Origin of the sequence: Colwellia psychrerythraea, assembly GCF_000764185.1 — a bacterium.
In the GTDB taxonomy this organism is placed as follows: Bacteria; Pseudomonadota; Gammaproteobacteria; order Enterobacterales; family Alteromonadaceae; genus Colwellia; species Colwellia psychrerythraea_B.
On the sequence record NZ_JQEC01000039.1, the window covers coordinates 1 to 57,671 of the forward strand.

Here is a 57,671-nt window from a genome sequence, read left to right on the forward strand (position 1 = left end):
TTTTTTTTTTAGTAAACAAAACAAAAAGAAGCCTTCAAAACACCAATATTCCAGTTTAGTTGATAAACATAATTTGGCTCATAGCACTCAACGAAAAAAATCGACAGCGATAAGGGCAATTAACCAAGAGTTTATTGATGAAAGTACAATATTTAAAACCCCACCGCTAGATAAAGCTAATATTACTCCTGTTGTCCCCGAAGGATTTTTATCCTTTAAGGTTTTCACACCTAAAATGCTAGGTAGTAAACAGCAACAAGTTGTTTCAGATATTATTCAATCCTTTAGAAAGCCTCACCCACTCTTGTTTCCGCTAACACAAAGAACATTTGAACCAAATGAATTATTTGAGCTCATTAAAACAGACGCAGAGATAACGGCAAAAATACTAAAAGCTGTCAACTCCTCTATGTTTTCGGTGCAGAAGCCAATTACTGATATTCACCATGCCATTATATATATGGGGGTTGGGAAAGTTAAAAGTATTGCTTTGCAATGCACTATGAACAAAGGGGTGAAGTTTACTGATAAAGCTCAAAACGAAGCCTATAATAAATTATGGAAAGCGAGCTACTTAGCTAGTTCATTTTGTTTATTGTTCGCTAAAGAGACTGGGGAGAATAATCCTGCTGAATTAGCAACACATTGCTTACTTTCTTATTTAGGCGATTTAGCAATACTTTCTTACAAGCCCTCACTTGCGAGTTATTATCTTGGCAACTTTACTTTATTCGAACGCACTAAGGTCTTTCAAGCATCACTGGGAATAAATTCAGCAATAATTGGTAAATTCTTGGCCCAGCAATGGCAATTACCTTTATCTATTGAGTCTGGCATAGAGCACAGTATCTTACCCTTGACTAATTCAATGGCAAGTAGTGACATTCCTGATGATAAACTGAGACAATTACTATTGTGCTACCTTGCCTGTCGCCTTGGTGATCTAGTTGCTTTTAATGGCTTGAACGAAGTGCCGGCACTTGAAAACGTCAGCTTTGAATCCTTAGGAAAGGTTGAGTTTTATTACACTCAAAAGAATATTCAAAATACTGACTTTACAAAGATAAACTTAATTGTAGCTAAGCCTGATTTTAGGAAAAGAATTAATAAAATTATTAGTAAAATAAACTAGGTCATTCATCTTTTATTCATAATGAAATTACCTGAAAAACCGACCTAGCCTAATAAATTAAGCGCTTTATTATTAAGCTGGTATTTCAGGGCTTAAGTAGCCTAGGTTAGTTAGTTGTTTACTTTGGAAAATACCAACAACATCACCAATAACAATCAAGCTCGGTGGCTTTATATTATGTAACGCTACCAGCGCAGTTAAGTTTGCTAAGGTACCTTTTACCACTTGTTGGTCTTGGTGAGTACCTTTACGAATTAACGCTGCTGGTGTATTCACATCGCGACCAGCTTGTATAAGTTGAGCGGTAATTATTGGTAAACTTTTTATGCCCATATAAAAAACAATTGTTTGTTCTTTATCATTTAACGCCTGCCAAGGTAGGTCTAATGCACCATTATCTTGCACATTACCGGTGATGAAGGTGCAACTTCGAGCAACTTTTCGATGTGTTAACGGGATGCCAGCATAACTAGTACAGGCTGATGCCGCAGTCATTCCTGGGACAATATGACAAGCGACGCCGTTGCTTAATAAGAACTGAGCTTCTTCAGATCCTCGACCAAAGACAAAAGGATCCCCGCCTTTTAATCGAACTACTTTTTTACCCAATAAAGCGTTATCAACTAATAATTGATTAATGCCTTCTTGTGGAACTCTATGATCTGCTTGCTTTTTTCCAACATATATTTGTTGGCAATCTCTAGGCAATAACGCCATGATAGCAGCACTAACTAATCTGTCATAGATAACAACCTCAGCTTGCTTTATGAAGCGATAGGCTTGCATGGTGAGTAAATCAGGATCACCAGGGCCCGCGCCAACTAGGGCTACTTCTCCAGCGATGAAGGCTTGTTTTGTACTATTAATATTTTCCATGTGCTCTCTTAACAAAATGTACTTATGACTACCTAGTTAGCTTAAAGCAAAAAAAGCGCCACAGTGACCTTATTGTATCAAGGTTACTGTGGCGCTTAATATTATTCTGCTATTACTTAAGCAAAGCTTGACAATAATTACTTGCTAAGCGCATCACCTAAGTGAGGACGAATTTCTTTTAATACGTCTTTTAATATACGGGTATTAGCTGCAACGATATTGCCAGATTGTGTATGGTTATGGCCACCAGTAAAGTCAGTTACTAAACCACCAGCTTCAATAATCAATAGTTCACCAGCAGCAGTATTAAATGGCTTAGTACCAATTTCGAAGAAACCATCAACACGGCCGGCTGCTACATAAGCAAGATCGAGTGCGGTTGAACCTGTACGGCGCATATCAGCTGATTTTTGGAATAAGGCTGAGAACATTGCCATGTAAGCAAGGCTATGTTGTTTGTGTTTAACAGGGAAGCCGGTAGCTAATATAGTACCTGAGATTTCTTTGTTTTTATTTACACGGATTCTAAAACCGTTTAGCTGTGCACCTTTACCACGACTCGCTGAGAATAATTCGCCACGAATGGGATCAAAGATAACTGCTTGGTCTAATTTGCCTTTTACTTTTAAAGCAATGGAAACGGCAAAGTGTGGGATACCTTTGATGAAGTTGGCTGTACCATCTAGTGGATCGATAATCCATTGGTAATCGTCATCACTGCCTTTTAAAATACCAGACTCTTCACCGATAATAGTATGTTCTGGATATGATTTACGAATAGTCTCAATAATGGCTTCTTCAGCGTTAAGATCAACACTGGTGACGAAATCGTTAGTTCCTTTAGATTGTATTTCAACTTTATCAAGTTGCTCCATAGAGCGAACGATAACTTTACCTGCTGTACGCGCTGCGCGCACGGCAATATTTAGCATGGGATGCATAATAGAGTACCTATTTGTAAATAATTTTTAAAAGAACATTACATTTCCAAGCAAACATTGTCTTGAAAATCGAGCGCGCAAAGTATAGCAAATAAAAAATCATTAAGCGATAGTCTTGAACTAAAATCTGATTAATAACTGAACATATAGGTCAGGAAGTTTTTTTATAGAGAAAAAAAGACTATTAAATATCAAATTGCCATAGATAAATATGCCTATTAAGCGTGCTTTTTGTTAGCTACAGCAGTAATCTTCTATGGTAGAATACTGGCCATCTAGATGGGTTAGATATCCTAGTTAATCAAACTAGGCAATCCAATTAAACATACAAGTAGAGTAAAAGATGTCAGGTTCTCAGCAAAGCAATACCCCAGGTTCATTATTAGACCGCGTTAAAATAGTTTTAGTTAATACCTCCGATTGTCGAAATATTGGTAGTGCGGCACGCGCTATGAAAACAATGGGATTAAGCCAGCTTGTATTGGTTGACCCTATTGAAATGCCTAATGGCCAAGCACAAGCATTGGCTGCTGGTGCCACAGACGTATTAGCTAATGCTAAAGTTGTTAGTACTTTAGCTGAAGCTATTGAAGATTGTGGCTTAGTGGTTGGTACAAGTGCTCGTTCACGTACATTACCTTGGCCTATGCTTGAGCCAAGAGGTTGTGGTGAGAAAATGATTGCCGAGGCGGATGAATACCCGGTAGCACTTGTGTTTGGCCGAGAAAGCAGCGGTTTAACTAATGAAGAGTTACAACTTTGCCATTTCCATGTGCAAATACCGGCAAATCCAGATTACAGCTCGTTGAACCTTGCTATGGCGGTACAAACCTTAAGTTATGAGGTACGTACCAGTTATTTATTGGCACATGATCAAAATTACCAAGAGCGCAGTACTGGCAATGGTAAATTAGTTGCTAAAACTAAGAGCGAAGATGAAGAACTTTATCCTGTAGTTGAAGAGACAGAACGTTTTTATCAGCATTTTGAAAAGGCACTTAAAGCCACTGGTTTTATAGTAGAAAATCACCCAGGTTTAGTGATGACTAAGCTTAGACGCTTATTTAACCGTGCTAGACCTGATATTAAAGAAGTTAAGATGATGCGTGGGATTTTTGCCTCAATGGAAAGGTCTAGTAAAGATAAGTCGTAACAGTCGTAGTGATTAAAAATAATTTGTCACTTAAAAGAAAGTAGAAGGAATAATTTATGTTTAGCCGTATCAAAGAAGATATCAATAGTGTCTTTGATAGAGATCCAGCCGCTCGCACCAGTTTTGAGGTTATTCTTAATTACCCTGGCTTACATGCAATTTGGATTCATCGATTAAGTCATAGATTATGGCGAGCGGATTGGAAGCTATTAGGGCGTGTGATATCAACCTTTTCTCGTTGGTTAACAGGAATTGAGATTCATCCTGGTGCTAAGTTAGGTCGCCGAGTTTTTATCGACCATGGAATGGGAATCGTTATTGGTGAAACCGCTGAAATTGGCAATGATGTCACGCTTTATCATGGTGTTACCTTAGGTGGTACTAGTTGGAAAGCTGGCAAACGCCATCCTACCTTAGAAGATAATGTAGTTATTGGTGCTGGTGCTCAAGTACTTGGCCCTATAACTATCGGTAAGGGCGGTAAAGTAGGCTCTAACTCAGTGGTCGTTAAAGACCTACCAGCCAATGCTACAGCGGTAGGTATTCCTGGAAGAATCGTTCCGGATAAGCCTAGTAAAGGTGAAGGTCAACAACGAGAAGCAGCCGCTAAAAAATATGGCTTTGATGCCTACGCTGTTTCACATGACAATCCGGATCCGGTTGCCAAGGCTATTGGCCGTTTACTCGATCATGTGCACCTAATGGATGATAGAGTAAGTGCTCTTTGCAAAGAAATAAACGTTCTCGGTGGCAATATCTGTGATAAAAATTTACCTGAATTAAGAGTGGGTGAGTTTGTTGAAGATGAAAAGGCGGCCGCTGAACGTCGAGAAAATAAAGTGGCTAGCTTTGATCCAGAAATTTGATTCTTAGCATTTCATCGCCCCCCAAATAATAGTTGAGTAAAACAGTCAAGTATTACTTTTCGCTTGACACTTCATGGTGTACAATACTTGAGTAATTTACTAGGGTATATATTTGACTAATCCGTAGGGTTATGTAAAATGCGCTGAATTTGCAAGCGAAGGCATTTAATTAATGCGCTTTTGTCAAATAGCTTTAATTTAGTTGTCCTACTAAATTGATACATTGAATACACCAACGAAGTGTTTGAGAGCAGATTATGAAACTTACCTCTAAAGGTCGTTACGCAGTTACTGCCATGTTAGATGTTACTATTCATGCAGTGTCTGGACCTGTATCTTTGGCCGATATTTCTGAACGCCAAGGTATATCTTTGTCATATTTAGAGCAACTTTTTTCTCGTTTACGCAAACAAGGACTAGTAACTAGTGTTCGTGGTCCTGGTGGCGGATATCGATTGGGCCGGTGCTCAGCGGAAATTGCTGTCGCAGATGTTATTTGTGCAGTAAATGAAAGTGTTGATGCAACTAAGTGCTCAGGTAAAGGTAATTGCCAGGATGGCGAACAATGTTTAACTCACTCCCTTTGGGAAGGGTTAAGTCAACGAATTGAAGAATTCTTGCAAAATATCAGCTTATCAGAACTAGTCGCTAAGCGTGATGTGAAACAAGTTTCTAAACGCCAAGATGAGTTGCATATAAATGCACATAAAAGCATCGCCTTAGAAACATTAATAACCACAAAAAATGTAATGCACGACTGGTAACAACTTGTCGTGTCGTATTAAAGATTTACCATCGGAGAGAGTTAGCGAATGAAGCTTCCTATATATTTTGATTATTCAGCAACAACACCAGTAGATAAGCGTGTAGCTGAAAAAATGATGCAATACATGACTAATGACGGTCATTTTGGTAACCCTGCGTCACGTTCACATAAATTTGGTTGGCAAGCCGAAGAAGCAGTTGATATTGCTCGTAATCAAATTGCTGAATTAATTAATGCTGACCCACGTGAAATTGTTTTCACTTCAGGTGCTACCGAATCAAATAACCTTGCTATTAAAGGCGCTGCTAACTTTTATCATAAAAAAGGTAAGCACATAATTACTAGCAAAACGGAACATAAAGCCGTATTAGATACTTGTCGTGAATTAGAGCGCCAAGGTTTTGAAGTAACGTACCTTGATCCTGAAGAAAACGGCTTAATTGATTTGAACAAGCTGAGTGATGCTATGCGTGATGACACTATTTTAGTGAGTATTATGCAAGTGAACAATGAAATTGGTGTTATTCAAGATATCAGTGAAATTGGTGAGATGTGTCGTGCTCGTAAAATTGTTTTTCATGTTGATGCCGCGCAAAGTGCCGGTAAAATTAATATCGACATGCAAGTTTTGAAAGTTGATTTACTGTCAATATCAGCTCATAAGATGTACGGACCAAAAGGCATTGGCGCGTTATATGTGAGTCGTAAGCCGCGTATTCGCTTAGAAGCGCAAACACATGGTGGCGGACATGAACGTGGTATGCGTTCAGGTACTTTAGCAACCCATCAAATTGTTGGTATGGGTGAAGCATGTCGAATAGCTAAAGAAGAAATGGCACAAGATCAAGCACATGTTACGGCAATGCGCGATCGTTTATGGGCCGGCGTAAATAGCATGGAACAAGTATTTATTAACGGTGATGCGGATAAACGCTACCCGGGCAACTTAAATGTTAGTTTCAACTTTGTTGAAGGTGAGTCACTCATCATGGCATTGAAAGACTTAGCCGTATCTTCAGGTAGTGCATGTACATCAGCAAGCCTAGAGCCGTCTTATGTACTTCGTGCATTAGGTCTAAATGATGAAATGGCGCATAGCTCAATTCGTTTTAGCTTTGGCCGTTTTACTACGGAAGAAGAAATTGATTATGCAATTGACCTAATTAAAGGTGCAATTGGTCATTTACGTGACATGTCACCGCTTTGGGAAATGTTCAAAGACGGTATCGATTTAGATTCAATTGAATGGGCTGGCCACTAATCTAAACATTGCTTTATATAGAAGAATGTTTAGTAAAATAGTTCAGCACTTTAGATATTATTTAGTGTCAAATAAGTAGTAGTTAGTTAATTGTCTGGAAATTAGCTAATAACAATTTGGCACAATTTAGGAGAGTAACATGGCTTACAGCGAAAAAGTTATAGATCATTATGAGAACCCACGTAACGTAGGTTCAATGGATAAAAATGATCCATCGGTAGCAACCGGTATGGTTGGCGCACCTGCATGTGGTGACGTGATGAAGTTACAACTTAAAATTTCTGATGACGGCATCATTGAAGATGCAAAATTCAAAACTTACGGTTGTGGTTCTGCGATTGCTTCAAGTTCATTAGTAACAGAGTGGGTTAAAGGTAAATCAATTGAAGAAGCTGGCGAAATTAAGAATACCGCCATTGCTGAAGAGTTAGCTTTACCACCGGTAAAAATTCATTGCTCTATTTTAGCTGAAGATGCTATTAAAGCAGCTATTGCTGATTATAAGAACAAACAAGGTAAATAACGGAGAAAACAATGTCTGTTACCATGACACCTGCAGCAGCTGAACGAGTTCAATCTTTCATGCAAAATCGTGGCAAAGGACTTGGGCTTCGCTTAGGTATTAAAACTACCGGTTGTTCAGGTTTAGCCTACGTGCTCGAATTTGTTGATGATTTAAATGAAGATGATCAATTGTTCAATATTGATGATGTTAACATTATCATTGACGAAAAAAGCTTGGTTTACCTCGATGGCATCGAGCTAGACTTTGTTAAAGAAGGCTTGAACGAAGGTTTTAAATTCACCAATCCAAACGCCAAGGGCGAGTGTGGGTGTGGTGAAAGTTTTAATGTATAATCTCTTTGCAACTTGATTCAATTACAGCGTTGAAAGTGCTTATTGACTAACGTCAACTCCGCGCTTTTGCCTTGTACTTGAACCAAGTTCCTTCGAGTTTAAAATATTACTAAGATTAAGCTTATTATAGATAGCTTTTAGACCCTTTTTTCTAGGTATAAGCAGTGAATTACTTTCAATTATTCAACATAGAAACCTCTTTCGATGTCGATTTACAACAACTTTCATCAAATTATCAAACCTTGCAAAAGGCTGTGCATCCTGACAAGTTTGCCCATGCATCCGAGCAAGAGCAGCGAATAGCTGTACAAAAATCTGCGCACATTAACGACGCTTACCAAACACTGAAAAGCCCATTACAACGTGCCCAATATATTCTTGTGCTACGTGGTGTGGAAATGCCGAACGAACAGCATTCTTTCCAAGATATCAGCTTTTTGATGCGTCAAATGGAACTGCGTGAAATGCTGGAAGAAATTAGGCATTCGAGTGATGTTGATGCAGCATTGCTTGAAGTTCAAAGTGTGTTGTCGACAGAATACTTACAGCTTTCTAAAATGATGAGAGCACAGATAAGTGAAAATAATGCAGCATCGAATAGTGCAGCATGCGATAATTTACGTAAATTAAAGTTCTACCAAAAACTAAATGTTGAAGTAGATCGTCTTGAAGATAGCTTATTTGAAGACTAGCGTGGCTAGTAAGCACTTCAATACTTATTATTAACCTTAACTAAATCATTAAATTAACATCATGGCTTTATTACAAATTGCAGAACCCGGTCAAAGTACCGTTCCTCACGAACATAGATTAGCTGCAGGCATCGATCTTGGTACCACAAATTCCTTAATCGCAAGTGTACAAAGTGGCAACGCAACTACTTTAAGCGATGATCAAGGCCGTGATATTTTACCCTCTATTGTGAGCTATCAGGCTGATAATATTTTAGTTGGCCAAACAGCTCAAGCGTTAAGCATTGAAGATGCTCAAAATACCATTACTTCTGCAAAACGCTTAATAGGGCGTTCACTGCCTGATATTCAAGGTAAATACCCATCTTTGCCTTATGAATTTTGTGGTGATGAGAATCACCCTGAAATTATGACCAGACAAGGCGCTGTTAACCCAGTGCAAGTATCGGCAGAAATATTAAAAGCCTTAAACTTAAGAGCCCAAGCGGCATTAGGTGGTGAGCTAACTGGCGTTGTTATCACAGTGCCTGCTCATTTTGATGATGCACAAAGGCAAAGTACTAAAGATGCAGCGAAATTAGCTGGTGTAAACGTTTTGCGCTTATTAAATGAACCAACAGCAGCAGCGGTGGCTTACGGATTAGATTCAGGCCAAGAAGGTATTATCGCTGTTTATGACTTAGGTGGTGGTACATTCGATATTTCTATTTTACGGCTAAACAAAGGTGTCTTTGAGGTTTTAGCAACCGGTGGTGATTCTGCACTTGGTGGCGATGATTTTGATGTAGCTATAGTAGACTACTTTGTTGAGCAAGCGGGTTTAGTAAGACCTTTATCTCCATCGTTAGAGCGCCAACTGATGCAACAAGCATGTTTTGCTAAAGAGCAACTAACGGATAATGAACAAGTTGATATCAGCATTGCTTTAGATAATGGCAAAGATTGGGCGATAAAACTGAGTAAAACTCAGTTGAATGAGCTTATAGCCGCATTAGTTAGCAAAACCTTGCGTGCTTGTCGTCGTACGCTTAAAGATGCCAGTATCACAGTTGATGAAGTGATAGAAATTGTTATGGTTGGCGGCTCAACCCGCGTTCCATTAGTACGCAGTGAAGTTGAAAAGCACTTTAATAAAAAGCCTTTAACGTCAATTGATCCTGATAAAGTGGTTGCTATTGGTGCAGCTATTCAAGCTGATATTTTGGTGGGTAATAAGCCAGATAGTGATATGTTATTACTTGATGTAACTCCTTTATCGCTTGGTTTAGAGACTATGGGTGGCTTGGTTGAAAAAGTGATTCCTCGCAATACCACCATACCAGTCGCAAAGGCGCAAGAATTTACTACCTTTAAAGACGGTCAAACAGCTATGGCTGTACACGTATTACAAGGTGAACGTGAGCTTGTTGATGATTGCCGTTCACTAGCTCGTTTTGAACTACGCGGTATACCGGCAATGACGGCTGGTGCAGCACATATTCGTGTAACCTTTAAAGTTGATGCTGATGGTTTATTATCGGTATCTGCAATGGAAAAATCTACTGGTGTAGAATCTAGTATTGAGGTTAAACCTTCATTTGGCCTTGATGACAATCAAATTAGTCAGATGATTAAAGATTCGATGACTAATGCAGCTGATGATATGCAAGCGCGTATGCTCAAAGAGCAACAAGTAGAAGCTTCACGCGTGATAGAGTCGGTACAAGCAGCTTTAGTAGCTGACAGTAGATTACTTAATAGTGATGAAGTTCTCATGATTGAAAACGCCATTAAATTACTTGCACAAGTTAGTCAAGGTATTGAAATTAAAGCGATAGAAAATGCGCTTGATAAATTAAACGACAGCACAGCAATATTTGCTGAACGCCGTATGGATAGTTCAATTAGCCAAGCCCTTGCGGGTCAGGCAGTTGATAAAATTTAGGTTAGGCGAAAGCCTCGTAAGCAGAGAATAAATAAAATGCCAAAAATTATATTTTTACCCAATGCAGAATTATGCCCTGATGGCGCAGTAGTTGAAGCTGAAAAAGGTGAGAGCGTATTAAACGTTGCCTTGAGAAATGACATCGGCATTGAACATGCTTGTGAGAAAGTATGTGCCTGTACTACGTGTCACGTTATCATTCGTGAAGGTTTTGACTCTATCGAAGAAGGTGATGAACTAGAAGACGATATGCTTGATAAAGCATGGGGCCTAGAGCCTGAATCACGCCTAAGTTGTCAATCAATTGTTGGTGATGAAGATTTAGTAGTAGATATCCCTAAATACACAGTAAATATGGTTTCTGAGAATCATTAATTTTTAAGTAAAGCATAATTTTAGAGAGGGTAATAACGGTGATGTTATTGCCCTTTTTTATTTTGAAAGCAGATAACTTTATGTATATAAGGTTGACTGTTAAATAGATAAATATGGCTAAAAAAGCAATACTTTATTAGCAAACATTTAATGTATTTAATAATGTTCAACATTGGTGAAAAATCTATATTCAATATAGATATAGAGAAAAAAGAGTAAATCAGCTGAGGTAATCATCTTCAATTTTTACTTACTGATAATTATGTGAAGTTAACTTAGGTTTTGCGTTATTTTATTAAGCAACTCATCGAATTTAAAAGGCTTTAGCATAATATCATCCATACCAGCGTTAATACTTTGCTCACCAATTTCGCTGGAGGCACTCGCCGAAAGTGCAAAAATGAGAGTGTGTTGGTTGTTGGCTTCCAATTCTCTTATTTTTTTTGTCGCTTCAAAGCCATCCATAATAGGCATTAAACAATCCATTAGAATGATATCAACCTTATTATTAATAAATTTCTTAACCCCCTCTTCACCATTTTCGGCTTCAATAATTTTCACCTGAGATTTATCAAGTGCCATTGAGACAATTCTACGATTTATCCGGTTATCATCAACAACGAGTACTGTTTTACCTTTAATTGAAACGTGCTTAGCGGGTCTTTCTACTGTTGAAGTCACGGGGGTTGGTTGCTCGCAAATAGGCAGAGATAAGTTAAAGCTAAAAATACTACCTTCACCTATGTCGCTTTGCACATCAATTTTACTACCCATTAATTTAATCAGTTGACTACTGATGGTTAAACCTAGGCCCGTACCGCCATACTCTCTAGTCGTTGAATAGTCGTGTTGAGTAAAGGGTTTGAATAATTTGCTAATCCGCTCTTGAGAGATACCGATGCCAGTATCTATAATAGAAAAATGAAGTTCACACACTTTATCGCTTAACGAAATGGTATTTAATTCAAGCCTAACATGGCCAGTTTTAGTGAACTTAATTGCATTATTCACTAAATTAATCAGTACTTGCTTTAGGCGAATATCATCAACCAAAACATGACGCAGCTCTTGTTCAGTAAAAACTGCTTCAATAACTAAATTATCACTTGCTTCAACACTGCTTCTACAGACCGCTATTACATCTAATACTAATTTTCTAATATCGGTTTGGCTTGGGTGTAATTCTACTTTATGTGCCTCTATTTTTGAAAAATCGAGTACTTGATTTATTATTGCTAGAAGTTGATCGCCAGAGCTGCCAATAGTATCGAGTAAAAACTTTTGCTGATCGTTAAGTGGCGTTTTAGCAAATTGTTGTACCATGCCTAAAATACCGTTCATCGGTGTTCTAAGTTCATGACTCATGGAGGCAATGAACATAGTTTTAGCATTATTAGCGGCTTCAGCCTTCTTCATGGCCCGCTCTATTTCTTTTTTGTTCTTAGTTTGTAAATTACTATGATCCTTAATCATTTTAGTCATCATTAACTCAGAGCTATTAACAACTCCTTGAATTAGTAAATAATTTTTTTCGTTAATAGTAGTTGGTTTACAACTGAAATCGAGACATTCAATTCTGTGACCTACTTTTACTTCAAGCTTAAATCGATATTTACGCAGTTTTAAGGTTGCGTTATTAATTCGCTTGATCACAGCAAGTTCAAATAGCTCTGGAAGGCTAACCGCGGCAGGGATTTCATGAAACCAAGTTGCAAAAATTTGGTTATACTCAAGAATTTTTAACGAATTAATGTCACAAAGCAACAGACCGAAATCCAAATTATCGAATAATTCAGGTAATAGTTTGTTGGAAGGAGAGGAAGCCGTGTTATTCACTTGTGGCTATTTGATCCATTAAACCAGAAATTAAAGTGATGATACTACTAATATCTTCTTGTTCAACACTCGCTTCATCCAGCGATTCTTCTAATAATTCAACCACTTCATGAAAGTGTGGCACCGTTATTTTATAAGGTGCATGTACCGCTCTTAAATCAACACGGGCATACTTGTCAGGGCCGCCTAACGCCGTTGCAATAAATTGCGTTTGATGAGACATCAGCCTTTCCATATTAACTGTTTCAAAGTAGGGCGCAAGCTCTTCACTGTCTAGTATTTTTTGATAGAAATTTCCTACCACCATACTAAAGGTGTCAAAACCTCCGTACTTATCATATAAACTAATCACTTTTAATATATCTCCTGATTTGTAAAAAATTCTACAGATCTCAACTCGAACTTAGTCTTATTGATAAGCGTGGGTATAAATCTGTGATTTTGCAACCTGTTTTTTCATAAAAATTATTGAATTAGTGTGCTTTATGATGATTTTGACTAGTTAGTCTGTTTAATAACCGAGTACAGTAACATGATTTTATTGTTATGAAGGATACAACAGCTTGAAACGAGCAATGTAGATGAGGATGTTGGTTAGTAAACTGATACTTGTTTATTGTGCTTTAAATTTATTATGAGGAGTCTTAAACGAACCAGCAATTCAAAGAGTATTTAATAATTTAACGTACTCAGTGATGCTGGTTATACTTTGTGTGTGGTAGGTCTCTGAACTTATTCCAATTCACGGTGAATAGCAGTCTGTAGTCTTAACCAATAAAGTTATAAGCCATTATAGTATTGCACATTGGTTGACCCCGACACCAGCGAGTTAAGCTTGTCTTGTGCATGTAATTGCTCGTTTGACAATTGATTAGCGTAGCCAATTGATTCACTGTTATCGTATTTAAGTAACTGTTCAAACTGTTTAATCAAAAGCTGTTTATCGGGGGACTCTTTATCACCCGCGCCGATGTTAGTTAAATCAATCATGAAACCATCATATAACTGAGTTAAATCTTTGACTATTTCAGTATTTAAAAACTGGTCATCATTATAAATACTTGGGTAACCTGCTTTTTGTTTATCAATAGCAAAAGAAACACCTTTAAGGTTAGTGATACTGGTTGATTTGTCGCAAGACAGCATACAACCATTATCGATACGTGGCTTTTCACAGCCCACACTTTGCTGGAAGAAACACTGCCTGCTAGTCATTAATAAAATCGGGTGATAAACACTGTAAAACATTTTGAAATTTTCAGGGCGTGCGATAGTCTTCATTTGTTGGCGGTTGATTTCATTAGAAATGAAAGCGCCACTACAATTGAAAGATTCCTTCATCGCCAATAATGCATAGGAGTTGGTGGTGTTTAAGAACGGCCCTGCAATCCACTCAATACCTAACTCAAAGGCTCTATTAGCTATGCCGGTGTTATTGGTAACAATTAATTTAGGTTTTACTTGCTCTAAAATATTTACCGCAACATCATAATCTTTGCCAATTAATACAGAAGGAAACCAAGGGATAAGGCGAGGGTTCTCTTTGAAGAAACCAACATATTTAGTACAGCCACGTTTATAAGCGTCGGGTAGTTTAAAGTAAATATCGGCATCTGTTACATCACTAAGGTTAACGTCGCTTTCATCGCATATTAATAGGGATAATTTTGCATCTCCGTCTTTTTTAGCATGACGCACTAGTTTTGGTAGCTCTACCTCAGGTAGTACTGGAGTACCATCATTAAGTAGGGCAGCTATTTTATTCTTAAGTGCTGTAAGCTCTTTAAAGGGGATTGTGACGCTTTGTGGGATATTATTAGTGGTTAACTCGGTTAAGTTAAACTCGGCATTGTTAAAGCTTTTAAAACGTTTTTCAATGGCATTATGATCAAGGCAGTTTTTATCACTGGCGCTAAGTGAGCGTGTAGAATGCATAACATGTACTTGCTCTTGCATCACTTCTTCAGCAAAACTTTGTGTTATGATTTGGCCATGTGCTTCGTTAATTTTTATAGTAACAGTTAATGGCTGTCCTACTTCACCAGAGAATGCTAATGATAGCTTGCGCTTTTCAATACTAAGGTGTTTTATTTTATCAAATACATCAGCGTGTATTGCTTCTTTCTCATCATTTAAATTTTGTTCAACATCTTGTATTTGTACCACCGAAATCGCGTTACTTTTATCTATTGCGTGGTATTTAGAGTTATCACGTGGGTTTTCAATAAACATTGATTGGTTTAAATCGCCGCGCAAAAAGGCATTAGAAAAGTCACGGTTGAATACTTTGTAAAGGCGTTCGCCGTCTTCAAGTAATTTTCCGGTTTCTACAAAACCATCTATTTGTTTACGGAAACTATCAATAACTGTATGTACGTAACTTGCACCCTTGATACGGCCTTCTACTTTAAAGGAGTGAACACCTGCTTCTATTAGTGCAGGTAAATCAAAAAATGCTGAGTTGTCTTTAATATTTAATGGGAATTTATTACCTGATTCGGTCGGTTTATATTCTTCACGACAAGCTTGGCTACAACGGCCTCTATTACCTGAATTACCAACACTGGCAGAGGTGGAGTAACATAAACCAGAAAAAGCAACACATAATGAACCATGCACAAAGACCTCAGTAAGCACGTTTTCTTCATGTGATACTTTAGTTATAGCGCTGATTTCTTTTAAGTTTAATTCACGCGATAAGTTAACACGTGAAGCACCTAACTTTTTCAAAAAGGGAATTTGGCCAATGTTATGGGTAGTTAACTGGGTTGAGGCGTGAATATCAAGCGTAGGAAAATGCTTTTTAAGGATGTACAGCATGCCCAAATCTTGCACAATTACACCATCTAAAGTAGTGTTTGCCAATTTACTTAATAACTTAGCTAGAGTTTTGAATTCACGCTCTAGAATAATTATATTGAGCGTTAAGAATATTTGGCAGTCATATTCGTGTGCGAGTCTAATAATACCGACGAGTTCATCAAAAGAAATATTAGCAGCACGATTTCGGGCGTTAAAGGTATCTAAACCACAGTACACCGCATCTGCGCCAGCAATAATTGCCGCTTTGATCGCATCGATATCACCACCGGGGGCTAATAATTCTATTTTAGGACTCATTTCTACAACTTTAGCCAATTAAACGGCAGTTAAATTTCAAAGGGGGGATTTTACTCGTATAATGGGCCAATGAATACTGTTTAAGTCGCTTATTTATCCTGAATCTTATCAAGGTAAATAATTGCAGTGCGGAATATGGCTAGCAATGAATGAACGTTTTAATGAAAACACTAATGACACAAGTACCTTACCTATTCTTTATTCGTTAAGAAACTGTCCCTATGCCATGCGCGCCAGATTAGCTATTTTTAAAGCGAAGCAGACTGTATTATTACGAGATTTAGTATTAAGTAATAAACCTGTAGAAATGATGGCCGTTTCTCCCAAAGGTACTGTGCCAGTAGTAGTGCTAAAAAATGGTATTGTGATCGAAGAAAGTTTAGAGGTTATGCTGTGGGCATTGCACGAAACAGATCCCGCTGATTTATTGCATCGTCAGCAAGACGGTGCCTTATCAGCAATGCTTTTGCTTATAACTGAATTCGACAACGATTTTAAAAGATGTTTAGAGGCGTACAAATGTGCGAAGCGTTATCAGGAAGATAATGTTGCCCAGTGCCGAGATGCATGTGAGCTTTACATTAAAAAATTAGAGCAAGCGTTAACAAAGCACAGCTATTTGATCTCAGATAAAGAAAGTTTAGCTGACATTGCGTTAATCCCCTTTATTCGACAGTTTGCACGAATAGAACGGCAATGGTATTTGCAATCACCTTACCCAAAAGTAAGGCAATGGCTAAATAGTTACTTACAAAGTTCTGTCTTTACTAAAGTTATGGCAAAACATCCGTTATGGGTAGATCACCAGCAAGATGTCTTATTTGGTGATAACTGAGCAAATAGCTAAGCAAATAACTAGGCTGGAAATTAAGCCAGTACGGATTTGGTTAATAACTCGCTGACAATGCGCTTTAGTAAAAAGGTTTCACGTTCTATGGAGAGACCTTTCTTATCACTTTTAGCCATTGTTTCTTCGTTGTGAGCTATGGCCTGATGGATATTCATCCATATGGGATACATACCATTACTCAGCTCATGGGCTTCAAGTTCAGGCTCAAGTAATTCATCATCAATGGTGCAGGTATAACAATAAGACTGCATATGAACAATATCAAAGTTATTTTTATGCCATGGCCTGAACTCCTCATAGAGGCCAAACTCGACAATGTTTTTGACATTATGAGCGCCAGTTTCTTCTTTAAGCTCACGAACTAGACCGTCGATATTACTTTCACCTTTATCTATGCCACCGCCGGGTAAGCTATAGTCGTGATAGCGCTTGGTATAAAGTAATAAAATACTCTCACCTTTAAGTACTATGGCTCTGCTCGCTTTTCGAATGAAACATTTCGTCTCTGAGCAGTTAATACCTGAAGAGTGAACGTCAGGATGAATCGTTGATTTTAGTAAGCGCATAATAAAGGACATAATGAATTTCTACTGCTTTAGATGGGGGGCATTCGCTATTAATCAATGAAAAGCAATTAATGATAAAGAAATTTTTTAGATTGTTCTCAATGTGACAACAGCTTAAAATAACTATTATAGATTTTGATTAACCTTATCAATATTGAATTGAGATATTTTATCCTAGATGTACTTCTCTTTGGTGTACAAGTTTTGAGTGTTACCTATGCAAATGATTGAGCCATGTTTTACTCGTTTTAAATCCCCTATTGATTCTTATACTTTACCTGAACGTTTTACTTTCCCTTTTTATTATCAGCCACACCCTTTATGTTTAGTGGCAGCAAAAGAGTTACAAGATACTTTAATTAAACTGCCCTTATCGCTGTTTGATTATAACGAAAGTGGCAAGATGTTTGGTGTACTGATTGTTAAAAATAAGCAAGGGACTCTAGGTTATCTTTCTGGTTTCTCAGGAGCTTTAGCTGAAAATAATGAGCTGCGTCATTTTGTGCCATTGGTAGATGACTCAACCAAAGCCGAGTTTTTTAAAAACGAACAAAAAATGATTAATGAACTTAATAACCAGGTTATTTTGTTAGAAGCTAATCCAGACCTAGCCTTAAAAAAACAGATTTTAGCCCATCTATTATCTTCTGCTGAGCAAGCGACTTCTCAACTGCACAGTAAAAATTTACGCCAAAGGCAAGCAAGAAAAGCTCGACGTGTCTTAGCTGAAAAATCATTGTTAGATGCTGAATTTATTCAATTGAAAGAACAGCTGGCGAAAGAAAGTGTTGCGGATAAAAACGAACTAAAGTATTTGAAACTCACTTGGCAAGAAAAGACAATTAAAGCTCAACAAGCAGTAGACAGTTTATTTGATGTAATAACCTCGATAAAAAATAAAAGATCGTCAATGTCTAAAACACTGCAACAGAAGTTGTTTGCGCAATATCGTTTTTTAAACATTAATCAAGAAGTGAAGAATTTAACAGACTTATTTATTGATACAGCTTTCCATAATAAATACGGTGTACCACCAGCGGGGGCGGGGGATTGTGCAGCACCAAAATTATTACAATACGCCTTTAAAGTTGGCTTACAACCTATTGCTTTAGCCGAGTTTTGGTGGGGAAAATCACCTAAGTCTGAAGTAAGGCAACATAAAAATTTTTATACCGCTTGTATTGGTAAATGCCAACCTATATTAACGCATATGCTCAGCGGTATGATTATTGATGATAACCCGATGTTGAAAAATTTATCAAAAGATAAAAATGTAGAAATTATCTATCAAGATGATGTGATGGCTGTTATCGATAAACCTAGCGAACTTTTGTCGGTACCAGGCAAAAGTATTAGTGACTGTGTTCATAGTAGAATGAAGTTACTCTTCCCTAAAGCAACAGGACCACTTATTGTGCATCGTCTTGATATGTCGACCTCAGGCTTGATGGTTATAGCGTTAACTAAGCAAGCTCATAAAAATTTGCAGCAACAGTTTATCAAGCGCACTGTTGAAAAGAGATATGTTGCTTTATTATCTGGCTGCCCAAAACAGTTAATAGACCAGAAAGAGGGGCTAATAAATTTACCTCTAGCTGGTGACTTTGATGATAGACCTAGACAAATGGTTTGTTTCGATACCGGCAAAGAAGCTCAAACAAAATGGCAACGAGTTGGTTTTGAAGAACAAAATGGCCAAACGTTAACGAGAGTACACTTATATCCTAAAACAGGGCGAACTCATCAATTGCGAGTGCATTGTGCACATCACTTAGGGTTTAACACGCCAATTGTCGGTGATGATTTATATGGCACTACCGCAAAGCGTTTACATCTGCATGCTGAAACATTAAAACTAAAGCACCCTACAGCAGGTGAGGTTATAGAATTTTATGCCGCGGCTAAATTCTAATTCACTGGCATATAAAAAAAATGCGTTACTAAAGTATGTTACAAGATTTTATTAACGCTCTATGATTTTAATTTAATCTACAGTTAATTAATTTATACAGTTTCAACTTGATCCTGAAAAATTTCTTCAATGGTTAAGTTAAACAGCCTTGCCGCTTTAAATGCTAAGGGTAAACTGGGATCAAACTTACCCTTTTCAATGGCATTAATCGTTTGCCTTGATACTTCTAAGGCACTTGCAAGTTGAGCTTGTGTCCAGTCTCGCTCGGCACGTAATACTTTTAGACGATTTTTCATTGATACTTCCTATGGCCTGATATTACGGCCAAGCCATAGGTTATTACCATCAAGAAAACTATATGAGGCATTTCAGGCTGATACGTAATTAGCTTTATATCTTCTAACAGTTCATAGCTTAAGCCAATAACCAAGCCAACACCGAGCGCTAAAGCCATAGCTTCAAGCAAAATAGTGCGTTGCATTTCATCTAAACCACGTAAATAGTCTCTGTTGACAATTAACATTTTAAAACCTACAGCAAGGTTTATAAGCACAGCCGTAATTGTTAAAGCTGTGTTGAACTCCCAAATATATTTTGGAGCAAAAGCAGCTATTGCCATGGTGATCAGCCAAGCTGTAGTCCAGTTCCTTAAAGTGACTGTATTAGTCTTATTTTTTGTTTGGTAGCTGCTATTTTCACATTTTTGTTTTGACATAAGTAAACTCTCTTTTTTTAGATGAAATAAATATGTAAAGTTCATTTGACTTTTACTGTAGTGTTCATTGTCTTTTGAGTCAAGTGTACTTTACAAAAAGATTGGTTTACTATTCTTTTTATACTCAACGTATCAGTTTTTAAGAACTTATAGATGCACTGGTGGAAATACTATTATCTAGCGCTATAATTTATTCGTATTTCCTACATTTATATTTTATTTGTAGATGGTAATTCAACCAGAAGGACTTGATAAAATGAAAATATTAGTAGTTGATGACATGCCATCAATGCGTCAAGTGATGATGCATATGCTAATAAGTTTAGGTCATGTCGACCCAGATGAAGCAAGCTGCGGTTTGCACGCGTTGAAAATGTTGAGAACACATGATTATGATTTGCTAATAACAGACTTACATATGCCTAATTTAGATGGCGAGCAATTGTTAAGTAAAATAAGACATGATAAAAAACTATATAAATTGCCTGTGCTGATGGTTTCTTGTGAAGATGATAAGGCCAAAATAATGGCACTTATTGCTGGTGAAGTAACAGGTTTCATGGTTAAACCTTTCAATTTAAGCACTTTGAAAAAGCAGTTAGATTGGATAACCCCCAACTGCCATACTGTATTAGAGGCCACTTTATAACGCTTTAAGGAAGCTAATTACCACTCTCATGGGCTTGTTTTTCATGCAAGTCTTTCCTTATTTTAGCTAAGTCGACTTGTATCCAATGGATTAATGCTTTAGCGTCCATTGGTTTAGCAAAATAATACCCTTGTATTAAGTCTACTTTTAGTTGAAAAAGTAATTTAAAGTCATCAAAGTTTTCTACACCTTCTGCTACTGTTGTTAAGCCTAAATCTTTGGCAAGGTTGACAGTACTTTTTAAAATGGCCAACTGTTGGGGCCTAGTAGCAACATTATCGACTAATATTCTGTCTAATTTTAGTTCTGTTGCGGGTACTCTCGATAGTTGCTGGGCATTAGCAAAGCCGGTTCCATAATCGTCAATGGCAAGTTTAAAACCTTTAAGCCTTAATTTTGCTAAGGTCTCTATTGCTGTTGATATCTCACCACAGATTGCATTTTCAGTAACCTCTAAAACAATATCTTTTGGCTCTATTTGATGGAGTTCGACCTGGCTAGAAATTTTGTCAGCAAGGTCACTGTCTGCTAGAGATAAAGGGGATAAATTGAAAGCGAGATGAAAGTTTATACCGTGATCTCGCCACTGGACTTTTTGTTTGAGTGCTATATCAAATAAATAATGTGTTAATTCAGAGATAATTCCAAATTCCTCTGCCGCAGTAATAAACTCAACTGGGGAGACAAAACCTAGCTTGGGGTGGTTCCATCGAGCTAAAGCTTCAACCCCTTTGAGTAATAAGCCCTTACTTGTTAATTTTGGTTGATAATATAAAGTGATTTGTTTTTTTTGTATGCCACTTATTAAGTCATCAATTTCTAATCTATTGTATATTTTATGACTTTCATTTGTATTAGTATTACTTGCTAATCTGTTCAAGCTGTTTTCTAAATCATTAATTTGCATTGGTTTTTTAAATGTACCCAAGACAATTAAGCCATCAGATTCAGCCATTGTGCCAATACTGGAAATAAGTGAAGGGTCTTTTGAGCTTAAAATTATTACTGATTTGGCCAATTTATCTTTAGCAATTTTACGTGATAACTCAACACCGTCCATTATCGGCATCTCTAAATCTATAAAAACAAGGTCAAACTTATCTTCTGATAACTTTTCAATGGCGTCTACTCCATTAATAGCCCCTACGACATCAGCAACACCTTGTTCGAGGCACATAGTCATTACGTGGTTTCGTTGCACATCGCTGTCATCAACAACTAATATATTTAATTTATTCATATAGTCACTCATAAGTTTAATTTAACTATTAAGCTTTATTTTTATTTTTAATGCTTAATCAAATCTGCTATTTCACTTAAATCAACAATCTTTTGCGCTGCACCTAACTTTATCGCTTCTTTAGGCATGCCAAAGACCACACTGGAACTTTCATTTTGTGCCATGGTCTTGCTGCCTACATTTTTCATTTTAAGTAAGCCTTGAGCGCCATCACTACCCATTCCCGTTAAAATGATGCCCGTTGCATTCTGTTTAGCACTACTTGCTAAAGAGTTAAATAAAACATCAACAGAAGGACAGTGCCTATTAACTGCAGGGCCTTCAGAGACAATAGTTATATATTGTGCTCCTGAACGTTTCACTTGCAAATGTCTGCCGCCGGGAGCAATAAGTGCTCTACCAGGGATAATCCTATCGCCAGAGCTAGCTTCTAAAACCTCTAACTCACATAAAGAGTTTAGTCTATCAGCAAAGGCTTTGGTAAATTTTTCAGGCATATGTTGAACAATGACAATTCCGGGGCAGGTAGCGGGCAGAGCCGTTAATACCTTTTCCAAAGCAATCGTTCCGCCAGTAGATGAGCCAATAGCAATAACTCTATCAGTGGTATGACTCATGGAAACTAAATCATTTTTCTCAGCTAGGTTAGTGTGGCTTAACACCGAGTTAATAATAGATTTAGTGTTTATATTATTAATTTCAGAGGAGGGGCGGGCAGTCTCAATAGTTACTCTGCTGGCAAGCGTTTTTTGTAACCTAGCTTTGGCTGCCGCGCGGACCACTGTTTTTATATTACTGGCTGCTTCTTCGAGAAAATTTTTCAGTCCTATTTGTGGTTTGGTAATAATATCAACAGCTCCTGCAGCTAAAGCATTTAAAGATAATTCAGCTCCCTTCTCTGCAAGCGATGAGCAAATAACAACTGGTGTAGGCCGCTCAGACATAATTTTTTTTAAAAATGATATGCCATCCATACGGGGCATTTCAATGTCTAATACAATGACTTCAGGCCATTGTTTTTGCATTTTACGGTATGCAAATATGGGGTCATTGGCTACAGCATAAACTTCAATGTCTGTTGAATCATTTAGTATCTGTGATATGACTTGTCTTACAACAGCCGAGTCATCAACGATCATTACTTTAATACTCACCGAAGGCCCCTTTATTGTTATAGGTAATTAGGCTGACGTTACCTGTGCTTAAATCTAAAGTTACACTACGTCCGTTATTGCCTAAAGTATCCTGCTTAATAAATACTAGCTTATTTTTATTTGCCCAGTTTTGGGCAAATATCACATTCATTTCTCCTATTGAAGGACTAGTTAAGCTTGGGTACATATTACTGCCTCCGTAGATCGCTAGCTCATACTCATCGAGAGGGTGAAGCAATGCCATTTTTTTTAGTAAGTAATTAAGTGCTTCTTCGCCATAGCGATATTTTTGCATTATACGTGTAGCTTTCGAGTTCTTTGCTTCTTGTGTCAATAAATAGTGGCACATACCTGCGGCTTTACTCTTTGAATGCCAAATTGTTATTGCAACACAAGAACCTAAAATCGTTTTTAATTCTTTTGTTGTATTACCATCCAGTGACTGAGAAAAGTAAACTTCACCAGGTTGCAAGTTAATACAACTCTTATCTAAGGTCATCGACCCTCTCCCAATAAATAGCTTTATCTTTATTGGCTTTCTTTAACGTTAGCAACGGTAAATTGCCGGTTTTATCAATTCAAATGAATGCTCTAAGCCATGCAATGTCTCTGAGTGGCTAATGAACAGGTAGCCCCCTTCATTTAAACATTGCTGTAAGCCATTAATTATTTTTTGTCGTGTTTTATCGTCAAAATAGATCATGACATTACGAATAAATATTAGATCAAATTTTCCTAAACTTGACATACTGTCGAGTAAATTAAACGAAAAAAAATGTAATCGATTTCTTAGTTCAGGTTTTACTCGCATGTAACCTTCAAACTCATTAGTGCCTTTAACACAATAGGCTTCGCGATATTTATGTGGCAGTAATTTAGTTCTATCATCAATATAGATGCCTTTTCTCGCATGGGCTAATACTGATTTATTAACGTCAGAAGCAACAACAGACCAAGGTGCTGAGCAATGTTCATTAAGTAACATCGCTATACTGTATGGCTCTTCACCTGAAGAGCTAGCAGCGCTCCACACTTTATACTCTTTATTAGGGTTTATATTGGGTAGAATAGTCTTTGCCATATATTCAAAGTGTTTTTCTTCACGGAAGAAAAAGGTTTCGTTAGTCGTCATTAATTCTAGCGCGATCTCTAACTCATGGTCGTTATCTGGATGGCTAATAAAACGAAAATAATCGGAAAAACCATTCGCTTTAATATGCTTAACCCGTTTTAGTAAACGATGACCTAGCATCATGCGTTTTTGTTTAGCTAAATGAATGCCTAGCTTGTCATAAACTAGTTTTTGAAAAAGTGTATAAACCTCCTCTGAAGGTAATGTTTCAAAATTAGTCATTACAGTTAACCCTTGAATTCTCTACCATAGTCATGTGTGTTAATTTTACAATTCCATACTCATTACTTAATAAGCAAGGGGATGGCTGTTTAATAAATACAGAAAGTTAATAGCTTACAAATTTGTCATCATCATCATCTCTATTACTGCCACCTTTGATTAACTTACTCGCTGTTTTTTTTACTTTTGAGCTTGAACCATTATTTATAGCTGAGCTGTTACTAGATGATATTGATTTAGCTAAAGGGCTGACTTCTAAAGTGAAATAGTTTACCGACTCTTGCAACTGTAGTGCTTGCACATTCATTTCTTCAGAGGTTGCGCTAAGCTCTTCTGAAGCAGCAGCATTATGTTGCATAGTTTGATTTACTTGGGCTATGGCTTCATTAATTTGATGAACTCCTGAGGCTTGCTCAGAAGATGCAGCAGCTATTTCCTGTACCAAATCAGCGGTTTTATTAATTGAAGGTACCATTTCTTGTAGAGACTTACCGGCTAAGTCAGCGCGTTTAACACTATCCTTTGCTAACTCGCCAATTTCTTGAGCTGCGACTTGGCTGCGTTCAGCAAGTTTTCTTACTTCAGAAGCTACTACTGCAAAACCTTTACCGTGATCCCCTGCACGACCAGCTTCAATAGCAGCGTTAAGTGCCAATAGATTAGTCTGGTAAGCTATATCATCAATGACACTTATTTTTTCAGCAATTTTTTGCATAGCATCTACCGTTTTAGATACGGCTTCTCCACCAATAGTTGCTTCTTTAGACGCTTGTTGCGCCATACCATTTGTTATGCCAGCATTTTCATTGTTTTGTGAAATGGAAGCTGACATTTGTTCCATTGAAGCTGACGTTTCTTCAACACTAGCTGCTTGTACTGACGCGCCTTTAGCAATAGTTTGTGCGGTGGAATTCACTTCGGAAGAGGCGGAAGATAACGCTTCTGAAGAGGATCTAACATCGTGAATAATGGTGGCTAATTGGTTTTTCATGTTAGTGATACTAGAAAGTAAGGACGTTTTATCATTGTGTTTTAGATCTATTTCAATACTCAAATCACCATTGGCAACCTGATTACAGACATGTGCCGCGTAACGAGGATCTCCCCCCAAAGTTTTGAATAAATCATAAAAGATGAAAAGCATTAGCCCAATAATAATGACTCCTTCGATGAATGAAAACATAACTAAGGCCGATTTATTTTTTACGAACTCACCTTCCATTGATAGCTGATTATTAGAAATGACCTCTTTAAAGTCTTTATCCGCATTTTCAGCTAATTCAGTCATACCTTTACTTGCAGGTCTATCAACACCACTGACACTTTTATCGACTTTTTTCCCTGTTAAGGGATCTTTACTATCAAATTTTTTCAATGCTGCTAAATACGAAACCCTAAGGTCTGCATGGGCTTTCTTTACATTCATTATTGCTTGGGGATCAAGCGATAACTCTTTAGACTTACTAATAGCGAGAGCCAACAAAGCTTGTACTTTATCCGAACTTTTTTGAAAGCGAGCACTATATTTATCAAACTGCTTTTTGCTATTGCCACGAATTAGGACATTTTTCCATTCTTGTACTTGAGTTTTAAAAATAACATGAGCATTAGTTATATCTGTTAGTATTTTTACTTTTTGCTCAACTAAAGTGAAACTTAGTTGGGTTGAATCACGAAACCTCGACAGTTCATTGACTGCTTTCCAGCTCAATAATACCAGCGATAATGCAACCAGCAGGCCCAAAAATAGAACTTTGGCTTTTAAGCTTATTTTGTCTAACATGTTGTTGTCCTCTGCTTTCAAAATTATATTTATTTAACTGGCTTATTGCAGCTCAGCTTCAACTAAGTGGGCTAATTCTCTGGGTGATAATGTTTTTTCAGCATCTAGTAGAACAATGAATTCATCATCTTTTTTGGCGATACCTTGAATAAATTCTGCTCTTATTTTGGCCCCAAAAGCAGGGGCGTCTTCAATATTACTAGCAGATATATCGATAACTTCATTGACAGCATCTGCGAGTAAACCTAAAACACAGTGTTGTTCACTTGTGTGCAGTTCAATGACGATGACACAAGTTCTTTTATGAATAGTTATAGGTTGCCGTCCTAAGCGAACACTTAAGTCAATTACAGGAACAACTTCACCACGAAGGTTTATTACACCTGAAATAAACTGCGGCATTAACGGCACTTGCGTTATACCTGCGTATTCAATAATTTCTCTCGTTTGATGTAAGTCCATACCAAAATGCTCATTTGCAATGGTAAAGGTTAAGAACTGGCTCGATTTATCCACCATTATATTCTCCGAGTTATCATTTTCTTGCGTGTTAGTAGGCATATTTTTCATAAGTTTATTGCTTGTAATCTTTACTTATCTTTTTGGGCTCAAAGCTGAGTCTACATAGACAGCTATTTTATTGGCCATTCATACTCTCAGCTCTGGAAACTTTGCTGGCTATTTCATTGGCGATAGCTAATTCAATTAATTGTGGTACATCTAAAATAAAAGCTATTTCGCCATTGCCAAGTAAGCTGGAGCCGCCTATACCCTTAAGAGCTTTAAAGATAGGACCCAAAGGTTTTACCACCGTTTGGATTTCTCCATTAAGAGTGTCTACAGCAATGCCGGCAACATCACTACCGAATTGAACTATAACTAATTCTCTTTTAGGAGAGTGCTGTATAATATTATCGGCAAGCGTCTGTTCTCGACTCGGTGTTAGCTTGAATATCTCAGACATATTTAGATAAGGGATCATCTCACCACGTAAGTTAATACAGTGCCGACCTTTGATATCTTGGTGGTTAGCCAAATTAATACATTCAATGATTGTCGCCTGTGGAATGATAAAGTGAGTACCTTTAGCTTCTACGTGGAAACCATCAATAATAGCCAGTGTAAGTGGTAGTCTAATTTTAAATTCAGAGCCTTTACCAGCTTGTGAACTTATATCAATACTGCCTTGTAAGGCTTCTACGTTGCGTTTTACCACGTCCATACCCACCCCTCTTCCTGACAGGTTTGTCACTTCTGCAGCTGTAGAAAAACCAGGGTGGAATATAAGGTGAAAGAGTTCGTTATCGCTCAGTTTAGAATCGGTGTTTATAATACCTTTTTCGATAGCTTTTTCTCGTATGCGCTCTTTATTAATGCCATTACCATCATCACTGATGGCAATAACAATATGCCCGCCTTCATGGTAGGCAGCTAGTTTAAGTTGTCCTTTAGTGTTTTTCCCCGCAGCTTGTCGATCTTCTATTGACTCTAGGCCATGATCCATGGCATTTCTTACAATATGAGTGAGTGGGTCACCGAGTTTTTCGACCATCAAGCGATCTAGCTCAGTATCTGCACCATCAATAGTTAGTTCAACTTCCTTACCTAGCTCTTGGGCGGTATCTCTGACAAGACGTTTAAAGCGTTGAAAAGTGCCACCAATAGCTACCATTCTCAAACTTAAGGCTGCATCACGAATCTGATTAGTAAAATTTTCAAAATCATCAACCGCTTCAGTTAGCTGTGGTTTTTTTACGCCTTTAGAGAGTAATTCTATGCGTTGTTGGTTGATCACTAATTCACCAATAAGGTTAATTAGGTGATCTAAGCGGTTTGAGTCAATACGAATTTGTTTACCTTCTGATACTTGGCTTTTATTTTGTTTTTGTTTAGTTAAAGCTGCACTTACAATAGATTCTGAAACTTTATTTTGTTCGGTAAGTAGCTCACCTAATTTCGGAGTTACTGTCTGTTCACCAGTGGCGGTGATTACTGTACTTTGTGCAATTAATGCCTGCTCGAGAGAGTGTCTAGTCAGTGAGCCGCAATTCACCAAAATATCACCAAGTCTTTGGTTCTCCTCAGGTAACTTATCAATCAATAAAAGGTAATCGTCGATTTTAGCAGTAGGAGGTAAAATAGTGATGTCAGAGTCATCTTGAACAAACATAAAAGTATTTTCTATTTCTTCCAAGCTTGCATCAGACTGGAGTGCTATTTCATAAGCAAAATAAAGGCTTTCAGCATCAAAATTATCTACTTGAGGGAAGTTATCGATAATAGTTTCTATGTGTTTAATTTCTCCAAGGCTGCTGAGGAATTTGATAAAGGATAAGGGGTCCATACCATTTCTAAGGCAGTCTGTTGATAGGCGAAGCGAAATATGCCAAAGGTTTTCATTATCTCCTTCATTAGTTAGCTTATTATCAAGTTGGCTCTCTGCTGGAGTATTATTTTGTGCAACTGTTTGCTTATTCTCAGTACTTGTCCAAGGAGCTAATGCTGCAAGTAAATCACTGTCAGTTTTCTGTAGATCAGTTTGTGCGTTATATTCATCTAGGGAGACGGCAACTAAACTTTGCATATGATCGCGACACTTAAAAATAACGTCGATTAAATTTTTGTCTATGTCGATTTCATTGTCTCTAGCACGATCGAGTACGTTTTCGACTACATGAGTAAAATTAACTATATGATCTAGGCCAAAAATACCAGCTGAGCCTTTGATAGTGTGTGCGGAACGAAAAATGTCATTAAGCATTTCGTCATCACACTCACCCTCATCCATTTTCAGCAGCATATTCTCCATTGACTCTAAATGTTCTTGAGCCTCGATATAAAAAGTTTGCAATACTGCATCTAAGCTCATGACTTATCCTCTTCACTACCTGAGGTCAGTGCACTAATATCTGCAAAGTCTACAAAGTAGCGGTTAAGCTGGAATAAGTTACTGTAATCAGTGAGGGCTTCTCCTAAGCTAACCACTCGATAGCTGCTGCTTTGTTCGCTAACTATTTTCATCAACATAACGAGTAGTTGCACACCAGCAGTATCAATTTCGCTAATGTTGCCAAGCTTAAATAGTGTTTTTTCTTTTACTTTTAGCTGTTGAAAGTGTTGTTGAAAAGCTTCCATAGCACAGTAAATGGTTAATTCACCACTAATAGTTATTTCAGTGCTGTTATCCCGCTTCTGTATTACTTTTATTTCAGCCATGTTCTCTCAACCATATTTATTACTTTGTGAGCCACCTTGGCTGTAATATAAGAACGTCCTTATGCTAAGTACTTAGGTAAGCATAGTCACTGCTTGCAACATTTGCTCTGGCTTAAAGGGTTTTACCATCCAAGCTTTCGCTCCTATTGCTTTACCTTGTTGTTTCATGTCGTCAGATGCTTCAGTAGTAAGCATGATAATAGGGGTGAATTTATAAGCGGGCATTTGTTTTATCGCCTTAACCATATCTATACCGCCCATATTAGGCATATTGACATCTGAGACGATTAAATGAATTTTTTTACCATCTAATTTGCTTAAACCGTCTTTACCATCAACTGCCTCTATAACTTCATAGCCAGCGCCTTTTAGCGTAATAGATACTACTTGTCTGATACTGGCCGAATCATCAACTATTAAGATTGTTTTACTCATCATTCTTCTACCATTTATTTAAATTAGCACTGCTGAATTTACCTCTAGAAAAAGGTAATTTCATCGTTTTTATTTTCTTGAGTCTTTTTACTACCATCGTGCACAGCAACTTGTTCTAATGTGGTATAAGTCTGTTTAATGTTATTAAGCCACTTATTAATATCTACTGGTTCAATAGGCTGTCCTTGGCTAAAGTTGAACTGGCATTGTTGGTAGTTTGGGGCAAGTTTATTCATATCGTCAAACACATGACCAAGAATTTGACTCACTCTATCTTGGAATTGCAATGACACTAGGACGTCATCAATCGCTAGTTGCACTGTATTGTTTTCTTGCTCAAGTTGATTTGCACTAAGCATTATCTTCTCGCCAGCAACGCTATAATCATCAATTACTTTTTTAATTGTTTCTTCGGCATCGTTAATAATAAGCGCATCTTGTTCGGTAAATTCTTGGGTTTTGGTGAGAGTGTTTTGTAAAGTAGCATTGACTTGTTCAATCGTTTTAGTGATACGGGCGCCAGTTTCACCGGAACGAGTAGATAAAGTTCTTACCTCATCAGCCACGACAGCAAAGCCTCGTCCAGCCTCTCCAGCACGTGCTGCTTCAATGGCCGCATTGAGAGCGAGTAGATTTGTTTGTGATGCTATGCCGGCGACGTCATCGCCCATTTTTGAAAGTTCTTCGGCAATGGTCGATAAATTATTAATTTCACTTAAAATTTGATCACGACCTACCATTGCATCATGTAAAGACTGGATGATGGCATTGAGTGATTGCTCAGACTGACTAATGATGTTCGTTAGACCATTCTCACCACTCATATCGCCAGAAGTTTCTTGTGATGTTTTAATTGCCTCGGCTAATTGATCTTTAATTTGCGAGAAATTTGTTGCTAATTGATTAATATTATCATCGCCTTGCCCCCTTGCTAAAGCGGTTTGCCCAGCCCAAACCTCAATTATTTGATGTGCTAAATCTAGGTATTGCTCTACGTGAACAGTGTCTTGGTTTTGAATAGAAGATGATTTCTCTATCTGTATGAATTTTTTCTGATATTCCGAGGAAATAGCTTTTTGGAAAAAGTAACAGGAATAACCGGCTGCAATAACAACCAAACCAAGCACAATGATTACTAGTACATTTTGCCCAGTATCAATCAAGGCGACTAAGACAGAAAGAGTAAGGATGAGAAAACTAATATTAAGTTTTTTTTGTATATCGATAAGCATTATTATTCCTACGGATCATGAAGAATTATTTCATGGAAACTTTTCCTTAAAAATAAAGCTAAAAAAGTTACGCTATAAATTAGCGTAGACAATGAAATTAAATAAAACAAGGATTGTTAGTTATAAGCTAAGTGATTGTCAAAATTAACTATTTTTATTTTTTACTTTATTTTTTAAATGCTTGTAGTTAGTAAGTAAGCCATAACAAAAGTTAGCTAATTGCCAATAAAACTGGGTATAATTCGGTTACTCGTGCTTTGCCAAAGGTATATTTATTTCAACTTGTGTGGCCAAGCAATGGTATTGATATCATTTTTGTAATTATTGAAATAACCCCTTGAGGATTTCTCTTGAATAAATTTTTAATTTCACCTTTATTGTTAACTATTTTCCTTCAGGGCTGTGGGGGTAGTTCATCAAGTAGCCCTGAAGTTCCAGTTGAACCAGTTGAGTACAACTTTTCTTTAACCTCACAATTAACCAATGACTGTGGTATCCCTAGTGCTTTCACTGAAGTTGAATTATTACTTCAAGATAATACTTGGCAAACACTGAAAGTTTACCAACCCGATGAAAATGGTGTTATTAGCTTTGTTACAGAAAATGAGTTTATTAACTACACCTTGGTAGCTAAAAATCAGCAGGGCAGTAAAGCTCAAGGCTTGAATATAGAGAGCTTTTATCAAGCCAGTAGTGCAACACCATCGCATTATCAAGCGCAGTTTGATGACAGAGTCGATAATGATTCTTGTCAATGTGTCACTAAAAACCTTGAGCTGTCACATCGATCCTTTGAAACACAAAGCTCGGTAACAAGTTCTTTAGAGTTCACTAGCTCCAGTATAATAGATAAAGGCACTACTTTGTTTGAGGGCGTTAAGGTATGCGGTACCTTAGACGGTGCTTGGCCTTTCAGTTCATTTTCTATCCTAGGTACAGATAGTAATGATAAAGAAATTGGTGCGGCTGGCTTTACTGATGATTTTAATGTCAATGATGATGTCTGGAGATTATCCGTGTTCGACGTTGCAAATACCTTCCAATTAAATCAACCATACCAAGATACTAGTAATAGTCAGTTAATTAAAGGCGTTAAGCACTTTCTTACACAAGCTACTAAAGACGAACAAAGCTTACTTATTTTTGATACCCACAATTATGTTAGTGAAGCTTATTATCAGTCTCAAGCCAGTGTTACTTTTCCTCTAAATGATGGTCTTTATAAAAGCGCTATTAGTAAAAATATCCACCAAGTAATCTCAACCAATGCGAGTGACTCTTTGATATTACTGGCTGGTCAGTATGAGCCCGCTTTTGATTACCCTGATTTTGATGAGATTAAGCCTGACTATAGATACGACTATAGCGCTGTTACTGGTTATCCTATGGCAATTATTAATTTTACTTTTACTGATTTAACCATGCCGGCAAAATGGACCTTTTATGGCCCTGAAAAAGGATTGTTAGCGATAAGTGCACCATTAAAGGGGTATGAAGATATTATTAAGATTGATTCTGAACCAAAGACCATAGATGTGCACTTAATTAAAAGTAAATTGACCAATAATTACCAAGATTATATTAAACATTACCAAGGTGATAGTGCTTTGAATTTGACGGATGATTTTGTTAAAGATATAACTGCAGCTGAACTTGCCCTTAAACTTTAATTAGTTTCATTTTAATTAGCTCAGTGTTAATTAACTTATTCTAAATGATGAAAAAGCCTGCGATTGCAGGCTTTTTCATTACTAAATTGTGACTGTAATTATAAAGCTTAATCAGTATTTAGCTTACTCACTTTAGTATTAAAATTTATAGTCTAAAGTAAGGCTATATCCACGTTCTGCCCCAGGATATTCACTTGCAGTTTGATAACCTTTATCGGTAACGTTCGTTACTTTCGCGAATAAGCTGACTCTATTATTTAGACGGTAATTAACGCCTAAATCCAGTAAAGTATAAGCTTTTAGCGTTTTCTCTTCAGCGCCAGCGTTATCGTAGCTACTGCCTTGATAATTTACATCAAAAGTAAAGTCTAACTGTTCAAGGTTATAGATAAAGTTATAGTTAGCTGAAAAATTTGGACGTCTAGCTAATTGTTTCCCTGTTGTTTTATCTTCTGCGTCAACATGGCTAAATGTTAACCTGTTGCTGGTATCAGCTATATCTGCAGAAATAGTTGCTTCAGCACCTAATATTTCTGCTTGGGCAATATTATCCGGCTGCCAAGGGCTATATGGATCAGAGCTATCAACGGGTGCCCATTCGATTAAGTTATCAATATTAGTTTGGTAGACTGATACTTCGACAGAGAATATATCATTTTGATAACGCGTTAAAAACTCAGAGCTATCAGCAGTTTCTGAAATTAAGTCAAGGTTACCAGAGAAAGGGTAATATAAGTCATTAAAGCTAGGAGCTTTGAATGCAGTTCCGTGGCTTAGTGAGAAAAGCAACTGATCACTCACTTGATAACCTGTCGCTAATTGGTAGGTAGTTTCGCCATTTATGTCACCTACTTTATCGTAACGTACAGAGGCTTCAAGTTTAATCTGCTCAATGTTATGACGACCAGTGACAAATAAGGCGTTAGCATCGCGTTTTGTTTTATCATAAGCATTATTACTATCAATGCTTTCCGAATACCACTCAAAGCCTGCTGTTACTTCTGACGAGTCTGCAAAGGGTATTTGTGCTAAAGCAGTGACTTGGTCACGGGTTGTGGTGAATAAACTATTGGGATTATTAAAGCCATTTTGATCATTGTAATCACTGTAGTTATCTTCATTGCTATCTTGAGAAGTGCTTAAACCTAGTTGCAAATAAAGTTGTTCGAGCTGTAGGTGATTTCTTAATAATACATGGTAGTTTTCGTAACTGGTTTCATCACCACTGTACATGGTATTTGCATCAATTTCGGTAGTGCCTTGATCGTATTGCGTATTTAATTCAAGTGCATATTGTTTGGTAAATTGACTAGTACCTGAAAGGCCTACTGATTGGCGGTCATAGCCATCATCATCACTTTGGTCGACGGAAAACATATTGCTACCATCAGGAACAATAACATCAAAGCCATCAGATTTTTCAGCAGTAGCACTTAATGTATAACTATGTTCCTCATTACCAAATCCTAGCGCGCCATAACCTTGGTATAAGCTATTACTACCTACCTTGATTCCTGCTTGGCCTTCACCTGCATTTAAGTCCCTAGTAAAAATTTGGATAACACCACCAACAGCGTCTGAGCCCCATAATGCAGCTCTTGGTCCTCTAATTACTTCTACACGTTCTACTAATTGTACAGGAATATCTGCAATGCTTTTAACGCCAAGAGTGGCAGATCCAACACGAACACCATTGACTAGTACTAGAATATGATCTGAATTAGTACCACGAATGAATGCTGAAGATTTATGAGCAGAAGTACCTTGAGTAGTGATTGATATACCGGCTACGCGGCCAAGTAAGTCACTAACTGATAGTGGTTGAATTTGCTCGATGCTCTCACGAGTGAATACATCGACAGCAGCTAAGGTATCAAACTTATCTTGAATGCTACGGTTCGCGGTAACGACAATTGTTTCATCGGCCTTAGCTGCCTTGTCAATCATTACGGCGTTAGCTTTCTCGGCAAAAGAAAGTGATGAGTAGAATAGGCTGCTAATACTTAATGCTAATAGTGTTTTTTTCATGTTTTCCTCAGTAATAAGCACCCACCGTGCTGACAATGATAAATTAAATTTTAGGCCGGTCTCCGGACTTGAGCTAAATAAAACTGTAGCTTACACCGTTGCGGGGGCAGTATTGGTTTAACCAATTTCCCGTTTCACCCTGAGTTTTCAAATGAGATTTACTCACAAATAAACTATTGGGCACCTAAAATACTTCTAATTGGCTAGCGGTTAGGCTAGTTATTTTTTTGTTGCAAAATCGTTCTTGTTTTATCGATTGCTGCACACAAATCTTTTAATGCCGTTAAGCTGCGAATTGACATACGGTGCATGGCATCGGCATCAGGCTGAATTATTTGCTTATTGGCTACTGCTGGTATAATTGTCCAATCCTGCCAGTTAAAGCCTTCGCGCTCTTTTTGATTTATCGACAGAGGCTGAATAATAAGTTGTACTGAGGCTGGAAGTACTTGCTCAATACTAATTTGCGGGTAGGGAGTTATCACCCTTTCAAATGGATTTTTAACTTGGCAAATATTCAGGAATTGCTGTGGCCAACTGCCTTTAGCAACCGTTGTTAATGGCCTGGACCAAAGCTCATAAAAACCGGTGATTTTCGTTTTATTTTGGTAGCGCTGTTTTATTTGTGCCAACTCTTGCTCAAATTTTTTGGCTACTTGTTCACCTTGGGCGCTATGACCTGTTAGCTTAGCAAAGCTGCGAACTTCTTTGGCAATATCTTCGAATGTGTTCGGCTGAGAGTAAACAATATTAAAGCCTAATTGCTCTAATCTTGCTAGATCATCACTTGGGTTGCCGCTTTTCCAAGCGACGATTAAATCAGGTTGTAACTCTATTACTCGCTCTAGTTGTAAACGGACATAATTACCTATTCGCGGTATTTTCTTCGCCTGTTCAGGATAGTCCGCAAAGGCTGTGGTACCAATAATTTGCTCACCTGCGCCAATGTCATAAAGCATTTCTACAATATGGGGAGCAAGGGCGATGATGCTTGGTTTGCTTATGTCTTTACTTGCTTCTATCTTAGCTTCTTCATTCGATTCTTTAATAGGAATGGCATAAGCTGAACTTGAAATTAATAGTAAGGTAAAAAGCAGAGAGGTAAATTTCATTATGTTGTTTCAGTTTGATCATAAATTAAAGAGCTAGCTTAAAAAGTGCTAGCTCTGAGGTGTTTTAAAAAGGCCGAGTGATGTTTACCAATCAATACCTTTCTGCGCCTTAATGCCGCTATCAAAAGCATGCTTGATTGATTGCACTTCGCTAACCGTATCGGCAAGCTCAATAATGGCACGATGACAAGCTCGGCCAGTAATAATGACATGTTGATGCTTAGGGCGGTTGTTTAAAGTTTCAATAACCTCATCTAAATCAAGATATTTATACGACAGCATATATGTCATCTCATCAAGTAACACTAAATCAAGGTTTGGATCGCTGAGTAACTCTTTACACTTGAGCCATACCTGCTTTGCTGCGGCTATGTCCTTTTCTTTGTCTTGAGTATTCCAGGTAAATCCGGTACCCATAACACTAAATTTTACCCCCGCATTTTCAAGCAATTGTCGTTCACCACAAGCCCATGTACCTTTAATAAATTGTGCCACTGCAGCATTAAGGCCATGACCGACGGCACGGGCAACGGTGCCAAAACCAGAGGTACTCTTGCCTTTACCATTGCCTGTTATGACAATGAGTAAACCGCGCTCGTCGGTTGCACTATCAATGCGAGAATCAACTTTCTCTTTTAGCTTTTGCATTCTTTGTTTGTGCTTATCAGCAGTGTTGCTGTCAGTGATTTTTTCATCAGTCATAGGGATACCTCTACTGTGTTGATTTATTAAACATTGATTTATTAGCTAATCGCGCGAGAGCGATACATGATAAATAAGAAAAATATACTACCTAAAGCCGAGGTTATAATGCCAATGGGTATTTCGGCGTGTGGTAATGAAGAGCGGGCAATAACATCTACCCATATAAGAAATATAGCGCCAATTAGCGCACTACCAATAATTAGTTTTAGTGTCGTCACGCCAATAAGTTGTCTAACAATGTGAGGTATCATTAAGCCTACAAAGCCAATACCACCACAATAGGCAACAATAGTTGCGGTCAGCGCGGCACATATGCCTAACATAAGTAAACGTAATTTATCGACATCAACGCCTAAGCTGGCAGCACTCTCATCACCTAATAACAGTGCATCAATTTGCCTATGTAGAGCTATGACAGTGATTATTGCGACAATAAGTACACTCGAAATGACGTAAAAATTACTCATTTCTACGCGCGCTAAGCTACCCATAAGCCAAAAAATAACGCGATTAGTGGCAAAAGGTTCACCAAAATATAAAATAAATTGAGTAATCGATGCGAGCATAAATGAAACGGCAACACCGGCGAGTAATAGTTGCTCCATGCGCTGTAGAACCTTAGCGATAAATACTACAATGATGACGGAAAATAGTGCGCCTAGAAATGCTGCTAAAGGTAAGGCTATAGTGAGGTTATCGGCTAGTGAAATATTGGCGATTGTTGCCCCTAAACCAGCGCCGGAAACAATACCAAATAGATAAGGGTCAGCAAGCGGATTACGTGTAGTGTTTTGTAAAATAGCGCCAGCAATGGCCAAGCCCATCCCCGCAACGAGTGCCACTAATATTCTTGGAATACGCACTTGCCATATAATCACATTGGCTATCGGGTTTTGGCAGCTGCTCACTAAGCAGGTAATTAGCTCTGAGGAGTCGATATCCGCAGGTCCAAATGTTATTGCCGCCATAGCAGATAAAATGACTAAAACTGTTAAAGCCAACAAGGTAGTAGCAACCTTATTCATCAACTAACTCCGAATATTGATTTTGTTGTTTATCAGTATTTTTCAAGTAGAAAGATACTTGGATTGCCCCGGTCATGGCATCAATACTTTGCTGACAAGGCAAACCAAATACTTGGCTTAATTGTTTAGGTGTTAATACTTCTTCGGGACTACCATCAGAAATTAACTGACCTTGATTTAAGAGCAGTAATCGTTGGCAATACAAACTAGCTAAATTGAGATCATGAACTGTCATGATAACGGTGATATTGAGCTTGTTGACCAGTTGCAACACCTGGTGTTGATAGAATACATCTAAATGGTTAGTTGGCTCATCAAGTATTAATACTTGGCTTGCTTGCACGAGTGCCCTAGCAATTAATACCCGTTGTTGTTCGCCACCAGAGAGTTGATTAAAGTGACTTTTTAGCGCTTGCTCTAAGCCTACTTTTTTTAGCGCTAAATTGATTTGTGCTTTGTCGTGATCGCAGTCTAGTGAAAAAAGCGTTTTGTGCGGTAATAAGCCCATTTTCATTACATCTTGTACAGACAGAGCAAAGATAGTGTCATTTTTTTGCATGACTAGGGCAAAGTGTTGGGCAACTTCTTTAGCACTATACTTCGTTATGGCGCGATTTTTTAGTTGCACGCTACCTGTAACATTGGTGTTGGCGAGAATATTGTTTTGATTGGTTATACAACGTAGCAGGCTAGTTTTTCCTGCACCATTTGGCCCAATAATACCGATCACTTCACCTTTGCGTACATTGAAGTTAATGTCTTGCAAGATAGCTTTATTTGGAACCTGCCAGGTTAGCTGAGAGATATTAAGGAGTGTCGACATAAATAAACTCGTGTTTTCCCGCACGGTAAAAAATAAGTATAGTTTTTTGGGTTAGCTATCTGACTTTGAAGTAATACTTTATTTAAAAAATATCACATCATTTACAGTTGCGGGTACAGTGATGGATTCACACCATCTTCATTAACACAAAAATTCTTTAGGACGCGGATTCTATATCGATTTTTCATTATTAGCAAGTTTTAGATGTTTAGACGTCCATTTGTTGCGCGAATTACTAATTTTTGGCTGAAGTCTTACTGAATCTTAAATGAGTTTCCCATGGTAATATCAGCCATAAAGTATTAATGCAAATGCTAATAGTTTTCACTTAAAAAATAAACACTTAGTAACAGGACGTTAGTCAGTTTATTCGATAAATTCATATCTTTCTACTACGCTTTAAGGCAACGGAGTAACGGTGTTTTTTTTACTTATTATGTAGAGGTGTCAGATGAAAGGTAATACAAAAGTTATAGCGAGTCTTAATGGCTTGTTACACAATGAATTAGCAGCAATTGATCAGTATTTTACTCATTCGCGTATGTATCAAGACTGGGGCTTGGATAAACTCTATGAACAGTTAGATCATGAAATGCAAGAAGAGATCACTCATGCCGATGCCTTAATAAAGCGCATCTTGTTCCTTGAAGGTACGCCTAATTTAACTGACCGTCGAGATCTTATCATAGGTAATGATGTCCCTAGCATGCTTAAAAATGACTTAATTCTTGAGATGGAAGTGGTAGCAGCATTAAAAGCTACTATCACTTTATGTGAAAGTGAGGGGGACTTCCAAAGTAGAGAAATCTTGGAGAAATTGCTTGAAGATACCGAAGAAGATCATGTTTATTGGCTTGAGAAACAACTGGGTCTTATCGATAAAGTAGGTCTGCAAAACTATATTCAATCTCATATGGGTCAACACCTGCCAGGATAAGGGGAGTTAAAATGAAAGGTAATAAACAAGTTATTACATTGCTTAATAGTGTTTTGGCTATTGAATTAATAGCTATTAATCAATATTTTTTACATGCCCGCATGTACAAAAACTGGGGGTTGGACAAACTGAACAAAGCCGATTACAAACTTTCTATTGAGAAAATGAAGCAAGCTGATGACCTTATTGAACGGATATTGTTTTTAGAGGGCTTACCCAATTTACAAGATTTAGGCCGTTTACATATAGGTGAACATGCCGCAGAGATGTTGCAATCGAATATGGACTTAGAGTATGTCTCTCGTAAGGCTTTACAAACACTTATTGTTGAGAGTGAGAAGTTACAAGATTATATCAGTAGAGATTTAGCTGAGGACTTATTGGAAAACGTAGAAGAGCAAATCGATTGGATTGAGTCGCAACAATATATTATTGCTCATGCGGGAATAGAGAATTATTTACAGTCGATGATGGATTAGCTGTATCCGGCTGGTAATGTTGTAAAACTGTTGAAATTCATTAGCAAATTATAAGTTTAAGCAACTCTAGGTTGTGCTTCGGCAATTTGCAGTAACTTTTTATTGAGTACGCGCTTAGTACACTGACAGCATTTACCACATTGCGAGCCGACATTAAGCTCATTAGTGAGCTGCTTCATAGTTTCTGCGCCATTATCTATTGCAGCTTCTATTTGTGTATCAGTGACACCATGGCAAATACAAACGTACATACTATTCCTACGTGAAAACAACTCATAATTAATGTTGCTTATAATAACCTTAATGATAACAATTATCAATAAGATTGTTTTCTAGGTAAATTAATGAGTTAGTATGTTTGTACAAAATAAGGTATTGGCTTCGACAAAGTTTTATCAAGCAGCTAGTAAGTTTTATCGATATTACTTTTACTCTCAAGGAAGTCCTGATTAATAACGTGCCACTCTTTTACGCGATCGTTAAAAAAGCCAGACTGTAAAAATGCCTTGGATATAGCTCCGCGCTGCCTAAGTAGTCTTAAGCCTTTTTGCAAAGCGATGTAAGTCTCTTTGCCACGGGGATGTTTTTTGGAAATAACAAAATGTCTACTGTCATTTAATGCTACTTTTATACCGTTAATTGCAATAATTCTATATCCATCCCCTTGATAACTAAAAGGGTAGCTTTCAGTGAAAGGGGCTAACATAACATCAACCCATTGCATGCTCACTAGCTTGGCCATTGATAGCCACTCTTCATCGTGAATCAAGGTTTTAATATTTAGCTGCGTTAAGGTTTTCCAGTCAACATACCAATTTTTATTTGAAACAACAGAAAGGCTTTGTAAGTCTATTAAGGATTTTGTCTCCAGAGCCATTTTGTTATCTAGTGCAGTATACAAGCCAGCCCAATATTCACCTTTTCTTATAATTGCGTCAGAAATGTATACTTCTTCACTAAAGGAACTGATTTGAGAGAGCCACATAGAGTCAAAATTAATCAGTAATAAACCTGACTGAAGTAGTTTGATATTCCTTGCATCGTAATTTCCTACGGTAAAAGAAAATTCTAATTTTGAACCGCCTAAGGCTAGCGCTTGTTGAATTAATATAAACTCAACAACATCTCTTGGTAAATTAGGCCCTGAAAAGTCCTTAATATCTAACACTTCGTGTTCCGCTATTTTCTTCTGTGCAAGTTGGTAAATATCAGTTTCTATAGTTATAGGTATTTTTGCTCGCTGCTCTGCGGCTATAGGCGTAATAATCAAGCTTAATAAAAGCAATAAATAACGAGGCATAAAATAAGTAAGTGAAGGACATTTTGCCATAAGTATAGTTGTAGTTTGAATCTTGATACGTACTAAGGTTGATGATAAAAAAGAGCTTAATTTGCCAAGTTTAACATCACTTTTAAGTGATATGTGATATTCGGCTAGCTTAATCAAAGGCTAAAACAATACTCATAGAAAGTGAGTTAGATTTGCTCAGTTAATGGTATGAACACTCCTCTTATAAGGTTTTTCCATGAGGTAAAACGGCATTTGAGAAAATAATTCCGGCAACTAGAGACATGAATATTAAAAATGTTTGTGAGCCTAAATCTGGAACATTTAACATATTCTCTCCTGACACTGCACTATTTAAACCAATATATACTTTAGAGCCGGGAACGAGTACAACTAAGCCAAGTAGTCTTACAATACTTGAGGGTAGGTTCATAATCCGAGAAAATAAATTACTATATAAACCCAGTGCAAAAGCGCCAACAAACGCACCTAAAGCGACGCCTAAATATTCACTTGCCCAAATGCTGACACCAAAAGCGATATAACCCGAAATCATCCCCCATGGCGCATCTTTTAACCTTACTTTAAACAGTATAACTAAACTTGCAGAAAGAGTAGTTACTGCAAGCCATGAGGTCCATACCGGCATAGTTTCAGGAGGTAGGAATACAGCTGTGCCCCAAGTTAAACTACCTAATGCCATACCTAGTACTGCACCAAAGTAAAGTTTAAATAGCACCATAATACTGTCCATGATACGCGCCGTCCCTGACATTAAATGTCGAGCAGCAAGCTCAGATAAACCTACAGTTAGTGACAAGCCTGGAATAAAAACAATAATGCTAGATAGAATAACCATAGGGATATTGATACTAGGATCAAATATTGATATTGCTGAGGCTAATAGTGATGCTACGAGTGCTGAAATTGGCTCTAATAAATCGGACATACGTCGAGATTTTTCTGCCCACAAAACAAAAAGAAAAGTCACCCATCCTAAAATTGTCGACCAAAACACATCGTGCCAACTAGTATGCATTAACATGGCAAAAGCACCACTTGATGCGCCAAAAGCTAAGAAGGATAAAAATATTCCGTAAGGTGCAGGTTTGTTTTTTACTTCAGCTAAACGATCAATTGCTTCGTCTAGTGTGCGTTGACCATTTATTAATTCATCAACAAGCTCATCAATACGTGCTAAAGAGCCAAGATCAATATCACCAGGACTAACACGCACTAAATGATTATATTGCTGATCATCTTCGTCATCAGATAAGATAAAAGTTAACGCGGTGGGCGTTATAATAAATGAAGCGCGAATGTCGAGAAATTTAGCAATGGATAGTAGGTTGTCTTCAAGGCGATAAGCGGTAGAGCCCAACTTATGTAGAGCTTTGCCTAATTTGATGATAAAACGACGTTTTTGGTAAAAATTATCGGATTGCTGCATTGCGATATAAAATGGTAAGTTGCACTACTAGCTATGGTAATCGATTTTGCTAAAACTGGGTATAAAAAACTACTTAAAAAATAAATAAAGAGAAAAATATGACGTTAATAATTATTTTGGCTTGTGTGTTTTTAGCTGTGTTCTTGATGGTTACTTTGGGAGAGAGGTTTGGTAAACCCATGACAGATGAGCAACAGGGAAAGTACAGTAAAGTTATTCGCATATTGGTGTTCGTTGCAATAGTTGGCGCCATTATCAAAACAATGCTTTAAATGGCGTCAAACGGCTTTATTGCCTGTTAATCATCAGGTAAAATCTAGTCATAATGATTAACTCCTATACATAGAGAATTACTGTAATGCTGCAATTGCCTAAACTTGATTTAAAAAATAAAGTATCTAGCCAAGAATGGCAATTACGGGTCGATTTAGCGGCCTGTTACCGATTATTGCAAATGCATGGTTGGGATGACCTTATTCATACCCATATTTCTGTCCGTATTCCTGATACTGAACATATTTTAATTAATGCTTTTGGTTTGGCTTTTGAAGAAATTACTGCGTCAAATTTAGTCAAAATTGATATCGACGGTAATATTATCGATAAGGACTGCCCATTTGAAATAAACCCTGCTGGTTTTACTATTCACAGTGCCGTGCATGAAGTACGTCATGATGATATCTGCGCCTTGCATATACATACCAACGAAACCATTGCCGTAGCAAGTGTTGAAGGGGGGTTGTTACCACTAAGCCAATACTCTATGTTTGCCTTAGCTTCGATGAGTTACCATGATTATGAAGGCCTAGCGGTTAATGATGAAGAAAGGCTAAGATTGCAAAATGATTTAGGTGATAAAAACTTTATGTTACTACGAAATCATGGCGCCTTAACTATGGGCAAGACTATAGGTGATGCGTTTATGCATATGTATGATTTAACTCGTGCCTGTGAAATACAGTTGCAAGTAATGGCATCTGGTATGAAACCTATTTATGCCCCGCAATGCATTATCGATGGTATCAAAGCGCAAGCTAATATTGTTCATGCTGGCGAGACAGGTGGGCAAAAAGCATGGCCTGCGATGTTACGTCGAGTCTATCGCAATGACCCTAGCTTCGCACTTTAGCTCATATCCCTAGCGTTAAGATTTAGCTTGAAAGTAAGCTTATATGCAAGCCCGGTTATTAATTAGCTCATTTTAGTATTGTTACTTTTGCAAATAAGCTATTAATCTTTAACGCAACAATTGTGGCTGCTTTAGAGAGTCATTTATAAAAAAACTAGAGCGAAATACTGTATCTTCGCTAGCACATCTCACCTAAAATAATTGAGAAAAATATGAAAATAACTCATGTTGAAGTTTTTGATATCCATTGCCCCAAACGCATTGGTTGGAACCCTGTTTTTATCCGAATTCATACCGATGAAGGTATTAGCGGTGTAGGTGAAGCGGGTTTAGCATATGACTGGGGACATAGTGCTGCTGCTGCCATGATTAAAGAAATCAGTGAGGCGGCACTTATTGGTTTTAACCCGTTTAATACAGAACTGTTGTGGTCACGTATGTTACGTGAGAGTTTTTGGGGCTTAGGCGGCGGACCGGTTTTATATTCAGCCATGAGCGCTATTGATACAGCACTCTGGGATATCAAAGGCAAAGCTTTAGGTGTACCTGTTTACCAATTGCTAGGCGGTAAAGTAAATGACAAATTACGTACTTATGCTAGTCAACTTCAGTTTGATTGGGACAGTGAGATTAAGAAATTAATTGAACCGGAGCAATACGCTGAAGCTGCGTTAAAAGCCGTGGCAGAAGGCTATGATGCGGTAAAAGTTGATCCTATTGTTTATAATGGTGATGGCAGTTCCTCTTTTGATCGAACAAAATTATTTACTAAGCCGCAAATGCGTTTATTTGGTAATCGATTACGGGCTATTCGTGATGCTGTTGGTGAAGATGTTGATATTATTTTTGAATCACACTCACTAATGGGCGCGGCATCTGCTATTCAAATGGGCAGAATCGTTGAAGAAGTTGGCTGTATGATGTATGAAGAGCCGGTTAACTATTTAAATCCAGCGGTACATAAAAAGGTATCGGATAACGTTAATGTGCCGATTGCTGGTGGTGAACGTTTATATCATCGTTGGGATGTAAGACCTTATTTTGAAGATCAAAGCATTGATGTATTACAGCCTGATGTAGGTTTATGTGGTGGCTTTACCGAATCGAAAAAAGTGTGTGACTATGCAGACGTTTATGATATTCGTATCCAGGCACATGTTTGTGGCGGACCTGTGGCAACCGCAGCATCATTACACTTAGAAACGGCTATTCCAAACTTTTTAATCCATGAACATCATACATACGCGATTAAAGACTGGAACAGAGAGCTGTGTTTACAAGACCCGCAACCGGTGGATGGTTTCTTCCAAGTGACTGAAGTTCCAGGTATTGGTATCGAACTTAACGATAAAGTGGTAAAAAGATCGCCAAACGTTACTATTAAGTAATTGAGCTTTACTCTTTGGCAGTAGAAAGCTGATAAATACCAAGCGCATTGTCATACAGCAATGCGCTTTTTTCTTTTTCACTACACTGCTTTATTACTGACGATTGAAGAATATCCTGCCAATAACGGCCATAAGTCTTATTATCTGGTTTATCGGCCAGCTTATTACCTACCTCATTATCTAAGTTTCTACCTAGTAAACACAGCGGGAAGTTACTGGCTAACATCACTCGTTCAATTGAAAACGTCTCTATACAAAAGTTTGTTACCCCTGAAAACCATGACATTTCATATTGTCGGTCTGCCATCTCCCAACCAGAGCACTTAATAAATACATTGGGGAGTAGGGCAAGCTCACTGATATTTTTTCGCCATAAAAGCCATGCTTTTCCCCTGATGTCTTTCGGTGGGAAAGCAGCATGATTGATGATAAAACGAAGTTGAGCATTGTTGGTGATAGTTTCTATTAATAACGGCATAACCTGCATGGCATTCTCATCAGCCAATGGCAATTGCAGTTCAAAAATAAAGTAAGGTAGCTTATTAAGGCTAGCAAAGTTTATTTGGGCGTTTTGATTGGTTAAAATACTATAAGCTTGCTCATCAAGAATATGGCGAACACCTATCATATTAGAGTGTTGCTGTAATATATCCAGTGTCTTAATAAAGTCTAAAGGCGGTGCTAATAGGTCAATGCTAGCTACTGTTCGACACTTTGGATAAGGCACATTTTCAATGGCTAAGTTATCGAGGTATTCAAGCTCACGCCAAGGATGTACATTATCAAAGCCAGCTTCTATATGAACAAAGCCACTGAGGTTGATGTTACCTACTAGGGCAAAACTATTGGTTAAATCATCAATTGAAAAGTCTTGCTGAATGATTGATTTATCAGGCCAAAAAGGAGGGTTCTCTGATTTAAGCCAATGGTAATCACCTTGTGAGCGGTCAAATAAATGTAGATGTGGATCAATAATATTAACGGTCATAGTATTTAGGTTGTAACTGTTGAGTGCTTTATTTTCGGTTTTTTTAATTTGTAAATATTGGTTATTGCGCGGTGTAGCCCCCATCAATCACTTGTAAGCTACCAGTGATAAATTTTGCTTTATCAGACGCTAAAAATAGTACTAATTCTGCCACTTCTTCAGGTTGCCCTAATCTTTGTAAAGGCTGCAAGTTTGCTTCCTCTTGATGTACCTCAGCCTTATTCGCGCCTGACCTCTGACAATAATTATCAATCGCCTGATGATATAACGGTGTTTCAATAGTGCCGGGGCAAACTGCATTGGCACGAATGTTAAAGCTGGCGTAATCAAGAGCCGTTGTTTTAGCAATAGAGGCTAGGGCGCTTTTACTCAAGTTATAAGCAAAAGAGTTATGCTTGGCAATTAAGGCCTGATCAGAAGCCATCAACAAGATTGAACCATTGTTGTGTGCTTTCATTGAAGGTAATACTGCCTTTATTGCCGCATAAGCACCTTTAACATTGATGTTGAATACTTTGTCTAAATCAGCTTCACTGGTATTTTCAATATTGGCAGAAAAATGAATGCCGGCGTTTGATACTAAAACATCGATGGTATGCTGTTTAGCTATGTCCGTAATTATTTTGGTAACTTGATCAATGTTGGTGACGTCACATTGGCGGTACTCACTTTTGAAGTCAGCACCTAGGAGGGAAGGAGACAAATCTAAATTAAAAACTAGGTAATCATTCTCAACGAATAACTTAACTATACTCAAACCAATCCCAGAGCTACCACCAGTGATCACACATACTTTTTTCATCAAATAAATCCAATTAACGCAATTATGATAAATGATACCTGTTAGCGTATCTAAGTTCCATAAAGTTCAGCTTCATGAAGTTAATATCTATTAACTTTAATTCCTAATGAACCCCTGCACTTTGAATGATAATGGGTATATAATATTGGCAATTAGATTAAAGAGGTTTTTCCATGATAGCTTGTGGTGTAGAAATTAAAAGTAATGATGCAATAATTTGCATCATGTCAAAAGAAAATAACTTGTATGATATCCCTCATACACGTGTACAAAAAATCAGCCTTGATAATGCAGGTGATGCAGAGCAAGTACAAAAATTTCAATTTACTTTTGCCAAGTTGATGGAAGATTACCAAGTTACTCATGTACAGATTAAAGGCCGAGCTTTAAAAGGTAAATTTTCTGGTGGTCCTATTGGTTTTAAAATTGAAGCAGCTATTCAATTGATTAGCGATTTGAACGTTGAAATATTGGCAGGTAGCTTTATCAAAAAAGAATTATCGAAAAGCCAAATTGATATAGATTTTAGAGACACTGGCTTAAAGCAATATCAAGAAGAAGCATTCACTACAGTATTTGCGTACTTAGAATCTCAAAATAATGCCTATAACGTCCAGCCAGAAAGTAATAATCAAGCAGATTAAACTTTATAGTACTTAACTTTGTGCATAATTAGTTAAATTTAAAAAGCTTAGTGATGAATGTCACTAAGCTTTTTTATTGTGGAACTTGCCAATTTTGTGTTTATATTTATTACTTTAAAAGCACTTTTACTTCATATAGGATATCTATAGTTAACAGGGAATATTATTTTATTTAAGGAAAGTTATAGTGATTTTTAGAAGTTGTCTTACCACGTTTTTAGTTGTTTTTATTTCCTCTTGCTCTAGTTTTTCACAAAGCCCTCCTCCAAAGAAAGAGTTTTTTAATGTAGCACTTAACTATGATTTATTTGATGTTGTCCCCCAACAAAAAAATATTTCTGATGATATATTTTATTTAACAGCAGAGCAGAAAATAGAAGTTTTTACTCAAGTAAATAAAAGAATAGCTTTAGGTGAGCCCAAGCATGAAGCCCTGTCTAAAGTCTTGCAGTCTCGTTTAGGTAGCTTTACTTACTATGGTGAGACATATAAGGCAGAAGAAGCAGCTCGGTTAAACAAAGGTAACTGTATGAGTCTAGCAGTTCTTACGGGGGCTTTTGCAGAATTAATAGGCTTAGAGTATAGCTTTAGAGAATTAACAACACTGCCTACCTTTGATAAACAAAATAACCTGATTTTGTCATCATCTCATGTGCAAAGTATTTTATATGACGATAGGTTTTTACCCGAAGATGATGTTATATATTTTGCTAAGCCAAGTATAGTAATCGACTACTTCCCTGATAATAATGATTTAAAAGGTCGAAAGGTTTCTAAGTCTGCCTTCATTTCTATGTATTATAAGAATCTTGCTGCTGATGCATTAATTGAAAATAAACTCGATGAGGCGTTCAATCTGGCGGAAAAGTCATACCAATATGACCGATCAAATATTGCTGTACTCAATCTACTCGGCGTTATTCACCGCCGGGCAGGGGATAATCGAACCGCTGAAAATATTTATAAAGTAGGCATGAAAGTAGATTCATCTCATTTAATACTGATGAGTAATTATATAGTGCTATTAAACAGTGAACAACGGTTTGCTGAAGCCGATCAAATAGAAAAAAAGATTGATTTTCTGGACGATCCCAATCCATACCAATGGTTAGAACAAGCTTACGCGGCTAAAAATAATCGGAAAGCGGCTTTATATTTTCAAAAGGCACTGAAAAAGGCACCTTATTTACATCAAGCATATATGGGGCTTTATCAAATTCACCTAGCTGAGGGGGAAGAACTTCAGGCAAAACAAATGTTAAATAAAGCGCTAGAGTGGAGCTATGAAGTAGAAGAAAGGAAAATGTATAAATATAAGTTATATAGCCTGAGGTAGTAGTCAGAGATCAGTCATTCCATGATAGTTTTTTGTGATCGATGTCTAGATACCAACTTAGCTCACTTTTAGCTTGAATTTGATAATAGTCCGGCAGATAAAAACAATGATTTTCGAGTGCTAATGCAAAAATAAGCTCGCTATCACTATATATTTATTAGTTACAAAGGAACGAAATATGTTCCTTTTTTTACTTATACTATTTTAAATGTGTTCATAACATGATTTAATCAAACACTTGTTTGAAAGGTCTGACCTCAGACCAGTTTATTTTTGTCAAACCAAAAAGTTAACTATTGGAGAAAGTCATGCCAGAGTACAAAGCACCGATCAGAGACATTAAGTTTGTTATGCAAGAGTTGTTCGATTGCGATAGCCACTATCAAAAATTAGGTTATGAAGATGCTAGTTTAGATATGGTTGATGCAATTATTAACGAAGCGGCAAAATTTACAGAGCAAGTTATTGCTCCAATCAATCAAATTGGTGATGAACAAGGTTGTACTTGGACCGATGGTAAAGTGACGACCCCTGATGGTTTTAAAGAAGCTTATCAACAATATGTAGAGGGTGGTTGGCCAACACTAGCGCAAAATGTAGACTTTGGTGGCCAAGGTTTACCACATTCATTAAACACTGCAATAACTGAGCTTTTCTCTAGTGCTAATCATAGTTTTGCTATGTATCCAGGTTTAAGTCATGGTGCATTAGCAACCATTGAAGCACATGGCAATGAACAGCAAAAAAGTCAGTTTATACCTAAGCTAGTTGAAGGTAGTTGGACAGGAACCATGTGCTTAACTGAAGCTCATTGTGGTACCGATTTAGGCATGTTACGTACTAAAGCCGAGCTAAATGATGATGGTAGTTACTCGTTAACAGGCTCAAAAATATTTATTTCTGCAGGTGAACACGACTTATCCGATAATATTGTCCATATTGTTATTGCCAGAATTCCAGGCTCACCTGAAGGCAGCAAAGGTATTTCGCTATTTATTGTGCCTAAGTTTAATGTTACTGACGAGGGTGAAACAAGCGACCGTAATGCTGTTTCTTGTGGCTCTATTGAACATAAAATGGGCATCAACGCGAATGCAACTTGTGTCATTAACTTTGATGGTGCGAAAGGTTATTTGATTGGTGAAGTGAATCGCGGTTTGAATTGCATGTTTACCTTTATGAACGTTGCCCGCTTAGGTGTAGCCACTGAGGGGGTCGCTGCAGCAGAGGCATCATTTCAAGGTGCACTAGCTTATGCAAAAGACAGGCTACAGATGCGCTCTTTATCAGGGGTGAAGAACCCAGAAGGGCCAGCGGATGCAATCATAGTTCACCCTGACGTTCGTCGCATGTTATTAACACAGAAGTCCATTGCAGAAGGTGGTCGAGCACTGATTGCCTATTTAGCACAACTAGTTGATATCGGTCATGCTAGTAGCTGTGAAGAAGAAAAAGCAGCGGCAGAAACTAAACTGGCTTTATTAACGCCAATTGCTAAAGCTTTCCTTACCGAGCTCGGTTTAGAGTGTACAAGTCATGGTGTGCAAGTTTTTGGTGGCCACGGTTTTATCAAAGAGTGGGGCATGGAACAACTAATGCGTGATACAAAAATTAGTTGTTTATATGAAGGCACTACTGGAATTCAAGCACTAGATTTATTGGCTAGAAAAATACTCGGCTCTAAAGGCAAAATCCTTAAAGCGTTTGGTAGTGAAGTAACCAAGTTTTGCTTAGAAAATGCTGATGATGATGCCATGCAAGAGTTTATTCAGCCAATTATGAGTTTTGGTGGTGATTGGCAGAAAATGACCGAGAAACTGGGTGAAAAAGCTATGCAAAATCCAGACGAGATTGGCGCTGCTTCTGTAGATTACTTGATGTATTCAGGCTATTTAACGCTCGCTTATTTCTGGGCGAAAATGGCCAAAGTTGCACAAGATAAGCTTTCAGAAGGAAGTGAAGAGGAAGCTTTTTATCAAGCAAAAATTAAAACAGCGCGTTTCTACTTTCAGCGTATATTACCACGTGCCAAAGGTCATGCCGCTTGTGTTGAAAATGGCGGTCAATCGATGATGGCACTAGATGCAGATGATTTTTCTTTTTAGATAATACCAATCCATCTAAAGAAGTGACCACTTAGAACGGCATTGGCGATATGAGAAAAAGCAAAATATGTGTTGATATAGTTATTCTACATCAAACAAATTTTGTGTATTTATCATGATGCCAATGCGTTCCCGAAGGGCGAGTTTTAAAGGCTTATATGTTGCGTTATTGATTTAAACAATAGAATACTATTCTTGGCAATCAATACCTTGCCTCTAACCTTTAAATTCTCGCTAAGCGATCGCTTTCTTAGATGGAATGGTATAATGAAACCGCATTAGCTGCTCGTTGCTAAAATAATAAAAAAGCGCTTGTCGATTAACTCGACAAGCGCTTTTTCTATTTATATATTCTACTTCTGTTACGTAAAGTACTAATAAAGTAAATGACTAGAGTACTAAAGCCCTAATACTTGCTTACCTTGTTTGAAGACAATATCGACAGGAATACCGGCAGCTTCTAAGCGGGCTAAATCTGCGGCTAGTGTTTCACCAATAACACCACTATCTTTCACTAATTTATCAACACCTTGATAATCGCCATTACCTTGCAAGGTTAATATCAACTCAGATAAAGAGTCTATTGCGGCAGTCATCTTTTCAACATTAATGCTATATAAACCTTGCTCATTACGACTAAAAGCACCTTTTTCTTGGAAGTAATTAAAACGTACCATGTTGGCTTTACCGTGAGCTGAACTAGCACCAAAACGAATTGAACGGAAAATTCCCGCCATAAAGGTAGTGTAATAATCTTCTAGTGTGCCGTCAGTGATCGCGCCTTTATTAAGTAATTGGCGAATCATGTATAAACCAAGGATATCGGCTTTACCTTCTTCTAATGCTGAAGCATGTTCTTTTAATGCTTGGCGAACTGGCCCTTGACCGTTAAGGGTGTTCTTAATGCCTAAGCCATGAGCTACTTCATGAAACATGGTATTAGCAAAAAAACCGGTAAAAGTGACATTTTCACGCTGTTCAGGCACAATCAGCGTATCTGCGATTGGTAACATAATGGCATCAAACTTAGCACGCATCGCATTTTTTAATTGTAAGCGTCTAGTGCCTTTTTTAAGCTGAACTTCTTCATCATTAGGTAAGTTGATAGCTATAGTTTTACTACCCGCATTTGAGTGACCGGCATAATAAATAACATCATAAGCATTTAAATCTGCGTCAGAGCCAGGAACTTCAGCTTTATATTTTTTGGCTACCGGTAAACCTTTTTGCAACTCAGGTAAAAATTGAGCATATTTGGCCAGTTTTTCACTCCAAGCAAGGTCTTTAATTAAAACGTATGATTCAAAAGCGGCACGGTAACCATAAAGTTGATCTTCATAGCTCTCAATGGGCCCAATAACCACATCAATAGGGTTGTTTTTCATATCCATCCAAGCAAAGTCAGAAGCTTGATATTCATCGGTGCGTAATGCTTGAGCACGCATGGTTAGATAGTTAGCAAATTCTTTATCGTCAGCAAACTTTGCCGCTTCATCAAGAATAGCTGCAGCACGGGTCATTTTGTCATGATATATTTCAGAGTATGCAACACTAATCAACTTACCTTCGTTATCACGTCGAACAATTGAGTAAAGGCCTTTTTTATCGCTAAAGTCACTTTGCTCAAATTCCGCTTTAGTCATATCGCTAGGGTAAAATTCTGCGCCGTGTGCTTTTATCGCCGTTTGAGATAAAAACACTTTGTCGCCATCGAGACGATCCCAAGGGCCGTAGTTTACCTCAGCAAAGCGCCTGGTTTCTTCATCACTTATGCTAGCTAAAAAAGTCTTCTTATCTTGTGAGTAGGCTTGTAGCCAAAATAAGTCATCCATTATTTTAGAGGCGTCAATAAGTAAAGATAACATCTGCTTTTGATTTGCTGATAAATGACTTAAATCAGCATTTAGGGTTACTTCTTTATAGATATTTAAACGGCTTTCAAAGCCACTAAGTAATGCTGGTTGATTTGCTGAAGTACTTTTAACAGAGCTTGGTTCAGTCGTTTTAGCGGCATCGATATTTTTTTCGGTGGAATTATTACAAGCAGTTAATGTAGCGCTTGCCAGTAATACTACCGCAGCTATTTTTGTTAGTTTTAATGCTTTCATAGGAAGTCTCTATCAATAAGTTGCTAAGAGACTAAAAAAAAATGGCCGGGAGTGCAATAGCAAATAGTAATTAAACACTTTGTTTGTTGTAAAGCTAACAACTCACTTATAAATAGTACCAATTCCATTAAGTTTGTGAGCTGTTGTGCACAGGAAAAACAAATAAATGCAAGGTGCTCGATTGACCAATAGCTGGCTATTGGAATTGAGAGCAACACCGCTTTGGCATATTTTAACAAGCACAAGCGGCAATAATTTAATGGGGTTGGTATAACAGCATTCGAGGAATTCCAGGCATAAAAAAACCGACTTAAGTCGGTTTCTAAATGGAAAACACGGTGCACCATATTTTCACTTCATAAAACTATACAACTAAAGCAATAATTAAAGTGCTTTTATCGTTGCATTCAAACGGCTCTTAGAACGAGCTGCTTTGTTTTTATGAATAAGACCTTTACTTGCGTAACGATCTAAAATTGGTGTAGCAGCAGCTAATTCTTTTGTTGCTACTTCTTTGTCACCAGCTTCAATTGCTGCTAGTACTTTTTTTACTAAAGTACGCATCATTGAGCGACGACTTGCATTATGTTGACGGCGCTTTTCAGATTGTCCTGCGCGCTTCTTAGCTTGCTTTGAGTTAGCCAAGGTATTCTCCTAAAAGAGTGATTATAAGCTTAAATTTAAGGCGACGAAATATGCCTTTTTTTTTGCTGTTTGTCAAATGTTTTAATTGTTTAATTTAATCTTAACGGTAAAGTTAACCATAAAAGCAATTAAAAAGAATATGGTTGATGTTTACGACTAGATTCGTGGTCGATATAACAAAACATGTTGTGAACAGCGCTAAGTATACATTGTTTAAATAACTAAAATCATCACATAATACACATTATTTATCTTCACCATCTTTTTACAGTGTTTTCGAGTCACTTTAGTCAAAGTGTTGTGCTATTAAATCAACCAAATATAATTTTGGTTGGAGGAAATTTTTTTGAGTAAAAAGTTAATTAAATCAGGGCTGATTGTTAGTGCTATGACGTTGGTTTCTCGCATACTAGGTTTAGTTCGAGATGTAGCCATTGCTAATGTAATGGGAACTGGACTGATGGCAGATGTATTTCTATTTGCTAATAAAATCCCAAACTTTTTTCGTAGACTCTTTGCTGAAGGAGCGTTTGCCCAGGCCTTTGTACCTGTGCTAAGTGAATATAAGGTCAAGGATGAACAGCAAGGTGATCACCAGGATACAAACTTAGATGAAAAGTCAGGTGAAAAAAATAACCAAGAACAAACACGGTTATTAATTGCACAAGTATCAGGCACCCTAGGAGTCATTATCACGGGGGTAACATTGTTTGGCATGTTAGCTTCACCTTTATTTGTAATGCTTTTTGGTTTTGGTTGGTTTATTGATTGGTTTAATGATGCGCCAGGTGGAGAGAGGTTTGACCTAGCAAGTAACTTGTTAACCATAACTTTCCCCTACTTATGGTTTATTAGTCTTACTGCACTGTCAGGCGCAATACTCAATACCATGGGCCGATTTGCAGTAGCCGCTTTTACACCCGTACTGCTCAACGTTGCTATTATCGGAATGGCTATTTATGGTGCTCCTTATACCCAAAGCCCCGCTCATGCCCTCGCTTGGGGCGTTTTTTTAGGTGGTTTAATACAATTTCTATTTCAAATTCCTTTTTTGTATCAAGCCGGTATGTTAGTAAAGCCCAAATGGGCTTGGCATAGTGCAGGCGTAAAAAAAATACGAAAGTTACTGCTTCCAGCTTTATTTGGTGTGTCAGTGACACAAATCAACTTATTACTTGATACCTTAATTGCTAGCTTTTTAGTCACAGGATCAATTAGTTGGCTTTACTTTGCTAATAGGTTATTAGAGTTTCCACTGGGTTTATTTGCTATTGGTATCGCAACAGTAGTACTACCTAGCTTGGCAAGGCTGCATAGTAAAAATAATCCCACGGAGTTTAGCGCAACCCTTGATTGGGGCATTAGAGTAATCAGCTTTTTTGGCTGGCCAGCCTTAGCTGGATTGATGGTCCTGGCCCAACCCATTATTATGGTACTGTTAATGCGAGGTGAATTTAGTCAAAATGATGTTGTGCAAGTATCACTTGCACTATTTGCTTACCTATCAGGCTTATTAAGTTTTATGTTTATTAAAATATTAGCGCCTGGATATTACGCAAGACAAAATACTAAAACACCGGTGAAAATAGGTATTAAAGCCATGGTGGCGAATATGGCCTTCAATTTAATGTTAGCGCCATTTTTTGGTTATGTGGGGTTGGCCATAGCTACTTCACTTTCAGCAACACTTAATGCTTGGTTGTTATACCGTGGATTAAAAGCTCAAGGTGTTTATCAACTGTCTACTAAAACATTGACTTTTATTGGTAAATTAGTGCTTAGTGCTAGCGTTATGGCTTTAGTCGTTTATCAATTATCTAGTGACTTTGATACTTGGTTAGCGATGGACTTCTTTGAGCAAGTACAGCAACTAACTTTGTGTATTGTTGCTGGTGCTGCTAGCTATCTGGTAATGATTATTTTGTTAGGTATACGTCTGAGTGACTTTAAGGTAATAAAAGAATAAAAATAACCATAAATAAAGTGTTTGAACTGCTGATTATTCGCGCCCGCTGGTATATAATTTCCCGATTTATTTATGCGAATGTCAATGTTGAGGTTCGTCAGTGACTTTTTTGAGTCATTTAGTGTGATAGTGAAGGGCAGAATAATAGCTGATGCAGTTAGTTCGCGGTATACATAATATTCGATTACAAGATCATGGTTGTGTATTAACTATTGGTAATTTTGATGGTGTGCATTTAGGCCACCAGCAAGTAATTAAAGCCCTAGTACGTAAGGCTAAAGCATTAAATAGTGTTGCAGCTGTATTAGTTTTTGAACCACAACCACAAGAGCTATTTTCACCAGAAACTGCACCTGCTCGATTATGCCGTTTACGTGATAAATATAATTTATTAGCACAATTAGGCGTACAGCGACTTATTTGTGTCAATTTTACCTTAAAATTTGCTAATCAAAGTGCCCAGCACTTTATAGAGCATTTATTGGTTAATAAATTAGGAATAAAACACCTTATTGTTGGTGATGATTTTCATTTTGGTAAAAATCGTACGGGTAACTTCTCCATGTTATGTCAAGCAGGAGATAAGTATGGTTTCGACGTTTCAGATACCACAAGTTATAAAATGGCCGATTGCCGCATTAGTTCCACCGTTATTCGTCAAGCATTAGAGCAAGACGACCTAGTGACAGTGAAACAGATGTTAGGCAGAGAATACTCAATAATTGGTCGCGTTTTTCACGGTGATAAACGTGGTCGCCAATTGGGTTTTCCAACCGCCAATGTATTGCTTAAAAGGCGTGTTTCGCCGCTAAGTGGTGTTTTTGCTGTTTTGGTAAATACCAATATGGGACAATTTAAAGGTGTTGCTAATATTGGTGCTAGGCCGACCATTAATGGCGTTAGACAGCAACTCGAAGTACATATTTTTGATTTTGATGAAAGCTTGTATGGACAATGCATTGAAGTGATAGTTAAGAAAAAACTGCGCCCAGTGATCAAGTTTGACAGCCTTGAGGCGCTAACTGCGCAAATTCATCAAGATAGTGAACAAGCAAAACAAGTATTGGCATAAGACCTTACTTAAGTTTTACTTGATATAGTAAAAACAACATATTCAATAAACAGTTATAAATCAGGTTGATATTTATAGCGTTTCGTTAAACTTATCAGCCAACATAAACGGATAATGATTTAAATGAGTGATTACAAACAAACCCTGAATTTGCCGGCCACCTCTTTCGCTATGAAAGGTAACATGGCTAACCGTGAACCTAATATGCTCAAAGATTGGGCAGCTAAAGATCTTTATGGCAAGATTCGTGAAGCCAAAAAAGGTAAAAAGTCATTCATACTTCATGATGGCCCTCCTTATGCCAATGGTAATATTCATTTAGGTCATGCCGTTAATAAAATATTAAAAGATATTATTGTTAAATCAAAAACCTTATCTGACTTTAATTCACCTTTCGTCCCTGGTTGGGATTGTCACGGTTTACCAATTGAACTAATGGTTGAGAAGAAAGTAGGCAAACCAGGTCATAAGATCAGTGCCAGCGATTTTCGTCAAAAATGTCGTGAATATGCCGCTAAGCAAGTAAATGGTCAACGTGAAGATTTTAAACGTTTAGGTATTTTCGCTGACTGGGACAAGCCTTACTTAACTATGGATTTTGGCACTGAAGCCAATATTATCCGTTCGTTAGGTAAAATTGCTGAAAATGGCCACTTGCATCAAGGTTTTAAACCTGTTCATTGGTGTACTGATTGTGGTTCGTCTTTGGCTGAAGCTGAAGTTGAATATAAAGATAAACAATCACCAGCAATTGATGTGAAATTTGTTATTGCTGATGAAGCAGTAGCTGATAAATTTTCTCACCCAGAAGGCCATAAAGGCGAAGGTGAGATCGGCGCTGTTATTTGGACAACAACACCTTGGACACTGCCTGCTAACCGTGCAATAGCAGTAAATGCTGATGTTGAATACACCTTAGTTCAATGTGAACAGGAAGGTAAAAAGCAACGTTTAATCATAGCGTCTGATCTTGTTAGTTCATGTATGGATCGCTTTGGTTTAGATAAATACCATGCATTAGGTTTCTGTAAAGGTAGCGATTTAGAATTAGTGCAATGTCAGCAT

54 protein-coding genes, 1 pseudogene and 2 riboswitches (1 of these 57 running past the window's edge) are annotated in these 57,671 nt (G+C 37.6%); of the genes and pseudogenes, 25 read left to right on the forward strand and 30 right to left on the reverse strand.

The window, feature by feature from the left end:
* Positions 1–1,132: HDOD domain-containing protein (locus GAB14E_RS10070; protein WP_033082670.1), on the forward strand; the 1,132-nt coding region annotated here is incomplete at its 5' end.
* A gap of 72 nt (positions 1,133–1,204) precedes the next feature.
* Here GAB14E_RS10070 and cobA read toward each other — a convergent pair.
* Entirely contained in the window at positions 1,205–2,008 is an 804-nt protein-coding gene (cobA, locus tag GAB14E_RS10065) for a uroporphyrinogen-III C-methyltransferase (protein WP_033082671.1), read from the reverse strand.
* A 137-nt stretch (positions 2,009–2,145) separates the two neighbouring features.
* A complete protein-coding gene (suhB, locus tag GAB14E_RS10060; protein WP_033082672.1) occupies positions 2,146–2,949 on the reverse strand; it encodes an inositol-1-monophosphatase in 804 nt (267 codons plus the stop codon).
* 343 nt (positions 2,950–3,292) lie between these two features.
* On the opposite strand from suhB, the gene trmJ reads away from it, so the two are divergent.
* The 9 genes from trmJ to fdx all read left to right on the forward strand — a co-directional run bounded on the left by trmJ (position 3,293) and on the right by fdx (position 10,844).
* Positions 3,293–4,102 carry a tRNA (cytosine(32)/uridine(32)-2'-O)-methyltransferase TrmJ gene (trmJ, locus tag GAB14E_RS10055; protein WP_052093733.1) on the forward strand — a complete coding sequence of 270 codons (810 nt, stop codon included), beginning with the start codon at positions 3,293–3,295 and terminating at the stop codon, positions 4,100–4,102.
* A 56-nt stretch (positions 4,103–4,158) separates the two neighbouring features.
* On the forward strand, positions 4,159–4,968 hold the full coding sequence (cysE, locus tag GAB14E_RS10050) for a serine O-acetyltransferase (RefSeq protein ID WP_033082673.1): 810 nt from the start codon (positions 4,159–4,161) through the stop codon (positions 4,966–4,968).
* A gap of 257 nt (positions 4,969–5,225) precedes the next feature.
* Entirely contained in the window at positions 5,226–5,732 is a 507-nt protein-coding gene (gene iscR, locus GAB14E_RS10045; RefSeq protein ID WP_033082674.1) for a Fe-S cluster assembly transcriptional regulator IscR, read from the forward strand.
* 48 nt (positions 5,733–5,780) lie between these two features.
* On the forward strand, positions 5,781–6,995 hold the full coding sequence (locus GAB14E_RS10040; protein ID WP_033082675.1) for an IscS subfamily cysteine desulfurase: 1,215 nt from the start codon (positions 5,781–5,783) through the stop codon (positions 6,993–6,995).
* A gap of 139 nt (positions 6,996–7,134) precedes the next feature.
* On the forward strand, positions 7,135–7,518 hold the full coding sequence (gene iscU, locus GAB14E_RS10035; RefSeq protein WP_033082676.1) for a Fe-S cluster assembly scaffold IscU: 384 nt from the start codon (positions 7,135–7,137) through the stop codon (positions 7,516–7,518).
* A gap of 11 nt (positions 7,519–7,529) precedes the next feature.
* Positions 7,530–7,853 carry an iron-sulfur cluster assembly protein IscA gene (gene iscA / locus GAB14E_RS10030; RefSeq protein ID WP_033082677.1) on the forward strand — a complete coding sequence of 108 codons (324 nt, stop codon included), beginning with the start codon at positions 7,530–7,532 and terminating at the stop codon, positions 7,851–7,853.
* Positions 7,854–8,017: 164 nt separating this feature from the next.
* Positions 8,018–8,545: a co-chaperone HscB gene (gene hscB, locus GAB14E_RS10025; RefSeq protein ID WP_033082678.1), complete on the forward strand. Its 528-nt coding sequence runs from the start codon at positions 8,018–8,020 to the stop codon at positions 8,543–8,545.
* Positions 8,546–8,606: 61 nt separating this feature from the next.
* The gene (hscA, locus tag GAB14E_RS10020; RefSeq protein WP_033082679.1) at positions 8,607–10,469 is read left to right on the forward strand and encodes a Fe-S protein assembly chaperone HscA; all 1,863 of its coding nucleotides are present in this window, start codon (positions 8,607–8,609) and stop codon (positions 10,467–10,469) included.
* A gap of 36 nt (positions 10,470–10,505) precedes the next feature.
* Positions 10,506–10,844, forward strand: coding sequence for an ISC system 2Fe-2S type ferredoxin (gene fdx, locus GAB14E_RS10015; protein ID WP_033082680.1), 339 nt, complete (start codon positions 10,506–10,508; stop codon positions 10,842–10,844).
* Between the two features lie 270 nt (positions 10,845–11,114).
* Here fdx and GAB14E_RS0123075 read toward each other — a convergent pair whose 3' ends face one another.
* The 3 genes from GAB14E_RS0123075 to GAB14E_RS10005 all read right to left on the reverse strand — a co-directional run bounded on the left by GAB14E_RS0123075 (position 11,115) and on the right by GAB14E_RS10005 (position 15,800).
* Positions 11,115–12,680: an ATP-binding protein gene (locus GAB14E_RS0123075; RefSeq protein WP_052093734.1), complete on the reverse strand. Its 1,566-nt coding sequence runs from the start codon at positions 12,678–12,680 to the stop codon at positions 11,115–11,117.
* The gene (locus tag GAB14E_RS10010) at positions 12,673–13,032 is read right to left on the reverse strand and encodes a group I truncated hemoglobin (protein WP_033082681.1); all 360 of its coding nucleotides are present in this window, start codon (positions 13,030–13,032) and stop codon (positions 12,673–12,675) included. Before GAB14E_RS10010 ends, GAB14E_RS0123075 begins: the two co-directional genes overlap by 8 nt.
* A gap of 428 nt (positions 13,033–13,460) precedes the next feature.
* Positions 13,461–15,800, reverse strand: a complete 2,340-nt coding sequence (locus tag GAB14E_RS10005; RefSeq protein ID WP_033082682.1) for a peptidase U32 family protein — start codon at positions 15,798–15,800, stop codon at positions 13,461–13,463.
* A gap of 145 nt (positions 15,801–15,945) precedes the next feature.
* Between GAB14E_RS10005 and GAB14E_RS10000 the strand changes: the two genes are divergently transcribed.
* Positions 15,946–16,635: a glutathione S-transferase gene (locus tag GAB14E_RS10000; RefSeq protein WP_052093735.1), complete on the forward strand. Its 690-nt coding sequence runs from the start codon at positions 15,946–15,948 to the stop codon at positions 16,633–16,635.
* 32 nt (positions 16,636–16,667) lie between these two features.
* On the opposite strand, the gene GAB14E_RS09995 is transcribed toward GAB14E_RS10000, so the two are convergent.
* Entirely contained in the window at positions 16,668–17,228 is a 561-nt protein-coding gene (locus tag GAB14E_RS09995; RefSeq protein ID WP_033082683.1) for an NUDIX hydrolase, read from the reverse strand.
* Between the two features lie 205 nt (positions 17,229–17,433).
* Here GAB14E_RS09995 and GAB14E_RS09990 point away from each other — a divergent pair, with 205 nt between their 5' ends.
* Positions 17,434–19,128 carry an RluA family pseudouridine synthase gene (locus tag GAB14E_RS09990; RefSeq protein WP_033082684.1) on the forward strand — a complete coding sequence of 565 codons (1,695 nt, stop codon included), beginning with the start codon at positions 17,434–17,436 and terminating at the stop codon, positions 19,126–19,128.
* Positions 19,129–19,220: 92 nt separating this feature from the next.
* On the opposite strand, the gene GAB14E_RS09985 is transcribed toward GAB14E_RS09990, so the two are convergent.
* Complete coding sequence (locus GAB14E_RS09985) at positions 19,221–19,424, reverse strand: helix-turn-helix transcriptional regulator (RefSeq protein ID WP_033082685.1); 204 nt, start codon at positions 19,422–19,424, stop codon at positions 19,221–19,223.
* Positions 19,421–19,843 (reverse strand): membrane protein, encoded by a 423-nt coding sequence (locus tag GAB14E_RS09980; RefSeq protein ID WP_033082686.1) that lies wholly within the window; start codon positions 19,841–19,843, stop codon positions 19,421–19,423. Before GAB14E_RS09980 ends, GAB14E_RS09985 begins: the two co-directional genes overlap by 4 nt.
* A gap of 256 nt (positions 19,844–20,099) precedes the next feature.
* Between GAB14E_RS09980 and GAB14E_RS09975 the strand changes: the two genes are divergently transcribed.
* Complete coding sequence (locus GAB14E_RS09975; protein WP_052093736.1) at positions 20,100–20,492, forward strand: response regulator; 393 nt, start codon at positions 20,100–20,102, stop codon at positions 20,490–20,492.
* Positions 20,493–20,505: 13 nt separating this feature from the next.
* Here GAB14E_RS09975 and GAB14E_RS09970 read toward each other — a convergent pair whose 3' ends face one another.
* From GAB14E_RS09970 to GAB14E_RS25560, 10 genes and pseudogenes are all read right to left on the reverse strand, one after another.
* Complete coding sequence (locus GAB14E_RS09970) at positions 20,506–21,732, reverse strand: EAL domain-containing response regulator (protein WP_197061207.1); 1,227 nt, start codon at positions 21,730–21,732, stop codon at positions 20,506–20,508.
* Between the two features lie 47 nt (positions 21,733–21,779).
* Entirely contained in the window at positions 21,780–22,886 is a 1,107-nt protein-coding gene (locus GAB14E_RS09965; protein WP_331386600.1) for a chemotaxis response regulator protein-glutamate methylesterase, read from the reverse strand.
* The gene (locus GAB14E_RS0123080; RefSeq protein WP_052093737.1) at positions 22,876–23,385 is read right to left on the reverse strand and encodes a chemotaxis protein CheD; all 510 of its coding nucleotides are present in this window, start codon (positions 23,383–23,385) and stop codon (positions 22,876–22,878) included. The genes GAB14E_RS09965 and GAB14E_RS0123080 overlap by 11 nt, the downstream gene beginning before the upstream one ends.
* A gap of 48 nt (positions 23,386–23,433) precedes the next feature.
* Positions 23,434–24,240, reverse strand: a complete 807-nt coding sequence (locus GAB14E_RS09960; RefSeq protein WP_033082688.1) for a CheR family methyltransferase — start codon at positions 24,238–24,240, stop codon at positions 23,434–23,436.
* Between the two features lie 256 nt (positions 24,241–24,496).
* Positions 24,497–25,012: pseudogene (locus GAB14E_RS25685) on the reverse strand (methyl-accepting chemotaxis protein); the annotation flags it as partial.
* Between the two features lie 1,053 nt (positions 25,013–26,065).
* Positions 26,066–26,593, reverse strand: coding sequence for a chemotaxis protein CheW (locus GAB14E_RS09950; RefSeq protein ID WP_197061208.1), 528 nt, complete (start codon positions 26,591–26,593; stop codon positions 26,066–26,068).
* Between the two features lie 67 nt (positions 26,594–26,660).
* Positions 26,661–28,892, reverse strand: a complete 2,232-nt coding sequence (locus GAB14E_RS09945) for a chemotaxis protein CheA (RefSeq protein ID WP_033082690.1) — start codon at positions 28,890–28,892, stop codon at positions 26,661–26,663.
* Complete coding sequence (locus tag GAB14E_RS09940) at positions 28,889–29,239, reverse strand: STAS domain-containing protein (RefSeq protein WP_033082691.1); 351 nt, start codon at positions 29,237–29,239, stop codon at positions 28,889–28,891. Before GAB14E_RS09940 ends, GAB14E_RS09945 begins: the two co-directional genes overlap by 4 nt.
* A 72-nt stretch (positions 29,240–29,311) precedes the next feature.
* Positions 29,312–29,674: a response regulator gene (locus GAB14E_RS09935; protein WP_033082811.1), complete on the reverse strand. Its 363-nt coding sequence runs from the start codon at positions 29,672–29,674 to the stop codon at positions 29,312–29,314.
* 44 nt (positions 29,675–29,718) lie between these two features.
* Positions 29,719–30,906, reverse strand: coding sequence for a methyl-accepting chemotaxis protein (locus GAB14E_RS25560; protein WP_052093738.1), 1,188 nt, complete (start codon positions 30,904–30,906; stop codon positions 29,719–29,721).
* A 350-nt stretch (positions 30,907–31,256) separates the two neighbouring features.
* Between GAB14E_RS25560 and GAB14E_RS09930 the strand changes: the two genes are divergently transcribed.
* Positions 31,257–32,576 (forward strand): hypothetical protein, encoded by a 1,320-nt coding sequence (locus tag GAB14E_RS09930; protein WP_033082692.1) that lies wholly within the window; start codon positions 31,257–31,259, stop codon positions 32,574–32,576.
* 138 nt (positions 32,577–32,714) lie between these two features.
* Here the strand turns inward: GAB14E_RS09930 and GAB14E_RS09925 are convergent, their stop codons facing one another.
* The 5 genes from GAB14E_RS09925 to GAB14E_RS09905 all read right to left on the reverse strand — a co-directional run bounded on the left by GAB14E_RS09925 (position 32,715) and on the right by GAB14E_RS09905 (position 38,269).
* A complete protein-coding gene (locus GAB14E_RS09925) occupies positions 32,715–34,604 on the reverse strand; it encodes a TonB-dependent receptor domain-containing protein (RefSeq protein WP_033082693.1) in 1,890 nt (629 codons plus the stop codon).
* Between the two features lie 36 nt (positions 34,605–34,640).
* A riboswitch (cobalamin riboswitch) is annotated at positions 34,641–34,807 on the reverse strand.
* A 12-nt stretch (positions 34,808–34,819) separates the two neighbouring features.
* Positions 34,820–35,716 carry a cobalamin-binding protein gene (locus tag GAB14E_RS09920; RefSeq protein WP_033082694.1) on the reverse strand — a complete coding sequence of 299 codons (897 nt, stop codon included), beginning with the start codon at positions 35,714–35,716 and terminating at the stop codon, positions 34,820–34,822.
* Positions 35,717–35,800: 84 nt separating this feature from the next.
* Positions 35,801–36,418: a cob(I)yrinic acid a,c-diamide adenosyltransferase gene (gene cobO / locus GAB14E_RS09915; protein ID WP_033082695.1), complete on the reverse strand. Its 618-nt coding sequence runs from the start codon at positions 36,416–36,418 to the stop codon at positions 35,801–35,803.
* A gap of 41 nt (positions 36,419–36,459) precedes the next feature.
* A complete protein-coding gene (locus tag GAB14E_RS09910; protein ID WP_033082696.1) occupies positions 36,460–37,446 on the reverse strand; it encodes a FecCD family ABC transporter permease in 987 nt (328 codons plus the stop codon).
* Positions 37,439–38,269 (reverse strand): ABC transporter ATP-binding protein, encoded by an 831-nt coding sequence (locus tag GAB14E_RS09905; protein WP_033082697.1) that lies wholly within the window; start codon positions 38,267–38,269, stop codon positions 37,439–37,441. The genes GAB14E_RS09910 and GAB14E_RS09905 overlap by 8 nt, the downstream gene beginning before the upstream one ends.
* 36 nt (positions 38,270–38,305) lie before the next feature.
* Positions 38,306–38,454: riboswitch (cobalamin riboswitch) on the reverse strand.
* Between the two features lie 266 nt (positions 38,455–38,720).
* On the opposite strand from GAB14E_RS09905, the gene bfr (GAB14E_RS09900) reads away from it, so the two are divergent.
* Positions 38,721–39,206 carry a bacterioferritin gene (gene bfr / locus GAB14E_RS09900; RefSeq protein ID WP_033082698.1) on the forward strand — a complete coding sequence of 162 codons (486 nt, stop codon included), beginning with the start codon at positions 38,721–38,723 and terminating at the stop codon, positions 39,204–39,206.
* An 11-nt stretch (positions 39,207–39,217) separates the two neighbouring features.
* Positions 39,218–39,685, forward strand: coding sequence for a bacterioferritin (bfr, locus tag GAB14E_RS09895; protein ID WP_033082699.1), 468 nt, complete (start codon positions 39,218–39,220; stop codon positions 39,683–39,685).
* A gap of 56 nt (positions 39,686–39,741) precedes the next feature.
* On the opposite strand, the gene GAB14E_RS09890 is transcribed toward bfr (GAB14E_RS09895), so the two are convergent.
* From GAB14E_RS09890 to GAB14E_RS09885, 3 genes are all read right to left on the reverse strand, one after another.
* A complete protein-coding gene (locus tag GAB14E_RS09890; RefSeq protein WP_033082700.1) occupies positions 39,742–39,936 on the reverse strand; it encodes a (2Fe-2S)-binding protein in 195 nt (64 codons plus the stop codon).
* Positions 39,937–40,088: 152 nt separating this feature from the next.
* The gene (locus GAB14E_RS0123090; protein WP_197061209.1) at positions 40,089–41,015 is read right to left on the reverse strand and encodes a hypothetical protein; all 927 of its coding nucleotides are present in this window, start codon (positions 41,013–41,015) and stop codon (positions 40,089–40,091) included.
* A 181-nt stretch (positions 41,016–41,196) separates the two neighbouring features.
* Positions 41,197–42,423 carry a threonine/serine exporter family protein gene (locus GAB14E_RS09885; RefSeq protein WP_033082701.1) on the reverse strand — a complete coding sequence of 409 codons (1,227 nt, stop codon included), beginning with the start codon at positions 42,421–42,423 and terminating at the stop codon, positions 41,197–41,199.
* A 98-nt stretch (positions 42,424–42,521) separates the two neighbouring features.
* On the opposite strand from GAB14E_RS09885, the gene GAB14E_RS24870 reads away from it, so the two are divergent.
* The 3 genes from GAB14E_RS24870 (at position 42,522) to GAB14E_RS09875 (ending at position 44,940) form a co-directional block, all read left to right on the forward strand.
* Entirely contained in the window at positions 42,522–42,695 is a 174-nt protein-coding gene (locus GAB14E_RS24870; protein WP_156115741.1) for a hypothetical protein, read from the forward strand.
* A gap of 86 nt (positions 42,696–42,781) precedes the next feature.
* Positions 42,782–43,552, forward strand: a complete 771-nt coding sequence (locus GAB14E_RS09880) for a class II aldolase/adducin family protein (protein ID WP_033082702.1) — start codon at positions 42,782–42,784, stop codon at positions 43,550–43,552.
* A 212-nt stretch (positions 43,553–43,764) separates the two neighbouring features.
* On the forward strand, positions 43,765–44,940 hold the full coding sequence (locus GAB14E_RS09875; protein WP_033082703.1) for a mandelate racemase/muconate lactonizing enzyme family protein: 1,176 nt from the start codon (positions 43,765–43,767) through the stop codon (positions 44,938–44,940).
* Positions 44,941–44,947: 7 nt separating this feature from the next.
* Here GAB14E_RS09875 and GAB14E_RS09870 read toward each other — a convergent pair whose 3' ends face one another.
* Positions 44,948–45,928, reverse strand: a complete 981-nt coding sequence (locus GAB14E_RS09870; protein ID WP_033082814.1) for an amidohydrolase family protein — start codon at positions 45,926–45,928, stop codon at positions 44,948–44,950.
* 61 nt (positions 45,929–45,989) lie between these two features.
* Entirely contained in the window at positions 45,990–46,730 is a 741-nt protein-coding gene (locus tag GAB14E_RS09865; protein ID WP_033082704.1) for an SDR family NAD(P)-dependent oxidoreductase, read from the reverse strand.
* Positions 46,731–46,903: 173 nt separating this feature from the next.
* On the opposite strand from GAB14E_RS09865, the gene GAB14E_RS09860 reads away from it, so the two are divergent.
* The 3 genes from GAB14E_RS09860 (at position 46,904) to GAB14E_RS09850 (ending at position 50,815) form a co-directional block, all read left to right on the forward strand.
* Entirely contained in the window at positions 46,904–47,374 is a 471-nt protein-coding gene (locus tag GAB14E_RS09860) for a DUF3010 family protein (RefSeq protein WP_033082705.1), read from the forward strand.
* Between the two features lie 187 nt (positions 47,375–47,561).
* Complete coding sequence (locus GAB14E_RS09855; RefSeq protein ID WP_033082706.1) at positions 47,562–48,710, forward strand: tetratricopeptide repeat protein; 1,149 nt, start codon at positions 47,562–47,564, stop codon at positions 48,708–48,710.
* Between the two features lie 308 nt (positions 48,711–49,018).
* On the forward strand, positions 49,019–50,815 hold the full coding sequence (locus GAB14E_RS09850) for an acyl-CoA dehydrogenase C-terminal domain-containing protein (protein ID WP_033082707.1): 1,797 nt from the start codon (positions 49,019–49,021) through the stop codon (positions 50,813–50,815).
* 398 nt (positions 50,816–51,213) lie between these two features.
* On the opposite strand, the gene GAB14E_RS09845 is transcribed toward GAB14E_RS09850, so the two are convergent.
* Both GAB14E_RS09845 and rpsT read right to left on the reverse strand, forming a co-directional pair.
* Complete coding sequence (locus GAB14E_RS09845; protein ID WP_033082708.1) at positions 51,214–52,923, reverse strand: dipeptidyl-peptidase 3 family protein; 1,710 nt, start codon at positions 52,921–52,923, stop codon at positions 51,214–51,216.
* Positions 52,924–53,307: 384 nt separating this feature from the next.
* Complete coding sequence (rpsT, locus tag GAB14E_RS09840) at positions 53,308–53,568, reverse strand: 30S ribosomal protein S20 (protein WP_033082709.1); 261 nt, start codon at positions 53,566–53,568, stop codon at positions 53,308–53,310.
* 346 nt (positions 53,569–53,914) lie between these two features.
* Between rpsT and murJ the strand changes: the two genes are divergently transcribed.
* The 3 genes from murJ to ileS all read left to right on the forward strand — a co-directional run.
* Positions 53,915–55,534, forward strand: coding sequence for a murein biosynthesis integral membrane protein MurJ (gene murJ, locus GAB14E_RS09835; protein WP_033082710.1), 1,620 nt, complete (start codon positions 53,915–53,917; stop codon positions 55,532–55,534).
* A gap of 151 nt (positions 55,535–55,685) precedes the next feature.
* A complete protein-coding gene (gene ribF / locus GAB14E_RS09830) occupies positions 55,686–56,606 on the forward strand; it encodes a bifunctional riboflavin kinase/FAD synthetase (protein WP_033082711.1) in 921 nt (306 codons plus the stop codon).
* 123 nt (positions 56,607–56,729) lie between these two features.
* Positions 56,730–57,671, forward strand: the beginning of a protein-coding gene (gene ileS, locus GAB14E_RS09825; protein WP_033082712.1) for an isoleucine--tRNA ligase. It continues 1,908 nt past the right edge of the window; the window shows 942 of its 2,850 coding nt (coding positions 1–942); its start codon is at positions 56,730–56,732; its stop codon lies off the right edge, out of view.

Excerpts from the sequence above, each read along its gene's own strand:
- iscU (WP_033082676.1), top strand. The coding sequence starts at position 7,135 with ATGGCTTACAGCGAAAAAGTTATAGATCATTATGAGAACCCACGTAAC.
- GAB14E_RS24870 (WP_156115741.1), top strand. The coding sequence starts at position 42,522 with ATGACGTTAATAATTATTTTGGCTTGTGTGTTTTTAGCTGTGTTCTTG.
- GAB14E_RS09925 (WP_033082693.1), bottom strand. The coding sequence starts at position 34,604 with ATGAAAAAAACACTATTAGCATTAAGTATTAGCAGCCTATTCTACTCA.
- GAB14E_RS09845 (WP_033082708.1), bottom strand. The coding sequence starts at position 52,923 with ATGAAAGCATTAAAACTAACAAAAATAGCTGCGGTAGTATTACTGGCA.
- GAB14E_RS0123090 (WP_197061209.1), bottom strand. The coding sequence starts at position 41,015 with ATGGCAAAATGTCCTTCACTTACTTATTTTATGCCTCGTTATTTATTG.
- GAB14E_RS09905 (WP_033082697.1), bottom strand. The coding sequence starts at position 38,269 with ATGTCGACACTCCTTAATATCTCTCAGCTAACCTGGCAGGTTCCAAAT.
- suhB (WP_033082672.1), bottom strand. The coding sequence starts at position 2,949 with ATGCATCCCATGCTAAATATTGCCGTGCGCGCAGCGCGTACAGCAGGT.
- iscR (WP_033082674.1), top strand. The coding sequence starts at position 5,226 with ATGAAACTTACCTCTAAAGGTCGTTACGCAGTTACTGCCATGTTAGAT.
- cobA (WP_033082671.1), bottom strand. The coding sequence starts at position 2,008 with ATGGAAAATATTAATAGTACAAAACAAGCCTTCATCGCTGGAGAAGTA.
- GAB14E_RS09995 (WP_033082683.1), bottom strand. The coding sequence starts at position 17,228 with ATGTCCTTTATTATGCGCTTACTAAAATCAACGATTCATCCTGACGTT.
- GAB14E_RS10040 (WP_033082675.1), top strand. The coding sequence starts at position 5,781 with ATGAAGCTTCCTATATATTTTGATTATTCAGCAACAACACCAGTAGAT.
- iscA (WP_033082677.1), top strand. The coding sequence starts at position 7,530 with ATGTCTGTTACCATGACACCTGCAGCAGCTGAACGAGTTCAATCTTTC.
- GAB14E_RS09990 (WP_033082684.1), top strand. The coding sequence starts at position 17,434 with ATGCAAATGATTGAGCCATGTTTTACTCGTTTTAAATCCCCTATTGAT.
- GAB14E_RS09910 (WP_033082696.1), bottom strand. The coding sequence starts at position 37,446 with ATGAATAAGGTTGCTACTACCTTGTTGGCTTTAACAGTTTTAGTCATT.
- GAB14E_RS09980 (WP_033082686.1), bottom strand. The coding sequence starts at position 19,843 with ATGTCAAAACAAAAATGTGAAAATAGCAGCTACCAAACAAAAAATAAG.
- GAB14E_RS09885 (WP_033082701.1), bottom strand. The coding sequence starts at position 42,423 with ATGCAGCAATCCGATAATTTTTACCAAAAACGTCGTTTTATCATCAAA.
- fdx (WP_033082680.1), top strand. The coding sequence starts at position 10,506 with ATGCCAAAAATTATATTTTTACCCAATGCAGAATTATGCCCTGATGGC.
- GAB14E_RS09950 (WP_197061208.1), bottom strand. The coding sequence starts at position 26,593 with ATGAAAAATATGCCTACTAACACGCAAGAAAATGATAACTCGGAGAAT.
- bfr (WP_033082699.1), top strand. The coding sequence starts at position 39,218 with ATGAAAGGTAATAAACAAGTTATTACATTGCTTAATAGTGTTTTGGCT.
- GAB14E_RS09865 (WP_033082704.1), bottom strand. The coding sequence starts at position 46,730 with ATGAAAAAAGTATGTGTGATCACTGGTGGTAGCTCTGGGATTGGTTTG.
- GAB14E_RS09935 (WP_033082811.1), bottom strand. The coding sequence starts at position 29,674 with ATGAGTAAAACAATCTTAATAGTTGATGATTCGGCCAGTATCAGACAA.
- GAB14E_RS09920 (WP_033082694.1), bottom strand. The coding sequence starts at position 35,716 with ATGAAATTTACCTCTCTGCTTTTTACCTTACTATTAATTTCAAGTTCA.
- GAB14E_RS25560 (WP_052093738.1), bottom strand. The coding sequence starts at position 30,906 with ATGCTTATCGATATACAAAAAAAACTTAATATTAGTTTTCTCATCCTT.
- trmJ (WP_052093733.1), top strand. The coding sequence starts at position 3,293 with ATGTCAGGTTCTCAGCAAAGCAATACCCCAGGTTCATTATTAGACCGC.
- hscA (WP_033082679.1), top strand. The coding sequence starts at position 8,607 with ATGGCTTTATTACAAATTGCAGAACCCGGTCAAAGTACCGTTCCTCAC.
- GAB14E_RS09880 (WP_033082702.1), top strand. The coding sequence starts at position 42,782 with ATGCTGCAATTGCCTAAACTTGATTTAAAAAATAAAGTATCTAGCCAA.
- cysE (WP_033082673.1), top strand. The coding sequence starts at position 4,159 with ATGTTTAGCCGTATCAAAGAAGATATCAATAGTGTCTTTGATAGAGAT.
- GAB14E_RS09890 (WP_033082700.1), bottom strand. The coding sequence starts at position 39,936 with ATGTACGTTTGTATTTGCCATGGTGTCACTGATACACAAATAGAAGCT.
- GAB14E_RS09860 (WP_033082705.1), top strand. The coding sequence starts at position 46,904 with ATGATAGCTTGTGGTGTAGAAATTAAAAGTAATGATGCAATAATTTGC.
- GAB14E_RS10005 (WP_033082682.1), bottom strand. The coding sequence starts at position 15,800 with ATGAGTCCTAAAATAGAATTATTAGCCCCCGGTGGTGATATCGATGCG.
- GAB14E_RS0123080 (WP_052093737.1), bottom strand. The coding sequence starts at position 23,385 with ATGACCTTAGATAAGAGTTGTATTAACTTGCAACCTGGTGAAGTTTAC.
- bfr (WP_033082698.1), top strand. The coding sequence starts at position 38,721 with ATGAAAGGTAATACAAAAGTTATAGCGAGTCTTAATGGCTTGTTACAC.
- cobO (WP_033082695.1), bottom strand. The coding sequence starts at position 36,418 with ATGACTGATGAAAAAATCACTGACAGCAACACTGCTGATAAGCACAAA.
- GAB14E_RS09945 (WP_033082690.1), bottom strand. The coding sequence starts at position 28,892 with ATGAGCTTAGATGCAGTATTGCAAACTTTTTATATCGAGGCTCAAGAA.
- GAB14E_RS09985 (WP_033082685.1), bottom strand. The coding sequence starts at position 19,424 with ATGAAAAATCGTCTAAAAGTATTACGTGCCGAGCGAGACTGGACACAA.
- GAB14E_RS09970 (WP_197061207.1), bottom strand. The coding sequence starts at position 21,732 with ATGAATAAATTAAATATATTAGTTGTTGATGACAGCGATGTGCAACGA.
- GAB14E_RS09975 (WP_052093736.1), top strand. The coding sequence starts at position 20,100 with ATGAAAATATTAGTAGTTGATGACATGCCATCAATGCGTCAAGTGATG.
- GAB14E_RS09870 (WP_033082814.1), bottom strand. The coding sequence starts at position 45,928 with ATGACCGTTAATATTATTGATCCACATCTACATTTATTTGACCGCTCA.
- GAB14E_RS10000 (WP_052093735.1), top strand. The coding sequence starts at position 15,946 with ATGAATGAACGTTTTAATGAAAACACTAATGACACAAGTACCTTACCT.
- GAB14E_RS09850 (WP_033082707.1), top strand. The coding sequence starts at position 49,019 with ATGCCAGAGTACAAAGCACCGATCAGAGACATTAAGTTTGTTATGCAA.
- GAB14E_RS09940 (WP_033082691.1), bottom strand. The coding sequence starts at position 29,239 with ATGGCTGAAATAAAAGTAATACAGAAGCGGGATAACAGCACTGAAATA.
- GAB14E_RS09875 (WP_033082703.1), top strand. The coding sequence starts at position 43,765 with ATGAAAATAACTCATGTTGAAGTTTTTGATATCCATTGCCCCAAACGC.
- GAB14E_RS09960 (WP_033082688.1), bottom strand. The coding sequence starts at position 24,240 with ATGACTAATTTTGAAACATTACCTTCAGAGGAGGTTTATACACTTTTT.
- ribF (WP_033082711.1), top strand. The coding sequence starts at position 55,686 with ATGCAGTTAGTTCGCGGTATACATAATATTCGATTACAAGATCATGGT.